Annotated in this window: 35 protein-coding genes (1 of these 35 only partly in view); 14 read left to right on the top strand and 21 right to left on the bottom strand. The window is 58.3% G+C overall.

Translation table 11 applies throughout. The features are described 5' to 3' along the window. Positions 1–42 precede the first annotated feature (42 nt). The 3 genes from HPC62_RS10765 to HPC62_RS10755 all read left to right on the top strand — a co-directional run bounded on the left by HPC62_RS10765 (position 43) and on the right by HPC62_RS10755 (position 2,812). Entirely contained in the window at positions 43–372 is a 330-nt protein-coding gene (locus HPC62_RS10765; RefSeq protein WP_172355545.1) for a hypothetical protein, read from the top strand. 160 nt (positions 373–532) lie between these two features. Then, complete coding sequence (locus HPC62_RS10760; protein WP_205371394.1) at positions 533–1,294, top strand: response regulator transcription factor; 762 nt, start codon at positions 533–535, stop codon at positions 1,292–1,294. A 54-nt stretch (positions 1,295–1,348) separates the two neighbouring features. After that, the gene (locus tag HPC62_RS10755) at positions 1,349–2,812 is read left to right on the top strand and encodes a sensor histidine kinase (RefSeq protein ID WP_172355541.1); all 1,464 of its coding nucleotides are present in this window, start codon (positions 1,349–1,351) and stop codon (positions 2,810–2,812) included. A gap of 95 nt (positions 2,813–2,907) precedes the next feature. Here the strand turns inward: HPC62_RS10755 and msrB are convergent, their stop codons facing one another. Beyond that, positions 2,908–3,405, bottom strand: coding sequence for a peptide-methionine (R)-S-oxide reductase MsrB (gene msrB / locus HPC62_RS10750; RefSeq protein WP_172355539.1), 498 nt, complete (start codon positions 3,403–3,405; stop codon positions 2,908–2,910). A 331-nt stretch (positions 3,406–3,736) separates the two neighbouring features. Further along, positions 3,737–4,039 (bottom strand): hypothetical protein, encoded by a 303-nt coding sequence (locus HPC62_RS10745; RefSeq protein WP_172355537.1) that lies wholly within the window; start codon positions 4,037–4,039, stop codon positions 3,737–3,739. 229 nt (positions 4,040–4,268) lie between these two features. Between HPC62_RS10745 and trpS the strand changes: the two genes are divergently transcribed. Together trpS and HPC62_RS10735 are read left to right on the top strand one after the other, a co-directional pair. Further along, positions 4,269–5,279, top strand: coding sequence for a tryptophan--tRNA ligase (trpS, locus tag HPC62_RS10740; protein WP_172355535.1), 1,011 nt, complete (start codon positions 4,269–4,271; stop codon positions 5,277–5,279). A 122-nt stretch (positions 5,280–5,401) separates the two neighbouring features. Then, on the top strand, positions 5,402–6,349 hold the full coding sequence (locus tag HPC62_RS10735) for a methylenetetrahydrofolate reductase (protein ID WP_172355533.1): 948 nt from the start codon (positions 5,402–5,404) through the stop codon (positions 6,347–6,349). On the opposite strand, the gene HPC62_RS10730 is transcribed toward HPC62_RS10735, so the two are convergent. Next, positions 6,339–7,583, bottom strand: coding sequence for a recombinase family protein (locus HPC62_RS10730; RefSeq protein ID WP_225910629.1), 1,245 nt, complete (start codon positions 7,581–7,583; stop codon positions 6,339–6,341). The genes HPC62_RS10735 and HPC62_RS10730 overlap by 11 nt on opposite strands. Before the next feature lie 241 nt (positions 7,584–7,824). Between HPC62_RS10730 and ppc the strand changes: the two genes are divergently transcribed. Continuing rightward, positions 7,825–10,929 (top strand): phosphoenolpyruvate carboxylase, encoded by a 3,105-nt coding sequence (gene ppc / locus HPC62_RS10725; protein WP_172355529.1) that lies wholly within the window; start codon positions 7,825–7,827, stop codon positions 10,927–10,929. Between the two features lie 148 nt (positions 10,930–11,077). Here ppc and HPC62_RS10720 read toward each other — a convergent pair whose 3' ends face one another. Beyond that, on the bottom strand, positions 11,078–11,614 hold the full coding sequence (locus HPC62_RS10720) for a P-loop NTPase family protein (RefSeq protein WP_172355527.1): 537 nt from the start codon (positions 11,612–11,614) through the stop codon (positions 11,078–11,080). Positions 11,615–12,535: 921 nt separating this feature from the next. Here HPC62_RS10720 and HPC62_RS10715 point away from each other — a divergent pair. Next, positions 12,536–13,435: a pentapeptide repeat-containing protein gene (locus HPC62_RS10715; protein ID WP_172355525.1), complete on the top strand. Its 900-nt coding sequence runs from the start codon at positions 12,536–12,538 to the stop codon at positions 13,433–13,435. Between the two features lie 41 nt (positions 13,436–13,476). Here the strand turns inward: HPC62_RS10715 and HPC62_RS10710 are convergent, their stop codons facing one another. From HPC62_RS10710 to bioD, 7 genes are all read right to left on the bottom strand, one after another. Further along, positions 13,477–14,277, bottom strand: coding sequence for an E3 ubiquitin ligase family protein (locus HPC62_RS10710; RefSeq protein WP_172355523.1), 801 nt, complete (start codon positions 14,275–14,277; stop codon positions 13,477–13,479). Between the two features lie 132 nt (positions 14,278–14,409). Further along, positions 14,410–14,781: a (2Fe-2S) ferredoxin domain-containing protein gene (locus HPC62_RS10705; protein ID WP_172355521.1), complete on the bottom strand. Its 372-nt coding sequence runs from the start codon at positions 14,779–14,781 to the stop codon at positions 14,410–14,412. 389 nt (positions 14,782–15,170) lie between these two features. Beyond that, positions 15,171–15,926 (bottom strand): ABC transporter ATP-binding protein, encoded by a 756-nt coding sequence (locus HPC62_RS10700; RefSeq protein WP_172355519.1) that lies wholly within the window; start codon positions 15,924–15,926, stop codon positions 15,171–15,173. A 180-nt stretch (positions 15,927–16,106) separates the two neighbouring features. Continuing rightward, complete coding sequence (locus HPC62_RS10695; protein WP_172355517.1) at positions 16,107–17,420, bottom strand: branched-chain amino acid ABC transporter permease; 1,314 nt, start codon at positions 17,418–17,420, stop codon at positions 16,107–16,109. Between the two features lie 156 nt (positions 17,421–17,576). Next, positions 17,577–17,897, bottom strand: coding sequence for an MGMT family protein (locus HPC62_RS10690; protein WP_172355515.1), 321 nt, complete (start codon positions 17,895–17,897; stop codon positions 17,577–17,579). A gap of 37 nt (positions 17,898–17,934) precedes the next feature. Continuing rightward, positions 17,935–19,239, bottom strand: coding sequence for a glutamate-5-semialdehyde dehydrogenase (locus tag HPC62_RS10685; RefSeq protein WP_172355513.1), 1,305 nt, complete (start codon positions 19,237–19,239; stop codon positions 17,935–17,937). A gap of 84 nt (positions 19,240–19,323) precedes the next feature. Then, positions 19,324–20,010, bottom strand: coding sequence for a dethiobiotin synthase (bioD, locus tag HPC62_RS10680; RefSeq protein WP_172355511.1), 687 nt, complete (start codon positions 20,008–20,010; stop codon positions 19,324–19,326). A 435-nt stretch (positions 20,011–20,445) separates the two neighbouring features. Between bioD and tatA the strand changes: the two genes are divergently transcribed. The 4 genes from tatA (at position 20,446) to HPC62_RS10660 (ending at position 25,765) form a co-directional block, all read left to right on the top strand. Continuing rightward, on the top strand, positions 20,446–20,616 hold the full coding sequence (gene tatA / locus HPC62_RS10675) for a twin-arginine translocase TatA/TatE family subunit (RefSeq protein ID WP_172355509.1): 171 nt from the start codon (positions 20,446–20,448) through the stop codon (positions 20,614–20,616). 978 nt (positions 20,617–21,594) lie between these two features. Beyond that, a complete protein-coding gene (locus HPC62_RS10670; RefSeq protein WP_172355507.1) occupies positions 21,595–23,520 on the top strand; it encodes a type I secretion C-terminal target domain-containing protein in 1,926 nt (641 codons plus the stop codon). A gap of 251 nt (positions 23,521–23,771) precedes the next feature. Beyond that, a complete protein-coding gene (locus HPC62_RS10665; RefSeq protein ID WP_172355505.1) occupies positions 23,772–24,257 on the top strand; it encodes a hypothetical protein in 486 nt (161 codons plus the stop codon). Between the two features lie 320 nt (positions 24,258–24,577). Beyond that, the gene (locus HPC62_RS10660) at positions 24,578–25,765 is read left to right on the top strand and encodes a transposase (protein WP_172354921.1); all 1,188 of its coding nucleotides are present in this window, start codon (positions 24,578–24,580) and stop codon (positions 25,763–25,765) included. A 105-nt stretch (positions 25,766–25,870) separates the two neighbouring features. Here HPC62_RS10660 and HPC62_RS10655 read toward each other — a convergent pair whose 3' ends face one another. The 7 genes from HPC62_RS10655 to HPC62_RS10625 form a co-directional block, all read right to left on the bottom strand. Then, positions 25,871–28,396 (bottom strand): AAA family ATPase, encoded by a 2,526-nt coding sequence (locus HPC62_RS10655; RefSeq protein ID WP_172355503.1) that lies wholly within the window; start codon positions 28,394–28,396, stop codon positions 25,871–25,873. Positions 28,397–28,591: 195 nt separating this feature from the next. Further along, positions 28,592–28,969, bottom strand: a complete 378-nt coding sequence (locus HPC62_RS10650; protein ID WP_172355501.1) for a hypothetical protein — start codon at positions 28,967–28,969, stop codon at positions 28,592–28,594. Positions 28,970–29,183: 214 nt separating this feature from the next. After that, on the bottom strand, positions 29,184–30,968 hold the full coding sequence (locus tag HPC62_RS10645) for a hypothetical protein (protein WP_172355499.1): 1,785 nt from the start codon (positions 30,966–30,968) through the stop codon (positions 29,184–29,186). Beyond that, the gene (locus tag HPC62_RS10640) at positions 30,965–31,780 is read right to left on the bottom strand and encodes an SDR family oxidoreductase (protein WP_172355497.1); all 816 of its coding nucleotides are present in this window, start codon (positions 31,778–31,780) and stop codon (positions 30,965–30,967) included. The genes HPC62_RS10645 and HPC62_RS10640 overlap by 4 nt, the downstream gene beginning before the upstream one ends. Then, entirely contained in the window at positions 31,777–32,439 is a 663-nt protein-coding gene (locus HPC62_RS10635; protein ID WP_172355495.1) for an SRPBCC family protein, read from the bottom strand. The genes HPC62_RS10640 and HPC62_RS10635 overlap by 4 nt, the downstream gene beginning before the upstream one ends. A gap of 70 nt (positions 32,440–32,509) precedes the next feature. Continuing rightward, a complete protein-coding gene (locus tag HPC62_RS10630) occupies positions 32,510–34,405 on the bottom strand; it encodes a type I polyketide synthase (RefSeq protein ID WP_172355493.1) in 1,896 nt (631 codons plus the stop codon). A 56-nt stretch (positions 34,406–34,461) separates the two neighbouring features. Continuing rightward, positions 34,462–43,179 (bottom strand): type I polyketide synthase, encoded by an 8,718-nt coding sequence (locus tag HPC62_RS10625; RefSeq protein WP_216655353.1) that lies wholly within the window; start codon positions 43,177–43,179, stop codon positions 34,462–34,464. A 662-nt stretch (positions 43,180–43,841) separates the two neighbouring features. Between HPC62_RS10625 and HPC62_RS10620 the strand changes: the two genes are divergently transcribed. From HPC62_RS10620 to HPC62_RS10590, 3 genes are all read left to right on the top strand, one after another. After that, the gene (locus tag HPC62_RS10620; RefSeq protein WP_172355491.1) at positions 43,842–45,035 is read left to right on the top strand and encodes a 2-isopropylmalate synthase; all 1,194 of its coding nucleotides are present in this window, start codon (positions 43,842–43,844) and stop codon (positions 45,033–45,035) included. A 193-nt stretch (positions 45,036–45,228) separates the two neighbouring features. Then, positions 45,229–53,391, top strand: a complete 8,163-nt coding sequence (locus HPC62_RS23115; protein WP_216655352.1) for a type I polyketide synthase — start codon at positions 45,229–45,231, stop codon at positions 53,389–53,391. A gap of 418 nt (positions 53,392–53,809) precedes the next feature. Then, positions 53,810–54,448 (top strand): acyloxyacyl hydrolase, encoded by a 639-nt coding sequence (locus HPC62_RS10590; RefSeq protein ID WP_216655351.1) that lies wholly within the window; start codon positions 53,810–53,812, stop codon positions 54,446–54,448. Positions 54,449–54,451: 3 nt separating this feature from the next. On the opposite strand, the gene HPC62_RS10585 is transcribed toward HPC62_RS10590, so the two are convergent. From HPC62_RS10585 to HPC62_RS10575, 3 genes are all read right to left on the bottom strand, one after another. Then, complete coding sequence (locus HPC62_RS10585; RefSeq protein ID WP_172355489.1) at positions 54,452–55,684, bottom strand: glycosyltransferase; 1,233 nt, start codon at positions 55,682–55,684, stop codon at positions 54,452–54,454. A 63-nt stretch (positions 55,685–55,747) separates the two neighbouring features. Next, positions 55,748–56,500: an aspartyl/asparaginyl beta-hydroxylase domain-containing protein gene (locus HPC62_RS10580; protein ID WP_172355487.1), complete on the bottom strand. Its 753-nt coding sequence runs from the start codon at positions 56,498–56,500 to the stop codon at positions 55,748–55,750. Continuing rightward, positions 56,497–57,671, bottom strand: partial view of a glycosyltransferase family 39 protein gene (locus HPC62_RS10575; RefSeq protein WP_172355485.1) — the 3' portion only. The gene runs 562 nt beyond the window's last position; the window shows 1,175 of its 1,737 coding nt (coding positions 563–1,737); its start codon lies beyond the right edge, outside the window; its stop codon occupies positions 56,497–56,499. The genes HPC62_RS10580 and HPC62_RS10575 overlap by 4 nt, the downstream gene beginning before the upstream one ends.

Below are 57,671 nucleotides of genomic sequence, written 5' to 3'. Positions count from 1 at the left end.
TCTCAAAGTTGCCTCAGACTCGAAGTTGCCTCAGAATTGCTTATGGCTGAACCGATTCCAGCAATTACCCTGCCCGTGGCGACCCATCCCCAGCAGGAGGGCGAATGGCTCCAGGCGGCGCTGCACCGCTGGCTCGACGAAGAGTTTATCCCCGAAGCAGTGAATGCAGAGATTGCCCGACGGGCGGCGCAGGTGTTTGTGCGACATCGCATGGAAGGGGAAACAGATTTGGGGTCGCTGGTAATTGCCTTGGTGACGGAAATGCAGGCGTTTGACTTTTCCCACAGTTTTTTTAGCGAGTTTGCTGTGGCCAATGCAGTCAGCGATTTGCTGCTAGACAGTCTGGGGATTGATCGCTGCTGCGGCGGTTGAGTAGGGCGCAGGACGGACGCAGGCTCAATGCAGGCTTAATGCAGGCTTTCTGACCAGTTTTAAGGATTCCTTAAAATTGCGCGAGCGAGCGCCCTCAATCTGTTTCGACCAATTTGGTAAGATTGGCCTGAAGATTCACCGCAAAAAATTCATGGCCTCCATGATTCAGGACACCCCAGCGCCAGATAGCAAGCTGCTTCAGACCGATGTCAAGCTCGGTCGCGTGCTGCTGGTGGAAGACGAAGAACTCATTCGTGAAACGATTAAGCTCGCCCTCAGCGACGAAGGCTACGACGTACTCGTGGCAGAGGACGGGCGGGCCGCGCTGGAGATCACGACCCGCGCCGACGAGGGTGATTACGCCGAGTTTGAGATCGACCTGATTATTCTGGACTTAATGTTGCCCTACGTGAACGGATTGGATCTGTGCCGTCTGATCCGCCACAACGGCAGCACCGTACCAATTCTCATCCTCAGCGCCAAAGGTAGCGAAACCGATCGCGTGGTTGGGCTAGAGGTAGGCGCAGATGACTATCTCACCAAGCCCTTCGGAATGCGGGAACTGATTGCCCGCTGTCGAGCGCTGCTGCGTCGCTATCGCCAGGCCCAACCCCAGATCGGGGATGCCAACCTGAGGTTCCAGGATATTACCCTGTTTCCGCAAGAGTGTCGCGTGACGGTGCGCGGTGAAGCTATCAACCTCTCGCCCAAAGAGTTCCGCATCCTGGAACTGTTTATGACCCATCCCCGGCGCGTGTGGTCGCGAGAGCAGCTCATCGAAAAGGTGTGGGGGCCTGATTTCATGGGCGACAGCAAGACGGTGGATGTCCACATTCGCTGGCTGCGCGAAAAGCTAGAGCTAGACCCTAGTCACCCCGAATATTTGAACACGGTGCGCGGGTTTGGCTATCGCTTCGGCTAAGCGCCCTGGAGCGGCTGATTGGGGGCTTTCAGAGGTACTCTCAAAGGATCTGCGGTGGGTATTCTCGATTTCTTGCTGGGGCTGCTCATTGGTTTGGGGCTATTGTGCTGGCAGCAGATTCGCCAGCGCCAGCGCCTCACCCGACTGCTTCGGGAACTGCGGGCCGCAGATGTGGAAACTTCTCCCTTTTCGGCTACGTCTCAGCTTGCCCTGACGGTGGCCCACCAGCAGCGGATTCAGCAGCAGTTGGCGGCGGAGGTGTCTACCTACCGCTCCATCTTGGAGGCTGCGCCCGTTGGCTATCTGCATCTTGATGACGAAAACCGCCTGGTCTGGTGCAACCCTGAAGCGCGATCGCTCTTAGACCTTACCCCCGCGCCGCCGAACCAGCCCGAAAATCCCCGCCTGCTGCTGGAACTGGTGCGCTCCTACGAGCTAGACGACCTCGTGGAGCAAGCCCGTAATTCCAAAACGCTATGCCAGAAAGACTGGGTGTTCTACCCCGTCAGCCCAGACGTGTTGCAGCTAACTCGCCAGCGCTCTTACGTGCTGCGGGGCTATGCGGTTCCCCTGCCCAAGCAGCATGTCGGCGTGTTTTTGGAAAGCCGTCAAGAATCGGTGCAGCTCAGGCAGAAACTCGATCGCTGGGCTTCCGACGTAGCCCACGAGTTAAAAACCCCCCTCACCTCTATCCGACTGATTGCCGAAACGCTGCAAACTCGGCTCGATCCAGCGCTGCGGGGCTGGGTCAATCGGCTAATTGGGGAATCTATTCGTCTCAGTGACCTGGTGCAAGACTTGCTAGACTTGGCGCTGATTGACCGCGAATCGTCTCAATGCCTGCATCTGAGACAGGTCAATCTGCCCGACCTGGTGCAGGCAGCCTGGCTCAATCTGGAGCCGCTGTCTCGCAAAAAGCAGGTGCAGTTGAGCTATCAGGGACCAGAGTCTTTGCCGGTGCAGATCGATGAGGCCCGAATTTATCGCGTGCTAATGAACCTGCTAGATAACAGCATTAAATACAGTCCGCCCTGGGAAACGGTCACGGTGCGAATCAGCACAGGACTTGCAGAAGAGTCTACCCACAGTAGCCCTGAAACAGGCGTTTGGCTGGAGGTGTTTGACGCAGGAACCGGATTTGCGGAGCAAGACTTGCCCCATGTGTTTGAGCGGTTCTATCGGGCCGACCCAGCGCGATCGCGCTTGCCACCCAACTGCTCTGCCAGTTCTGAAGCGTCGAATTCATCTCATTCAAATTCATCTCATTCGAGTGCAGCCGAGCCATACCACCGCACCAGCAGCGGTCTGGGTCTGGCAATCGTTCGGCAAATTGTGGAAGCCCATCAAGGCATAGTGTTGGCCAGCAACCATCCAGAAACAGGCGGCGCGTGGCTGCGGATTTGGCTACCGCAAAACGGGCTAGAGCCGGAGCCTCACAAACAGCCACCGGACGGGCTGGAAATCAAGCTCTATGAAGAGCCAAGGGCTGATGTGGGTTCTGCAAATCTATTGGAATAGAGCAGATTGGAATAGAGCAGAATAGAGCAGTGCTGGGATCACGCTGGCAAGCCACTGAGCTTTAAGCCACTGAGCTTTAAGCCACCCTGATTCCACTAAGCTGGAACAAACCTCAGCGCAACGCCATTCATGCAATAGCGAAGACCCGTGGGCGCGGGGCCATCGTCAAACACATGCCCAAGGTGACCCCCACAGCGGCGACAGTGAACCTCTGTACGAGTCATCAGAAAAGAATTGTCGATGCTTGCGCCGATCGCCCCTTGAATGGGTGCAGAGAAGCTGGGCCAGCCTGTGCCACTGTCGTACTTCGTTTCGGAGCTAAACAGCGGCAGGCCGCAGGCTGCGCAAACATAGGTGCCGTTGCCATATTCCTTGTCTAGGGGGCTGCTGCCGGGATACTCGGTGCCGTGCTGCCGCAGCACGCGAAACTGTTCCGGTGTCAGAATGGCTCGCCATTCTGCCTCTGTTTTGGTGATCTCGAACGTTGTGCTGGCGATCGCCTCGCTTGCCCCTTGCTGTCCGGGCAAATAGCGAGAAAGCCACGCCACCCCCAACACTGCCGTACTGATGCCTAAAAAGTATCGCTTCTTCATCGCTGCTTTATCGCTATTCGGTCGTGGTTGTCAGGGTTTACCCAAAAGCGCTCTGGTAAACCCTCTCCCGCCGGTTCATAAAATCGACGGGTAGAGGGCCCAAGAACTTATGAGAACTATGATGGGGCGATCGCCTGAACGCACCTTGAACAGCCTCTGAGAAGTGCCTGAAAAGCTGCTGAGGATCTTCTCAAATCGCAGATCAAGTTCCAGATCTCCAGGACTTACGCACTCGCGATAGGTTTTCTGGGTTTTGGATGATTTCTGGTGGGTGCAGCCCGCGAGAAATCGTCCAACTGCGTAAGTCCTAATCTCATTCGAGCGCCCCAGGCTATTGCTCTTGCATCAGGCGCAGATAGTTTTGCTGAAGCTGGAAGTGGTTTGCCGACAGGTTTTCGGTCAGGTCGCGCTCCACGTCGCAAATCTGCTGCCAAAACGCGGCCGAGCGCCGCCCTGCCACTGCCTCTCGCCACAACATTTCCAGCAGATTAGCCATTGCCGGATTCGACTCGGCAATTTGGGCTTTCAGTTGATCAAACGCATCATTGGCCGCTGCATGAGTTTGTAGATCTTGCAGCAGGGCGATGCATTCCGCTAGGGCTTGCGTCATCGAGTCGGAAGAAGCATAAGTCATGGGGGCGCTGTGAATTATTGCTTACAAGTTTTACAATTTCGTAACATTTACTTCATTATGGGGGTGGGCAATCGGGATTCGCAACCCGTAGACTTCTAGGTTTGCCCATCCGCACGACAGCTACATCCCAAAACGCTATTTGGGTTATGGTTGAAAACACGCGGGTATAACGATTTCTTAGGCTTCCGCCGTCCTCACTGTCAAGATACTTTCATCAGCAAACAGTTTCATGGGCAAGCAGCGCGTTCTCTCTGGCATTCAGCCAACAGGTGAGTTGCACTTGGGCAACTACCTCGGTGCCATTCGCAACTGGGTCGAGATTCAGGAAGACTACGACAGCTATCTATTTATGGCGGATTTGCACGCCATTACTGTGCCCCACGATCCCACACGACTGGCCGAAAGCACCTACAAAGTCGCCGCCTCTTACCTTGCCAGCGGCATTAGCCTGGAACACGCCACCATCTTTGTGCAGTCTCATGTGCCCGCCCACGCAGAGTTGGCCTGGCTGTTGATGTGCATTACGCCGCTGAACTGGCTGGAAGACATGATCCAGTTCAAGGAAAAGGCCGTGAAACAGGGCGAAAACGTCGGCGCAGGCCTGCTCAGCTATCCCGTGCTGCAAGCGGCAGACATCTTGCTCTACGAACCTGACAAAGTACCCGTCGGCGAAGACCAGAAGCAGCATCTAGAACTCACCCGCGACATTGCCGCCCGACTCAACTACCAGTTTGGTCGCGAGGATGCGCCGATCCTGAAGCTGCCTACGCCGATGATTCGTGCTGAGGGCGCACGGGTAATGAGCCTGACCGACGGTACGAAGAAGATGTCAAAATCTGACCCGTCAGAGTTAAGCCGAATCAACCTGCTGGATTCGCCCGAAGAGATTCAGCGCAAGATCAAGCGCTGCAAAACTGATCCGATTCGCGGACTGGAGTTTGACAATCCTGAACGCCCGGAATGCACTAACCTGCTGACGCTTTACATGATCCTGTCGGGTCAGACGAAGGACGAAGTGGCGAAGGAATGTGCCGAGATGGGCTGGGGGCAGTTCAAACCGCTGCTGACGGAGACGATGATTACTGCACTGAAGCCGATTCAGGATCGCTATCACGAGATTATGGGCGAACCGGGCTATTTGCAGCAGGTCTTGCGTGAGGGCAAAGAAAGGGCAGAGGCGATCGCCAATATCACGCTAACCAAAGTGAAAAAGGCGCTGGGATACGCTTTGCCCGTTTGAAGAGGTCAGGGAGATTGCTCCGCAATGCTTGCGCGAACAGGGGTCGGACTATGAATCTTGATCATCCTTAGTTATATTGCCCCTGAAATCTCGATGCCTCAAATTGTTAGAATCCGCTGATTATGGTTACCTCTTCATCCCTGCCTGCTGAACCCCGATCTCTGGCTCCTTCAACCCGTCTGCAAGCGGCTGCCCGGTCTGGCGAATTTTTGATCACTGCTGAGGTGATGCCGCCGAAGGGCTGCGACCCGACGCATATGCTGCAAATGGCGCATTTGCTGAAGGACTGGGTGCATGGGGTAAACATTACCGACGGCAGTCGGGCGGTGCTGCGGATGTCGTCGCTGGTGTCAGCGGCGCTGCTGCTGCGGGAGGGTATCGAGCCGATTTATCAGGTAGCCTGCCGCGATCGCAATCGAATTGGGCTACAGGCAGACCTGATGGGGGCGCAGGCGCTGGGCATTCGCAATGTGCTGGCGCTGACGGGTGACCCGATCAAGGCGGGCGATCATCCCGATGCCAAGCCTGTATTTGATCTGGAATCGGTGCGGCTGCTGCGATTGATCGGCAACCTCAATGCGGGGCTGGATATTAACGAGAAGCCGCTGACGGATGGGGCGACCAGCTTTTTTGCCGGGGCAGCGGTCGATCCGCAGTGTCCAAGCTGGTCAGGACTCCAGCGCCGATTTGAGCGGAAGGTTGAGGCGGGGGCGCAGTTTTTCCAGAGTCAGTTGATTACCGATTTTGACCGTCTGGACAAGTTCATGCACCAGGTTGCGGCGGGCTGCAATCGGCCGATTCTGGCGGGCATTTTTTTGCTGAAGTCTGCCAAAAATGCGCAGTTTATTAATAAGAATGTGCCTGGTGCCCAGATTCCCCAACACATCATCGATCGCCTAGAAACAGCGGCCCATCCGCTAGAAGAAGGCGTGGCGATCGCCGCTGAGCAGGTGCAGATGGCGCGGCAACTCTGCCAGGGCGTTCACATGATGGCGGTGAAGCGGGAAGACCTGATCCCAGAGATTTTGGCACGGGCGGGGTTGGGAAAAGTATCAGCGGTCAAACGTTAGGCCGCTCTAGCAAAAATACCAGCCTTACCTGCCACGCTTCTCCCTCGCGCTCCAGCACGATTTGCCGCAGAAATTCGCGGAAATAGGCGCGGCGCTCAGACTCCGACAGGTCAAGCCAGAACTGAGGTAGCGAGATGACCTGGGCGATCGCCCTTAGGTTTGCTGGAGGCAATTGGTCGATTTGGGTTTGCAGGCGGGCAATTTCGGTTCGCAGCGTATAAGCGCGGAGGTCGGCGGTTTGCTGATCCAGAATGCCCTGCTGCACCAGATCGGGCAGTTGACCCAGCCAGGTTTGGCGCGTGTGGATTTGAGCGGCGATCGCCCGCTGCATCTGTTCTACATCGGGCAGGGGCGTGCCCGAAACTAGGCGCGGCAGGTCGGTGCAAATGCGCTGGAAGGTGGCTTGCAGCACGGACTCGTAGGCGATCGCCCCACATTTTTTCGCACGGGGACAGGCCGCAGGGCGCAGGTAGAGATAGCGCTGGGACTGGCGGGGGCGCGTCACACTGCACACGCGCAAAGCCGACTGGCACTCGCCGCAGGTGACCAGCCCAGAGAGCGATCGCGGGGCACTGGCGGCCCGGGGCGGCAGCTTGCGATTTCGCCGCAAAATGCGATCCACCTGGGCCGCCTCAGCCTTGGGCAAAATCGCCGGATGCGTATCGGGCACGACCTCGCCTGTGTGATATTCCAGATCGCCGCGATAGACCGGACTGGTGAGCCAGCGCTTGCCCGTGGAGCTAGAAATTTTCTTGTTGTATTTCTGCTGCAAATAGCGGATGCTGCCGCGCAGCGAACCATAAAGCAAAAAATGGTCGAAGAAGTCCTTGACCACTGGGGCCGTCGTCCGATCCAGCACGTAGCGATCCTTGCCCCGCCGATAGCCATAGGGCGCTTTGCCGGGCGGCGGCTGGGCCTGGATGCGGTTGCGGGCGTGGCCCTGCTGAATGCGCTGGCGATGCTGAGCAGACTGGAGCGTTTGAAACTGCTGCAACAGTTCCGCAGGCGAGGGCGCAGGAGCCTGGGGATCAGCGCCTGCAATTCGTAGCGGAATATGGAGCGCCTCTAGCTCGGCCAGGCGATCGCCCACCTCCGCCACCGACTCGCCCAAATCCGATAGCTGACGAACCAGCACTGCATCCGGCGGGTTCTCCTGGCAATCCTGCACAAGCTGTTGCCACTGCGGTCGATGGGCAGCGCCGGGAGTGATGCCGTTTTCCCTGCAATTTATCACAGGATTCGAGGCAGGATGATCCGTCGCAGCATCCAATCCTGAGTAATCCTGGTAGACTCGATCTGCGATCGCCCACCATGCAGAACCACCAGCGGAATCATTAAAGGAAACCTTAAGTGATGCATTGGGTACAGTCTCGAACTTCGGATCAGCGTAAGAATAAGCGATGATTTTCATGGTGTTTTTCCTAGCACCATTAAAAACCTCCTAAAATTATCGAATAATCCAGCCAGGACACGCCATGAGTTCCATCCTCCACTCGTCGGATGATGCCTTTAGCACCGGCACTGCCACAGAAGATCGAGACGACCAGCCCCTTTCAGCCACTTCAACTACAGATCTGTTTCTTCGCCATCGGCTGAAGCTGGTTGAAGAACTATGGGAGTCGGTGCTTCAGCAAGAGTGTGGCCAGCAGTTGGTTGACCTGTTGCAGCAACTGCGCTTAGTCTGCTCTCCAGAAGGGCAAGCGCCAGAAGAGGGAGAGGCGATCGCCCTGGGGGTGATCGAAAAGCTGGATCTCAACGATGCTATTCGGGCTGCTCGCGCCTTTGCGCTTTATTTCCAGTTGATCAACATTGTCGAACAGCACTACGAACAGCGCGGACAGCAGCAGCAATATCGCGCCTCCTATGATGTCGCCACTGCCTCCGAAGAAAGCCAGTCCGAGTCTGAGACCCAAACTGCCGGACTCAGTGCTGACATGCTAGAGCGCAGCTTGCGAGAAGAAACTGCCCTGCGCCGAGAAATGAGTACGTTCCGGGGGCTATTTCCCAAGCTGGCCAACCTCAACGTGCCGCCACGCCAGATCCAAAATCTGATCGACAACCTCGACATTCGCCTAGTTTTCACAGCCCACCCGACAGAAATCGTCCGCCACACCATCCGCGACAAGCAGCGCCGCATCGCCAAAATCCTGCGCCAGCTCGACACTGCCGAAGACAGTATGCGGATGCTGGGGTTGTCCTCATCCTGGGAAACGGAAACGCTGCGGGAACAACTGACCGAAGAAATTCGCCTATGGTGGCGCACCGACGAACTGCACCAGTTCAAGCCGACAGTGCTGGATGAGGTGGACTACGCGCTGCACTACTTCCAGGAAGTCTTGTTTGACGCGATCCCCCACCTCTACTACCGCTTCCGTTCGGCATTAGAGGCGACCTTCCCAGGACTACATCCGCCCCGCTATAACTTCTGCAAGTTTGGCTCTTGGGTGGGGTCTGACCGGGATGGCAACCCATCCGTCACCCCGGAAATCACCTGGAAAACCGCCTGCTATCAACGTAACCTAGTGCTGATAAAATACATTCAGTCGGTGAAGCACCTGATCAACCTGCTGAGCCTGTCGCTGCACTGGAGCGATGTCTTGCCCGACCTGCTAGAGTCGCTGGAGCAAGACCAAGCGCAGATGCCCGAAGTCTACGAACAGCTTGCCATCCGCTATCGACAGGAACCCTATCGCCTGAAGCTGAGCTACATCCAGAAGCGGCTGGAAAATACCTGTGAGCGCAGCCGCAAGCTCTACAACGGCGACTATTTCAACGATGAGTCTCCGGACTATAACCCGGCGACGCTCTATCGCTCTGGTGATGAGTTTCTGGCAGATTTGCAACTGATTCGCAGAAATCTGGAGGAAACGGGCCTGACCTGCCGAGATTTGGAGAATCTGATTTGTCAGGTGGAAATTTACGGCTTTAACCTGGCCCACCTAGATATCCGCCAGGAAAGCAGTCGCCACTCGGATGCGATCGCCGAAATCGCGGAATACCTGCAAATTCTGCCCAAGTCTTACCACGAGATGACGGAGGAAGAGCGATCGCACTGGCTGGCCACCGAGCTGAAAACCCGTCGCCCGCTAATCCCGTCGGAACTGCCTTTCTCCGAAAAAACCTGCGAAACCATCCAAACCTTCCGCATGGTTCGCAAGCTGCATCAGGAGTTTGGCCCCGCCATTTGCCAGACCTATGTCATCAGCATGAGCCACCACGCCAGCGACCTGCTAGAGGTGCTGCTGCTGGCCAAGGAGGCAGGCATCTACGACCCCGCCACGGGCAGCGGCGCAATCAACGTGGTGCCGCTGTTTGAAACGGTAGAAGACCTGCTCCGCGCCCCGTCGGTCATGAGAGAGCTATTTGAGTTGCCGCTCTATCGGGCGTATCTGTCGGGCGGCTATGCCGAGCGCCAGCAAGAAGAGACGGGACAAAAGGTGGATATTGCAGGCTCCAGGAGTACGCTGCCGCAACAGGCCTCGCTCCAGGAAATCATGCTGGGCTATTCCGACAGTAATAAAGATTCCGGCTTCCTCAGCAGCAATTGGGAAATCCACAAGGCCCAACAGTCGTTGCAGGCGATGGCCGAAACCTACGGCATCTCCCTCCGGATCTTCCACGGGCGCGGCGGTTCCGTGGGTCGCGGCGGTGGGCCGGCCTATGAAGCGATTCTGGCTCAGCCGGGTCGCAGCATCGACGGCCGCATCAAAATTACAGAACAAGGCGAGGTGTTGGCCTCGAAATATAACCTGCCGGAACTGGCGCTGTATAACCTGGAAACCATCACGGCGGCGGTGGTGCAGGCGAGCCTGCTGCGAAATGGGTTTGACGATATCCAGCCGTGGCACGAAATTATGGAGGAACTGGCGACGCGATCGCGCTCTCACTACCGCTCCTTGATCTACGAACAGCCGGATTTTGTCGATTTCTTCCACCAGGTCACGCCGATTGAGGAAATCAGCCAGCTTCAAATTAGCTCCCGTCCCGCTCGGCGCGGCGGCAAAAAAGACCTGGGCAGCCTGCGGGCCATTCCCTGGGTGTTTAGCTGGACGCAGACACGCTTCCTGCTGCCCTCCTGGTATGGTGTGGGCACGGCGATTAACGAATTCTTGCAAGAGGAGCCAGAGGAAAACCTGAAGCTGCTGCGCTACTTCTACTACAAGTGGCCCTTCTTTAAGATGGTGATTTCCAAATGCGAAATGACCCTTTCAAAGGTGGACTTGCAAATCGCCAGTCACTACGTCCAGCAGTTGTCGCAGCCCGAAGACCGGGAGCGCTTCGAGCGGCTGTTTGAGCAAATTCGCAACGAGTATCACCTGACAAAACGACTAGTGCTGGCGATCGCCGGCCATGAGCGCCTGCTCGATGGCGACCCCGACCTTCAGCGCTCGGTGCAACTCCGCAACAGCACAATCGTTCCCCTCGGCTTCCTGCAAGTCTCCCTGCTGAAGCGCTTGCGCCAACACAAGACCAGCGCCGCCTCCGGCGTAATCCGTTCGCGCTATAGCCGAGGCGAACTGCTGCGCGGCGCACTGCTCACCATCAACGGCATCGCCGCCGGAATGCGAAACACAGGCTGAAGAAATGTAATGTCTCGATGTAACGTCTCGTGCGCGACGTACACGAGACACTGCACATAAAGGCACATTAGGGCGAGACTGCTGAGAGCGTGAATTGCTAGGCCGCGCTGCCGCCCAACGATTCACGCAAGAGGTTTAATGGCGATTGCTACGGCCGATGGCTGCGGCGCAGTTCTGTAATCTGATCCGCCCGATCTAGAATTGACTCAGGCATCTCTGGCCCCGTCAGGATTAAATCGACCTGGCGGGGTCGGTTTTTCAAAAGTTCTAGCACCTCAGATTCTGGAATCAGCCCAAACTTAATCGCCAGACTGAGTTCATCCAGCACCACCAGCGCATACTGACCCGACCGCACCACGTCCTGGGTATGCTGCCACAATTCCTGCAATGCCTCCGCTTCGCCATCCTCAAGTTGGGGCGTATCGATGCAGCGGGGCAGGTCGCAGCGTAGCCAGTCGAGGTGCTGCCCCAGTCGCACTGGGTGTGCCTGACCCTGCCCAATGCCGCCTTTGAGAAACTGCACCACTAGCACAGGCGTTCCCTGCCCCGCAATGCGGAGCGCCTGCGCCATCACGCTGGTAAAAAAGCTGCGGTGGGGGCAGGTAAACACCTGCACCAATCCTTCCACCGTATGAGAGAGGGGGCGGGTGAAATCTGAAACCGAGGTCTCAACTTGAGAAACCATGAACACTGACCAATAGGGGGAAATGGGGGCGCAAAACGGGCGATCGCAGCGTGTTTATGCCAGCGTTTCAGGAGCGTTTCAGGAGCGCTTCAGTTGGGCGATCGCCCAATAAGGCATTAACTAAGGACGTTATATAGCGCTACGTAACGCTACCTGGCGCTGCAAAAAAACTGCCAAAAACAGATACGCCCGCAGACCAATACGCTAGTATTAACGCAATTTGCCGACAAGATGCACCCGAACGAGCTTTATTAAGCAGTTGGCACAAAGGTTCACAAAACAAAATGTAGCGTGATCGACTGCACTTTGCCTCTATAAAACACTACATCTGCGATCGCGTCAAGCGTTATCTCCTAATCCTACCTAAGCCTACTCCACTTGCATGGTCGGCATTAGGCGCTGTAGGTTTTTGAGCGATCGCCCCTGCCAGATAATTTCTTCGCTGCCCAGGATCACCAGCGAGCTCTGAATCGTCCATTAGCTCATACGTCACGCCCAACTTTGGCGATACCTGCTTGGCTAATTGGACACACATCCCCAAACCTTGCTAGATGCCGCCAATCGGGCCCTCTATACGGCTAAGCAGGCCGGGCAAAACCAAGTGGCGATCGCCGAAGCATAGCGTCAAAATTGCCAGACACCGCTGTTTTTGGGTAATCTGCTTTTTGGGCAGCCTGTTTTTTGGGCACCCTGTTTTTGGGCAGCCTGCTTGAGCAATCAGGGGCGATCGCCCGGTTTCATCCGGGTCAGGGCTGCAAACGCCAGAAAAGTTCTGTACGGCAGTGAAAGGGGCCAACACCTGGGGCTACAGAAATGGTTAGGACAAGCCTTCCGTCACACGCTTGTGAGAAGAACGGCTTTTAACTAAACCTCGTAATCCCTGCCCAAATCCTTTACCCCCTGCCCCCTCTCGTTCTCCTCATGGCAGATTTTGACCTGCTGGCGCTGCTGAAAACAGGTGTCAGCATTTGGAACCAATGGTGTTTGACCCATCCTGAAGCGGGGCGGCTGGACTTGTCTGATGCGCGGTTGCCAGAGCTTGACCTGAGCCGGGTGCTGCTGCGGGGCTGCCTGTTGCAGCGAGCCGAACTCCGCCAGACCAACCTCAGCTTTGCCAACCTGAGCCAGGCCGATTTCAGCAATGCGATTCTGGAAAGCGCCAATCTTTATCGCGCCGACCTGTACCAGACCAACCTCACCGGAGCCAATCTGCAAGATGCCAATTTGCAAGAAGCCAGCCTGATCCGCTGTGTGCTTGTCCGGGCAGCGCTGGGGCTGGCAAACCTGCATTGCACCAAGCTGACGGGAGCCGTATTAGAACATGCGGATTTGCAAGGGGCAGATCTGACCCAGGCAACCCTGCGTCGAGCCAAGCTTCAGGGGGCCGACCTGCGCGGAGCCGACCTCAGTGGGGCCGACCTCAGCGAGGCCGACCTGCGAGACGCAAACCTGGCGCTGACCGACCTAAAGGGAACCCAACTGCAAGGGGCAAACCTGGAAAACGCCAGCTTGATGGGAGCCGACCTGAGCCGGGCCGTGCTGCACGATGCCAACTTGAGCGGGGCAAACCTTCGCCATGCTTATTTGCAGGACAGCAATCTGCAACGGGCGAGGCTCATCTGGGCAGACCTGCGAGAGGCGGAGCTGTGGCACGTTACGCTCGATCAGGTGAACCTGACGGCGGCCCAGCTCGATGGCGCAATGCTGAACGGCACGATTGCCCTGGAAAGCTACTCGCCGACGCAGCCCGGTGAGGAGTTGGAAGTGACGGCTAATCTGGAAACAACCGAAGACCTGATGCCGTTTGCCAGAAATCTGTGAGCAGCGGACGCTCGGCGGGCATTCCAAAATCGCAAATCGACCTAAAAGCCCGTGACCAGTCCGGCGATCGCCAGCACAGCCCCACCCACCAAACAATACTTCATCGCAAGGTCGCTGGCTTTGGCGTTGCGCTCGGCCGATTTCGTCAGTTCTTCGGCATTGCGGAGCGAGATGATGAACTGTTTCCCCGATTCGGTCGGGCGCTGCAAGGTCAAGCCATTGCCCGCATCGCTCACCGTCGCCACCACCGTCACTCGCCGTTCCACGGGTACAATCACTTCCTGGTAGCGATAGCCCAGCGTGCGGCGGTTGCCTCCTGGCGGACTGAGCGCCCGCGAAAAGCCGCCAAAGGAAATAAAGTTGCCGGGCGATTCAGGCCGAAATTCATCCAGCACGGTTACCGTCTCAAACTCGGCCTGGTTGGGGTCAACGGCGATCGCCCCGGTGTCATCTTTCAGCATGAAGGGTGTCGATTGCTCGTGGCTGGCGACGGTTTCCGAGCCGCGTTCGGTGCTGCGCTCTTCGTTGCCGTCCTTGTCGCGGCGAACCACGGTTTCCTCATACTCGCGCCGTACGGTCATGTGGTAGTGAACACAGGGCTGCTGCGCCAGTTGGGAGGTGAGAGGGCGATCGCACTGCACGATGCCCGACAGCCGCACATACTCGCGCCAGTTGCCGCCGCCAATTTCCTGGGCAATCTCTGCTGACATTTTCTCCAGTTCGGCCACCGTTGCCGGCCGCGACACCTTGAGGCAAAAGGCCCGGCCGCTGTGGTGGCGTTTGACAAAAATCAGCACGACTCCCGCAATCAGCAAAATTGCGCCGACCGTTAGCAGCACCATAGCTCGACTCCAGACCTAGCGTTTAAGGGGATGCGTTTAGGATGCCCGGAACCCTGGTCAGAGTCTCGTCAACTCCAGACATCTATACACTTCCTCTCAAATTCGATGCCGCTACAGGATAAAACTCGCAACCTAATCTGCAAAATCAAACCGGGGGTGAAACCGGGGATGCAGCAGCCGCTCTACGGGTTCGTCGTGCTGGAGATGCTGAGTGGCGATCGCCCCTACATCTTCCGGCTTTACCCGGCAATACCACACGTTGTCTGGCGTAACGCGCACCGTTGGCCCAGAGGCACACTGCCCCATACAGTCGCTAGCGCTGATCAGCACCCCCGGCAGATTCGCCTCTCGAAACGCCGCCAGCACCGCCGCCGACCCGCTCCGTTCGCAGGAGCGATATTGACAGACCGAAACGCAGCGTCGCTTTAGCGGAGTCGCTTGTTTGCCGGGTAATTCAGCTTGGGGGGATTCAGGTTGCGAGGTTGGCTGAGGAGTCTCAAACATGGGTTCCGCCATCGGTGCCGCGATGCGTAGAGATTTCTACTCACAGCTTATTCATTAATTTGCGGAGTTGCCACCTGCCAAGAACCTTTGCCCATGCTAATTCCTGTGCCCATGCCAATTGCTGTTGGCAAGATCGGCCAGAACTTACGCACTTGCGATAAGTTCTCCGCATTCTGGACGATTTCTCGCGGGCGCAGCCCACGAGAAATCGTCCAACTGCGTAAGCCCTATTGGTAATAGATTGGTAATAGACGGGCACCTCGAAAAATTCAGATTCTCTTGAGAATGGCTACGAGAAAACGAGATTTTCAGGCTCCTAAAATTCTCAATAAGGCAATTAATCGAGGTGCCCAGACGTGAAAGACATTAGAGACATTTGCAATCGTGGGCTATTGACCCAAGTAGGCTTCTAGCACCAGCGGATTGTTCTGCACTTCTTCGGGGGTGCCCGATGCCAGGTTGCGTCCTTCTGCCATCACCCAGACGCGATCGCACAGTGACATCACCACGTCCATATTGTGTTCAATCACCAAGAAGGTGATGCCCTGACGGTTCCACGCTTGGATATGTTCACAAATCTGGTTGATCAGCGTCGGATTTACGCCTGCGGCGGGTTCATCCAGCAAAATCAGCCGGGGCTTGACCATCAGCGCCCGCCCCAACTCCAGCAGCTTGCGCTGTCCGCCCGATAGAGAACCCGCGTAGTCATGGGCTTTGTGCGCCAGACCGATGGATTCCAGGATGTTCCAGGCATACTCGCGCTGTGCTTCTTCTTCCTGGGCAATGCGGGGCGATCGCCACCACACATTCCAAAACTTTTCGCCCGTCTGCTCTTGGGCCGCCAGCAGCATGTTTTCCAGCACCGACAGCCGCGACAACACCCGCGCCACCTGAAACGTCCGCACCAGCCCCCGCTGCGCCACCTGATGCGGCTGTAGCTCGTGAATCGGCTCCTCAGCAAACTGCACTTCGCCGCTGTCTGGACGCAAAAACATCGACAGCAGGTTAAACAGCGTCGTCTTGCCCGCCCCGTTCGGCCCAATCAGCCCGGTGATGCTGCCCTCTGGCACTTCGATCGAGGCCGCATCCACCGCCCGGATGCCGCCGAAGGTTTTGGTAAGTTGGGTTGCCGTCAGGAGAGCCATGAGGGGGGTGGGATGTTGGAGGAATAGGGGGAAAGAGAGAAGAGAGAAGAACGAAGAGGGAAGAGGTTCCGTTCTTCGTTCTTCATTCTTCATTCTTCATTCTTCATTCTTCGTTCTTCATTCTTCGTTCTTCGTTCTTCGTTCTTCGTTTTTCGTTCTTCGTTTTTCTCTCTTTCCTCCCTACTTCCCAAGGGTTAGCTCATCTTTGTTGCCCAAAATGCCCTGCGGTCGCCACACCATCAGAACCATCAGCAGCAGACCGATGAGCATGATGCGGAATGCGCCAAGGCGGGCATCGTCGAGGGGAATTACATCGCGCAAAAAGAAGCGGGTGACGGTCTGGTAGCCCCAGAAGATGGCGGCTCCCAAAATCGTGCCTACATTGTTGCCTGCGCCGCCGAGGACAACGATCGTCCAGGCGTTGAAGGTGACGAGGGGCTGGAAGTTATCGGGATAGACCGTGGTGAGCTGCCAGGCGTAGAGGGACCCCGCAATGCCGGCCAAGAAGCCGCCGATCGCCAGGGATTGCAGCTTGTAGGCAAAGACGTTTTTGCCCAGAGCGCGGGCGACGGCTTCGTCTTCTCGGATGGCTTTGAGGACGCGACCCCAGGGCGATCGCACGAGTCGTTCTAATGCCCAAAAAATCACCGCCAGCAGCACCACCGAGATCAGCATCAGCCCTGCCTTGCTGGGATTGCGGTCGTAGTGATATAGCGCCGAGGCCGAGTAGCCATAGACCCAGAGGCCCAGCGCCGCGCAGACCAACGCCGCCACCGTTCCCAAGCTGTTAGACCAGGCAGGAATTCTGGTCTTGGCCAACGCTCCCAGCCACACATAAAACCACACCAGTGCCACCATTGCCCCCAGCAGCAGCACCCCCAGCAGCCAGTAGGGAACCGTGCCTAGTTGCTTGAGCGTGCTGGAGGCGTAGCCCAGCCCAATCACCAGCAGCGTCAGAGACAGCAGGTAGCCTAGCGACAGGGCCACGCCGTTGGTCAGATGCGCCGGAGGAATAGACTTCACGGTTTGCCGCAGCCAGCGCCAGAACCGCCAGTAGGCCAACCCGGCGATCGCCGTTAGCATTGCCACCATGAGCGATCGCCCCAGCCAGTTGGGGTTCCAATTCGCCAGCGGCAGCGGAAAGCTTTGGAGTCCAAACGTACCGCGTGTCAGCCAGGCCTCGTTTTCGGCAATCAGGCGCACCATCTCGGCCACGCCAATGGTAACAATTGCCAGATAATCTTCCCGCAGGCGCAGCGTCGCCAAACCAATGCCCAGCCCCAACAGCGCTGCCAGCCCTGCGCCGATCAGCGCCCCCAACCACAGCGGCACCCCCCGCAAGCTGAGCAGCACCGTCGCGTAGGCTCCAATGGTCATAAACGCGACCTGCCCAAAGTTAATTAGCCCCGTGAACCCCCATTGAAGATTCAACCCCAGAGCAAAAATGGCAAAAATTGCCGCAAAGATGACCAGAGAGACAACAAACCCTTCCATGAGCAGTCGGGAATTAGCTTTCTTGAAGAATAGCAGGTCGGGGAAGAGGAGGGAGAGATGGAAAAAACGAAAAACGAAGAGCGAAAAATGAAACGTTTTTCCCTTTCCGTTCTTCCTTCTTCCTTCTTCCCTTTTCGTTCTTCCTTCTTCCTTCCGTCACTCTCCCCCCGGCCGCCACAAATATTTCCGCAAATCCACCTTTCCTTCTGGGCTAAACTCGATGCCCTCGGCTTCTAGGAGCGATCGCTGCAAATAGTCTGTGCCGTAGCGCAGGGGGGATTCCGATACTTCGCCTTTGGCATTGATGACGCGGTGCCAGGGAATGTCGGAATTTTGCATATCAACCCGATAGAGCGCATAGCCCACCAGCCGCGCCTTGCCGTAGAGTTGCGCCAGGTCAGCGATTTGCCCATAGGTGGCGACTTGCCCGTAAGGAATCTGCCGCACGATGTCGTAGATCACCTGGTAGGTGTTCATCAGTTTCCGGGGTGAGCGCAGAAGTGAGGATGGCGGCTCAGGCGAGGTCGCGGTGGGTGAAGGGGCGGGCGTGTTCGCCGCTGTAGGTGTTGACGATATGCCCATTGCCCAGCAACTGGTACTTATAGGTCACCAGACCTTCTAGCCCCACGGGGCCGCGGGGCGGCATTTTCTGGGTGCTGATGCCGACTTCTGCACCAAAGCCGTAACGGAAGCCGTCGGCAAAGCGGGTGGAGCAGTTGTGAAACACGCCCGCTGCGTCTACTTGAGAGATAAACGTGGCGGCGGCTGCGTCATCTTGTGTGGCGATCGCCTCGGTGTGCCGGGAGCCGTAGGTGTTGATGTGGGCGATCGCCGCTTCTAGCGAATCCACCACGCGAATCGCCAGAACCAGATCGCCGTATTCCGTTGCCCAGTCTGCTTCCGTGGCAGGCTCGATGGCAGCGCCGACTAGGGCTTGTGTCCGGTCGTCGCCGCGCAGTTCTACGCCTGCGGACTGGAAGACCGGAACCATTGCAGGGAGAAACTTTGGCGCAATCGCCTCATGCACCAGCAGCGTCTCAATGGCATTGCAGGCGGAGGGATAGTTGGTTTTGGCATCAAGGGCGATCGCCACCGCCTGGGCCACGTCGGCCGCCCGATCGACGTATAGGTGGCAGATGCCGTCGGCATGGCCCAGCACCGGAATCCGAGTGTTCTCCTGCACAAACCGCACAAAGGCGTTGGAACCCCGTGGAATGATCAAATCCACCTCTTGATCCAACCCCAGCAGTGCCACCGTTTCCTCCCGCGTCGTCAGCAGGCGCACCACCGCTGGGTCCAGGTCTACCGAACTCAGCCCCTGGTGAATCGCCTTCGTCAGCGCCTCGCAGGAGCGCACCGCTTCCCGCCCGCCCTTGAGGATGACTCCGTTCCCCGACTTGATGGCCAGCGACGCAATTTGCACCAGCGCGTCGGGCCGCGACTCGAAAATCACGCCCAGCACGCCCAGCGGACAGGTGATCCGCTTTAGCACCAGCCCGGTGTCTAGTTCTCGATGAAGCTGCACCTGACCCACCGGGTCGGCCAGCCGTGCCACATCGCGCACTCCGGCAATCACGCCACGCAGCTTGGTTTCATCCAGCTTGAGCCGCCCGTAAAGCGGTTTTGCCAGTCCTTCCTCTAGCGCCGCCGCGCAGTCCGCCGCGTTGGCCGCCAGAATTTCTGGGGCGGCGGCTTCTAGGGCAAGGGCGATCGCCCCAACTGCCTGATTTCGCGCCTCGCCCGACAGCGCTGCTAGCCGCCGTGCCGCCGAACGGGTCTGCTGGGCCAGGGTTTTGAGGTCGGGAGTGGAGGTGAGCATGGGAGTGGAGGGTTGGAGTTTGGATTTTGGATTTTGGGAGGCTTGCCTGCGCTATTACCTACCTTATTACCTACTTGTTACCTACTAGCCTTTTATTGGCATCAGCCGCTCCAGCGCTAGGTCAGAGGCGACTTGGGTGAGGCGGCCGAGGTCGGTGGGGTCGGGCAGGTGGGGAATCAGGCCGAGGATGGGAACCTGGGTGAGGGACTGGATCAGGTCGGCAGGGGCCCAGTCGTCAATCTCCTGCTGGGTGCAGGGCGCGATGCAGTTTAGCACAATGCCCTTGACATGGACGCGGGCCTGGCGGGCGAGGGCGACATTGGCGACCGCTTGCCCAATTGCCCCCAGCTTCACCGGAACCACCAGGACGGTGGGAATGCGCCAGTCCCAAGCGAGGTCGGCAACGGTGGTTTCGTGGGTGACGGGCGAACCGAGGCTGCCCAGCGCCTCGACCAGCACCCAGTCTTTTTGTTTAGAAAGAGTTTCAAAGGTGTGCCACGCGCTGTCTAGGTTGATGTTGCGGCCTTCTTTTTCGGCAGCGATGGGCGGCGCTAGGGGCGAGTCAAAGTGGATGGGGTTGATCTCGCTAATGGACTGGTTGAGTGGGAAGAGGCGCTGATAGAGTTCGCGATCGCCCTTGCCAGACTGCACAGGTTTCATAATGCCGAGCGATCGCCCGCCGCTGTGAGCTTGCCAGTAGGCCGCCAGTGCCGAAATCAGCACCGTTTTTCCCGTATCTGAATCCGTCGCTGCAATCAAAAGCGCGCTCAAAACCAACTCCTAGTGACCATTTCCAAAAAGACACGTTCCAGTTGCTAACTCAAGCTAGCAAACTGGATAGGACTTACGCAGTTGGACGATTTATCATAAGCTGTGCCCGCGAGAAATCGTCCAAAGCCCAGAAAACTTATCGCGAGTGTGTAAGTCCTGCTGGATAAAAAACTGGGACAGAACCTTTCCCAGCGAAAACCTACATTATATCGCAGCGGTCAAGCTGTCTCTAGAACCAGTGTTGAGGATGCCCATACCTGCGTAGGCTATAGGCTTCTACCTGCATGGGTTAAGCGCCTTCTGGAGGTTTTGGAGGTTTTGGAGGTTTTGTCTGCAATGGCGGCACTTTGGGCGCTTCGGGCGGTTCCCAGATTGGCGACGCGATGCCCGACAATTCCCGTATAGTGGGGACAGAATGACTGGCAGGAGAGCGTTATGTTTGGTTTGGGCTGGCCCGAGGTTGCCATTATTGCAGTCGTTGCGATTCTTATTTTTGGGCCTAAAAAGATCCCTGAACTAGGCGGGGCTTTGGGCAAGACGCTGCGGGGCTTCAAGGAGGGGATGAACGGAGTAGACGAAGAGGGCGATCGCGAACCGGAAGAATAGCCCCCAAAGTCCAGATTTGGCCGGTCAAAGTGGCATTACCTCAGAGGCAATTCGAGAACTGCTTGAGCGATTGCCAGATGCACCCGATAGAGTTCATCCCACTTTTGTAACCCTCACCCTAAATCCTTCTCCCACTCTGGGAGAGGGACTTTTGAAAAAAAGCCATAGAAACCATAAAGCTGCTGAACCCTGCCGTAGAGTCAGGGGCGGTTCTGCTAGGAATGCTGTAAGTGCTTTTGGCAGTGCGGCAGGTTAGTCCCGTTCGAGAAGCCATCATCGTGCGGCGGGGCAGTCTTGTGCTTATCGCGTTGAATAACTGGTTTCGTACTGATTTCATGCTGATACTGATTTCAGAGCTAATTTGTAAAGGAGCCTGAAAGCCTTGTTAATCAAGGATTTCCGAGAAACCGCTTTTCCTGGGCAAACATGACCTCAAAGCCACACATGCCAAGAGTTTCAGGCTTCTTAAGATTTGCTTCATAAATTAGCTCTCATGCTGATTACGATAAGCAATCACCCCTTGGGAACGTCGCCCTGATTTCGTACTAACTACGATCAGCAGTCACCCCTTGGGAACATTGCCCATCTTTTCCAACAGATTTTTCCAACAGGCTTTTCCAACAGAAACCCTCATGCATTGGGGAGCGAGCGGGAACCTGCGATCGCCCAAATCCATCATATGTTCCGTCCTCTAGCGCTTTCGCTGGAAAAATCGAGGCTCCTCCAAAACATGACAGGCAATTGATCCTGTGATCGAGCAGTTTTTGGAAATCATGCTGTCAGGTGATACAGCAAACTGACCCACACGCGCTAAAACATGAGGCGGCGAGGCTAACTGCCTCCTCTACCCGTTTCTCTATTAGCTTTATTAGCTTTTACACTTCTTTATTTTTGGCGCTGCTTTCCCTCCGTTTCTGATTTCCTAATCTCAAAGCGCACGTCCCTTCAGTCACTTTTCACCCAAACTTTCCTTTCTGTATGTCAACTCCCGGAAAACTCGATACCACCTTCAATGGCAACGGCCGCATCACCTTTGGGCTAGATGGGCTCGACCAGGCCCGCAGAGTGCTGGTTCAAGCCGATGGCAAAATTCTGGCGCTGGGCGACAGCAGTGGCAGCTTTTCGGCGGCCAGGCTGACGGCGGATGGTTCCCTGGACAATAGCTTTGCGGGCAACGGCAGAACCGTGCTGAACTTCAGCGGCACGCAGGTTTTGCGCGATGCAGTGCTGCAATCTGACGGCAAGCTCATCATGGTGGGCGACAGCGATGGCGATTTTGGCATTGTCCGCTTCAACCTCAACGGTTCGCTTGACAGTTCCTTTGCCGGAAATGGCCGCCAGTCTACCAACTTTGGGGCTACAGAAACGGTTCAAAAAGTGTTGCTGCAAAACGACGGTCGCATTCTGGTGATTGGCCAAAGCAGCAGCACCTTTAGCGGCAACAGCTTTGCAGTGGCCCGCTATCGCACGGACGGTTCTCGCGACACCAGTTTTGATAGCAATGGGCGCAATTCGACCAACCTGGGTGCCACGGCGCAGGTTAGCGACGGGCTGCTACAAAATGACGGCAAGATTGTGGTTGCGGGCACCGACGGATCGGCGTTTGCGCTGGTGCGCTATCGCACGGATGGGTCGCTCGATCGAGACTTTGGCAGTCGGGGCATTGTGCGGACGCGCATCGGCAGCGGCACGACGTTTTCAATTGCTCAACGGGTGCTGCTGCAAAATGACGGCAAGCTGATCGCCGTGGGGACGAGTAGCGATGATTTTGCGATCGCCCGTTATAACTCCGACGGGTCTCTCGACCGCAGCTTTGGGCGATCGGGCGTGCGAACTACTGATTTTGGCGGCTTCTTTACCACCGTGGATGCGGTGACGGATGCGGTGCTGCTGTCGGATGGCAAGATTTTGGTGGCAGGGACGAGCGGCGGACGGGTCGCCCTGGCGCGATACAACCGAGACGGCAGCCTCGACTCTAGCTTTGACGGCAATGGGCGCGTCACGACCAGTTTGGGCAATAACAGCACGGCAAAGAAGGTGTTGGTGCAGCCCAATGGCAAGATTTTGGTGCTGGCGGTGAGCGATGGCAGGGCTGCGCTGTTGCGCTACAACAGCAACGGTTCTCTGGACAACAGCTTCGACGGCAACGGGCGCGTCACGACGGATCTCGATGCGGCGGACAACAATGCCGATATTGCGCTCCAGCCCGATGGCAATCTGGTGCTTGTGGGAACCAATGTAGGCTTCTTTGACCGAGATTTTTCGGTGCGCCGCTATGTGGGCGATCGCATCGACGTGAGCCTGGGCACGCCCATTGAACCCATCGACTTTAACAACGGGCCCGCTGGCATTACTCGCAACGGCACCGCTGCCAACGACCGGATTGCGGGCACTCCCGGCAACGATATCCTGCGCGGCAAGCGGGGTAACGATGTGGTAGACGGCAAACGGGGCAACGATCGCCTGTTTGGCGGTGAAGGCAATGACAGCCTGATCGGCCGCGATGGGCGAGATGAATTGGTGGGCGGCAACGGCGACGACACGCTGAAGGGCGGCAAGCGCGGCGATATCCTGATTGGCGGGCGCGGAGCCGATGTGCTGTCGGGCGGGCAGGGCATCGATATGTTTGTCTATAACAACCTGAACGACGCAGGCGATATCATTACCGACTTTGAAGCGGTGGATCGCATTGACCTGCGTGGCATCTTCCGCAGCCCCACCTTTGCTGCGCCCAGCCCCACGGCTCAATACAACCAGTTCATTCGGCTGGTGCAAAATGGCGCGAATACGGAAGTGCAAATCGACCGCGACGGCAACGGCCTGCGGCTAGATTTCATAACGCTGGTGACGCTGCGAAACGTGTCGCTGGATGCGGTGCGACCTCGAAATTTCGTGATTGCCTAGCCGCCGCTCCTGCGGAGACATTGTTCCGTTCTGGGAATTTTGCGCTACGCTCTGAAGCGATCGCCCAACTCACAGACCCCACAAGCCGGAGTGCAAGGGCGATCGCTTCGTCATGTGCGTTTGCTGCTGGACTGTGGGTTATTTCAGAAGGGCGATCGCCCCTCAGATCCATCCTGGTGCGAACCCAATCTGCGAACCGTCCATCGAGTAAAATTAGTACGAAAGTACTTTACTCATTCCCCCAACGCCCTATGGTGCAATATACGCTCGCCCAAAGCCCCGACGTGATCCTCACCGTTCCCGGCAAGGACTCCGCCAAAGCCCGCGACAAAGCGATGGATCAGCTCATTGAGCTAATGGAATCCGGCAGCCTGCCCACGGATCTTTCCGATGGCTTTGGGCCCCATCAGTTTATCGAAGTCAAGGAGCCTGTGTTGACCAACACCGAAGATGAAGACGCAATCACTCAGGCCGTGCAGGTTCTCAGCAACCTGGCCACCCTAAAGCTGCGGGTGCAGGCCTCCCGGGCCGAGGCGATGAAGATCCGCGCCCAAATCGACACCCTGTTCACCGATGAGGTTGTCAGCGAAGAAGAAATCGCCAGCCTCAAAGAGGGCTTTAAGGTGCTAAAAACCTACGCCCAGGCAAACCTGCGCTACCAGGAAGCCCGCGCTCAGGCAGAGCAGGCGAGGACGGTGCTAGATCGGGCGCTGAAATCGGAAGGAGAGAAGACGTAACTGACGGGCGATCGGGGGCAAATCTGCCACTCACTCTAGGGCGTGCTTTAAAGCCCTTTGATCCCCCCTAGCCCTCCTTAACAAGGAGGGAACTGGGCCAAACCGATCCGGAAGTCCCCCTTTTTAAGGGGGATTCAGGGAGATCGACTCCGGGTAATCAACGACCTAGAAAGTCTAAAGTCCCCCTTTTTAAGGGGGATTTAGGGGGATCGACCTGACTGCCTGACACAAGTGGTTGAAAGAGTTGAGACCTCGTCAACAGAGGGAAAAGGTGAGCTGACATGAGACGCTGAAATTTGCGTCATCTCAGGGTCTGTATCATGCCAGCCACCACCTGCCTCTATGATCAAGTGCTGTCGTTATTGCGTCAATCCAGTAATGCCCGCGACCTGCGCCACCTCAAAGCGCTGGCGTGGATGGTGACGGCCCTGGTGTGCAGCGGTCGGTTGAGCCTGCCGCAGTGGGAAGCCTATGTGCCCAGTCGGGCCCGTCAGGCGCAAAGCACCGAACGCCGGTGGCAGCGCTTCCTAGGCAATCGCCGGGTGCGGGTCAAAAGTCTGTACGTGCCGCTGGTGCTAGCCGCCATCCATCGCTGGCAAGGTCGGCGGCTTTACCTGGCGCTCGATACGACGGTGTTGTGGAATCGCTACTGCAGGATTCACCTGACGGTTACCTGTTGCGGACGAGCGGTGCCGCTGCTGTGGCGGGTTTTGGAGCATCCCAGTGCCACCGTCAGCACGAAGCGATACCTCCCCATGCTGCGGTTAGCCCATCGGCTGTTGCAGTCGTACCCCGATGTGATGGTGTTAGCCGACCGCGGGTTTGCTAACCATGACCTGCTGGAGTGGCTAAGCCAAAGTCGCTGGCACTATTGTTTACGCTTGCCCAGTGACGTAGTGGTGCAGGGTCCGCGCCGTCATCCTGTTAAGGTAGGCTATCTGTGGCCTCCCAAAGGTGAAGCTCGACTCTATGAAGGGGTGGGAATCTGGAGCGAGGGGCGCTGGCGCTGCAATTTGGTGCTGGCTCATGTCAAAGGCGTCGAGGAACCCTGGGCGGTCATCACTGATGAGTCTCCCTCCCTCAATACCCTGTGGCAATATGCTCTCCGCTTTCGAGTCGAGGAGCTTTTCCTCGATTCTAAATCTGGTGTCTTTGAGTTAGAAGCTTCCGGCATCCGCTCCGCTCCGGCTCTCGAACGCCTCTATCTGGTCGCGGCGATCGCTATCCTTGATGGCACGACCCAGGGCATGGCGGTGCAACTCGATGGGCTACGCTGCCAGGTTGACCCGCACTGGAGGCGAGGGATTAGCTATCTCAACATAGGTTTGCGCTGGCTCAAGGGTGCCGTCAATAAAGGGCGAACACTGCTTCAGCTGATTGCCCTATTTACCGTTGACCCTGAACCCTGTTTTGCCTCTAAAAAAGCTGAAGCCCACTATTATGACCGCATTTGGTTTTCTAGAATTCAATCCTTGTGCTGCCAGCCGACACCCGGGCAGTCCGCATAAAAAGATGTGTCAGGCAGTCAGCTTACGCACTTTCGATAAGCTCTTTGAATTTTGGACAATTTCTCGCGGGCTGCGCCCGCGAGAAATTGTCCAACTGCGTAAGTCCTACAAGCCATTCAAAAATGCCTGGGTTTCTTCGGCTTCGTAGGGCATTCCAAGCTGTTCAAACAGCGCTAGGGCTTCCCGCGCCCAGCGTTGCGCTTCGGAGGGGTTGCCCCGCGCCTGCACCAGTTCGGCAAAGGAGCGTTTCACATAGGCGCTGCGGGTCGGGTCGTCCTGTTGCTCTGCAATCCGCAGCCCTTCGACCAAAAGCTGCTCCGACTCGTCGAGTTTGCCCTCGCGCACGGCGATGTCGGCCAGCCAGTTTTCCGTCATCCGCACGGCCCGTTCCCAGCCGACCTCGTGGGCCTGGGCGCGGGCGGTTTCAAAGACCTGCTTGGCGGCGGCAATCTGGCCGGCTTTGAAATAGGTCATGCCTCGATAGTAAAGAAGCTGCACCCGCTGGCGGGCATACTTTCCGGCGGGCCAGTCGGCCGGGTTGAGCAGGGCCTCTGCTTCGTCTAGCAACTGATGGGCCTCGTCAAACTGCTGCTGCTGGGTTCGCAGGACAGACATTTTTTTCGCCCATTCGGTCTGGAACGGCTGGTCTTGATAGTCGCGCAGGGTTTGAATTTGCTCGAATAGCTGCTCGGCTTCTTCTAGCGCCCTGGGCTTGCGGGTGGCGGTCAGCGTCCAGGCACGGTCGAGCATTACCTCTGCCAGGGTGCGCCACTGGCTGCGCTGGGTGGCCTGAGCAATCAGCCATTCTGTCCACCGCAGGCGATCGCCCCAATAGTCTGTCCGTCCCTTGCGCCGCCCCATGCTGTAGGTATAAGCCTTGACGTTGTTCCAGATCTGGAGCAGTTCGTCATACCAGCCCTCGGTCATACAAAAATCGGCGATCGCCCGCAGGTTTTGCCATTCCTCTTGCAGTCCGTCAAACGACGAGTGCCAGGTTTTTACTTCCTGGTTGGCATAGGGTTCAGAAAAATGAAGCGCCCAGGCGACCCACCGCTGCCGCGCTACCTGGGCAAAGTCGGGATGCGCCTTTAGCTCTGCCAGGGCGTATTCTTGCGTCAGAGGCAGCATTCCGTAGCGATTGTCCTGCTGATTTACCAGCGAGAGTTGACAAAGCTGCGACAGCGCTCCTTGCAGCGCATCGGGCGAGGTCGCCACATCCGCCACCTGAAACAGGGTTTCGCGCAAGACCGGGGTCGGAAACATGGCCAGCGCCATCAGCAGGTGATGAGACGGCTGGCCGCGCAAACCGTTCACCGTTGTCTCAAAGCAAAAGCGGGCCACGTCGCCCGTCGGGTTCGACATGCCCTGCAACACCGTCGCTAGGTCAAAGTCGTTGGCAAGCTGCCCGATGGCGTAGTGTATGGCTACGGGTAGGCCGCCTGTGGCCCGCAGCAGGGCCCGCCGTTCCGTGGGGTTCAGCGCCACGCCCTTTTCCTGGGCTTCATGCTGAATCAGGCTCAGCGCCTCGTCGGTGGGCATTGCCACCAGCCGCACAGGGACGAAGACCGACTGTTCGCGGGTGGTCACCAAGCTTTTGACCGATGGCGGCAGATCGTGGAGGAAACTCAGCACCATCTGCGGATTTTCCATCGTTTCCAGATTGTCGATGATCAGCAGCGTCCGGCGTGGTGCGTGGCTCGCTGAGGAACTGCCGTGCAGCGATCGCCGAATCATGTGAATCTGCTCATTCAGGCTGGCTCCGGCGAGTTCCGTTTCGCCCAGCACGTCGGCGATTTGCTGCAAAATGTCTTGGAGCGATCGCATCGGGTCAAAGCGTTGCAGCAGCCCAAAGGATTGCAGATAGCACAGCTTGGCCGATACAAAAATCAGCGCATTGAAGGTGGGGACATTTGGATAGGTCTGGGGGTTGCGACTGGCCGCCAAACAGCGCCGCGCACACTCTACCGCCAGCGAGGTTTTGCCCACGCCGCCAATGCCCGCAATGCTGATCAAATGGGCGGCGTGGTCGGGCGAGAGGAGGTGCAGCAGGCGCTCAATCTCTGCCTCACGCCCAATAAAGGCCGTGCTGGTGGGCGCGGGCAGGTTCTCTAAAATAAACGGCTGAGCAATAAACCGCTGAGCGGGCGATTCGCGAAGCGATCCCTGCGGGAATCGCCCCTCCAAATCAATCCCATTGGGCAAATCCTGCGGCGCTAAAGTCGCAGCCTCATCGGCCCGATCGAGTGCGTTTTCTGAAAAATCTGAGCCAATAGACAGAGTGTTTGGCTGAGCCTGCTGGCTATAGTCTTCCAAGATCAGCCGCAGATTTTTGATGCCGACTTTTTGTGAACAGGCTTGCGACAGTAGCTTCCACAGACGCGGCGCAAACACTCGCTCGACGGTGCCCTGGGAGTAGCCCACCACCTGAATATCCTTGAGCTTGCTGCCCCGCAGCGCTTGCTCCAGCACGATCTTATCGACATCGGTGAGGGACTGATGCAGGCGATCGCCCACCAGCCGATCGGCTACGGCGATGAGTTCCGTAATTTTGGCTTTTTCCGTCGTCACCGTCCGCAGTGCCATATCGCCACCTCTCCGCAGTCCGCTGAAGTGCCAGCCTGCGATTAGCATAGAAGATCTGCTGTCGGCGCGATCGCCACGGGTTCTACAAGAACTTCAGCTGTTTCTTCAGTTTCTTCAATTATGTCTCTTTACTTTGCTATGACATCGCAAACCCACTGACGTTGCAGAAAGAGCAAGAGGTGCTTCCCGGATTTACCCTACCACTGGCTAATTTATTTCAAAAACTTTCGTTTTAAGGTCAAATCAACAGCTAGAAATTGATCCAGACGGTGTACTGACAATTGTGCAACCGTTCGATCCACGAATCATATAAGAGCCATCACTTGGATCGTAATGGGTCGATGAGCCGCTGCGGTTGCTGTTGCTTGGTTGAGGATTGCCATACTGTGATGCAAAGATATTGCCCTGAATTACTGGATTGCCTTCATAACCCCAGTTTCCGTTTTGATCTAGCCAATAGCGTCCTGCTGGAATACGAGTACCCATCAGATATTCCAGTAGTGCCAGTTCTTGACCTTGCACCAATTGACCATTGATCACAACTTGAGCGGTTGCTGTCATATTCAGTGGCCCCAGTAATGAAATTAGGGAAATTGCGAGGGTAATCAGTGTTTTTTTCATGAGTCTGCACCTTGATCATCAGGGAAGCTTGGTGGAGCGAATTAGCTTGTACGCTCCAAACACTTATCGACCCAAGGCATAACTTTTACGCAACCGCAGGCTTCATTTTGAGTAGGCTGAATTTTGAGCAGGCTTAACCTTGAACCGTCAACGCAGAATCTTCGCTCTCAGATTCCGGTAAACGTTGATCCTCTGGGCGCTGTGGGGTAAGCCGCTACCGTTGAACGGCAGTTTCTCGGACATCAACGCAGGCTGCATCGATCAGGCGCGATCGCCCAGCGCGGACGGCGGTGCAGCGGTCGAGCAAAGGAACAATGGCCGGAGTTTCGCCCTGTTCTAGCGTGGCGATCGCCTCGTCTACCGCAGATTTGAAGGAGCTATGCACCAGCCAATCTTTCTGGCGCAGGTATTCGGGTTGGAAGGCGGCATCTTCAATCCAGATCCAGTCAATGCCGTAGTTTTGAATAACTTGCTGAACGGTTTGTAGATTGGGGCTGTATTGCAACTGCAACAGGGCGATCGCTCTATTTTGAATCTCTTGGTAATAGTCGGGGTGATAGGCCAGCGCAAACTCCCGACCCACCAGCGTAGACCGCAGCGCGAACGCGGGCACATTGTCGGCCTCGTCGGCCAAAGAGGCCACCAGCGCAGACTTGGGCTGCTCTGCCAAAAACTGATGGATGGCGGGCGTTTGGGCGATTTGCCAGTTTTGCAGGATATAGATCAACGGCGGTACGAGCGGCACGAGCGTCACCACGGCGGCAAGACAGCCAAGCAGACCAATCAGCGTGCGATCGCCCTTTGCCAGGGGCACTTTGCCGCGCAGCTTGGGGCCAAATGTTTGCCAAAACTGGCTGATCAGCACGGTGAACACGATCGCCGCACTCAGCGGCAGCACAATCCGAAAGCTGTGGTAGTTATAGCGGCTGGGCAGGTAGAGGCGCGGCAAGAACAGGTGCGCCAGCACAAACCAGCCCATCGAGGCCAGCACCACGTCCACCAGCACCCGCACCTTGGGCGTGAGGTGCTGCATGGCGGCAAAGCGCGATTCGCGAAGCGATCCCCGCGGGAATCGCCCCAGCAGCGGCAGCGCCAGCCCCACCAAGCTGAGGGAGGGAAACAACTGGAGCCGGATGCCGCTGCGCCCGTTAAACCAAAAGTTGAGCGGCGGCACGCCAAAGTATTCGTTGCGTCCCATTAGCCCGTGTTCGGGCATGGAGCGCATCAGGTCATAGGTGAGGGGATTGCCCAGCGAATCCATCGCCCGACTGAAGGGCAAAATGACCAGCAGCGCCACGCCCAGCCCCGCGGCCCAAAACAGGTAATCGCGGCGGTCTTGGGACAGGCGGAACCGGTTGCCGCACCATTTCACCAGCGCCACGGTCAATACACCCACGCCCACCAGCATCAGATGCGGAAAAAAGAGTCCCTGTAACCCTAGCGCCAAAACGCACAGCAGGAGCGATCGCCGCAGCAGGTAATACAAAAACGCGGTGAAAATTGGATATACAAAGGCTCTAGGCGTACCAGAAATGAGGTCGTCGTTGAGCCAGAGCAGTTGGTCGGTGATCAGCGTACTGAGGAATGCGCCGAAGGGTGAGGGAAACAGTTCCAGGAAAATTAAGAACAGATAGATTGTCGTGCCCAAACTGAGCAGCAGCGGCAGGATTTTAACAAAGGTGAGGGCAGGAAGACCGAGCTTGGCGGCTGCGGCAAAGACGGCTTTGAAGCCCAGGGGCGCAACGGATTGGAAGTAGTTGGCGATCCAGTCGTTGGGGAATAGCTCTGGATCGGTGAAGCGCTGCATCCAGACGACATGCTGACGAACGTCATCCTGCACAATGTAGGGATAGCTAAAGGCATGGGCAATTGTCACCAGGCCGTAGTACAGCGTGAACAGCAGGCTGATGCCCAACCAGAATGCAAGGGGCGATCGCACGGACACGCGAGACGCTGACGAGCCGGAGGATGAGTTGGATGCAGGCTGGAATAGAATCATTGCAAGTTTCTGACCTTGGCAGTGATTTTGTCAAAGGATTGATTGAGCATGGGCAGCAACACGCTGTGCAGGCGGTTCAATACGCCCATTTCAAAGCCGGGAGTGATAGCAAAGGCGCGGCGCTGCACACCCGCCAGGATCACCTCGGCAACGCCATCAGCGCTCCAGGTCTTGGCGGTGGCAGTAATTTTTTGAGTGACAAGGGGCTTGGTTTTGTTTTCCTCGGCGAGTTGCGGCGTGTCGGTGTCGGGCGGATAGACAATGGACACGCCGATGCCTTTGGGTTTGAGTTCGCCCCGCAGAGACTCGGCCAGGCCGCGCAGGGCAAACTTGCTAGGACTGTAGGCGGTGTAGCCGTAGAGGCCGATCAGCCCTGCCCCAGAGGACACGCAGACAATCTGCCCGTGCCGCTGTTGCTCCATTGCGGGCAGGGCCGCGCGGATGCAGTACAGCGTGCCAAAGTAATTCACCGCCATGGTTCGCTCAAATACCTCGACGGGAATTTCTAGAAACTCGCCCGGCCGCGCAATTCCGGCGCAGGTGACGAGCCAATCCGGTGGGCCCAAATGGGCGATCGCCCGCTGCACGGCCTGGTCTGCCTGCGCTCGATCGGCCACGTCGGCGGCAACGGTGAAGACCTGCTGGTCGGGCAAGCGCCGCTTGGCTTCAAGCTGCGCCCGCGCCGCCTCTAGCTTTTCGGGGGTGCGGGCAATCAGCGAGAGGGAGGCTCCCTGGGCGGCCAATCGGTGGGCGATCGCCAGCCCAATGCCGCTAGAGCCGCCTGTGATGATGGCGTGTTTGGGTGGGTTCATCGGCTACGGCGCTCAATTTCTCGACGCAGGGAGACTAGAGTCGTCTCCAGTTCGCCGCGATAAACCCGCGAATAGACATCGCGCATCAGGTCAGATCTGGGGGAAATAACCACCTGATGGGTTAACACCAACTGGCGGGCCGAGGCTTGCTGAAGCTGCCAAACGCCCTGCATGATCGGCTCGTTGCCGTCCATCACCACAAACTGAATCTGCGAAGGTCGCTGCTCGGACGAAGCGATAGTGACGCGGTTTCGCACGGGAACTGAGGCCACCCGCAGCACGTTCACCTGCTCGAACGTAACCTGATTACCATTGCGGCTCAGCAGGCGGCTGGATTCAACATTGGGCAAAAACGATGCAAAGTTGTTGTAGTCAGTCAACACGGCCCAGGCGGCCGCAGCGGAGCCGTTGATCACCACCTGCCCTACAAACCGCCCGTTTTCGCCTGAAATCGTGACACCGGGAGCCGTCGCCACCGCACCGGGCAGTCGCAGCAACTCCGTTGGGGCGGTGCTTGAGAATTCCGTCGAGGGCAAGCTTCGTTGGGGGGCAGCGGTTGGTGCAGCGGCCAGCCCTGTCCCCAGCGCTGAGGTCAAGACAGCAGACGCGCTCAGCAGCGCTGTCAACCGAGTCCAACCGAATTGAAGTGAAATTTTCATAGGCAACCAGAGTTCAGAAAAACCAACTCCCCCGCATTGTATAGCAGGTGCCAGTTCCAGGGGAGACGGATTAGGGGGCAGGAATCGGGCCACAGGGCTGGCGCTGGAAGGGGTAGGTGGGCAGGGCGACGGTTTGCTGAAAATAGCGGCGATCGCCATCGTGCCAGGTCAATTCGCTGCCTTGCACAAAGGCGGTGGCAATGTCGGGAAGTTGGCCAGCGGCGGTGTCGGGCGACAGGTAGCGGGTGGATGCCGTGGGCGGCTGGGACGCGGCGGTGTAGTGAATCTGGAGGGCGGGCGCGGTGGGCTGGGCGCGGCCCTGGAGAATGCCCGGTGCAGGTGTGCCTTGTAGGACGGAATGCAGTTTTTGCAGCAGGTCTGGCAGGGAATCGGTGAGGATGGCAAGGCGCTGGGGCAGGGGCGATCGCCCCGTGTTGGCCGTCCAGCAGAGGTCGGCGATGGGGAAATTGGGATGCCGCTGCAAATGCTGCACATAGCGCTCGACCAGTTGGCGCAGGGCAGGTTCGGTGCGGGCAGAGAGGGTCAGCAGGTGCAGCGGATAGGGGAGCAGGGGGGCGGATTCAGGCGCGGGCGCTTCCGTCAGAACCACATGGGCATTGGCTCCGCTAAAGCCGAAGGCATTCACCCCGGCAATGCGGCGCGGCGCGTCCCAGGGGGTGGGGGCAGTGGGCACCTTCAGCGGCAGTTGGGCCCAGTTGATTTTCGGGTTAGGCTGGCGCAGGTGCAGATGGGGCGGCAGGGTTTGATGCTGGAGTGCGAGCACCACTTTGATCAGCCCAGCCATGCCAGAGGCGGCTTCCAGATGCCCGATGTTGGGTTTGACGGAGCCAATCCAGAGCGGTTCAGGGCGATTTACAGCGCGATCTGTCCCAGAAGCACCAAACACCTGCCCCAGGGCCTCTAGCTCGATGGAGTCACCCAGCACTGTGCCCGTGCCGTGGGCTTCCAGATAGCTGACTTGCTGCGGCTCTAGGCGGCTCTGCTTCAGGGCTTGGCGGATCACGGCCTGCTGCGCCAGTCCGTTGGGCACGGTCAGCCCGCTGGAGCGGCCGTCGTGATTGGTGGCGGAACCCAGGATCACCGCTTGCACAAAGTTGCGATCGCCCAAGGCCTCGTCCAGCCGCTTTAGCACCACCACGCCGCAGCCTTCGGAGCGGACAAAGCCGTCGGCGCTGGCATCAAAGCTGTGGCAGCGTCCGGTTGCAGACAGCATCTTCGCCTTGCAAAAGTTCACCATCATCTCCGGCGACAAAATCCGGTTCACCCCGCCGACGATCGCCAGGTCGCATTCCCGCTGGCGCAAGCTTTGGTAGGCCAGATGCACGGCGACGAGGGAAGAGGCACAGGCTGCGTCGATCGCCATGCTCGGTCCGGTGCTGCCCAGCAGATAAGATAAGCGGCCAGCAGCGGTGCTGTGGGTGTTTCCCGTGGTCAAGTAAGCATCGATCGTGCTGGGGTCTTGCTGCAAAAGCTGATGCCAGTAGTCGATGCCGCAGATGCCAACAAACACGCCGACCGATTGCCCCAACAGGCGGTGGGGCGAAATGCCGGCCTGCTCCAGCGCTTCCCAACTCACTTCCAGCAGGAGGCGCTGCTGCGGGTCGAGGCTGGCGGCTTCGCGGGGCGCAATGCGAAAAAAAGCCGCGTCAAAGTCGTGCAGATGGGGCACAAAGCCGCCGTGCCGCGTGTACATCTTACCCGCTGCGCTGGGGTCTGGACTGTAGTATTGGTCAAGGTTCCAGCGATCGCCCGGAATTTCGGTGATCGCGTCTTTGCCCGCGTGCAGCAGCGCCCAAAAGTCGTCCAGCGTCTCCGCACCGGGAAAGCGACAGCCCATGCCCACAATGGCGATCGGCGGGTGCTTTTCTGCCTCCAGCGCCTCTAGCTTTGCCTGGAGTTGCTGAATTGCTAGGAGGGCGCGTTTGGTGGGGGAGGCTTCGGTCATGGGGGATTTTAGATTTTGGATTTTAGATTTTAGATTTCGGATTTTGGATTTTTGGGTTAGGGGTTGAGGTTGAGGCGGTCGAGTTCGCTGAGCAGGAGGGCTTCGGCTTCGGCTTCGGTGAGCTGGGCAATTACTGCTTCGGTGTCGTTCCTGGAGTCGTTCAAGATGTTGTTCTCAGAGTCATTCGCGGCTGTGTCCTGCTCTGTTGAGAAGTGATGGGATTCTGCCGGGTCGGAAGCGGGTTCCAGCAGATGCAGCAGGTATTCCGTAAGGGTGGCGATCGTGGGATAGCTGTAGAGCAGTGCGTTGGGCAACGGCTGGGGCACTTGCTGTTGCAACTGGTGGGTTAGCTCAATGGTGGTGAGGGAGTCGAGGCCGAGGTCGGTGAAGCCCTGATGCGGGTCGAGACTGGAGGCGGGGCGACCCAGCAGGTTGGCGACGGCTTGCTGGAGGCGGGCGGTCAGGGCGGCGGGGCGATCGCCCGTTGGCAATTGGCGAATTTGCTCAAACCAGGAGTTGGCAATAGGTGCAGATGTGGAGGCAGGGGCTTGCGGTTTGGCATAAGGCAGCACGGCGACCTGGGGCACAGTTTCGGCCAGCAGCGCTTTGAGGAGGGTCACGCCCGTTTCAGGGGGGGTTGGCTCCATGCTCTGGAGGCCCTGGGGGGCAGCGCGGTCGGCGCGGCGGGCGGCCATGCCCACGGCTGCCCAGGGGCCCCAGTTGATGCTGAGGGCGGGCAGACCGAGCGATCGCCGCAGGTGGGCCAGCGCGTCCAGTCCGGCGTTGGCGGCGGCGTAGTTGGCTTGCCCCGCCGACCCCAAGACCGATGCGGCGGAGGAAAACAGCACAAAGCAGTCCAGCGGCCAGTCCTGACTGAGGCGATGCAGCGTCCATGCGCCCTGGAGTTTGGCGGCCATGACTGACTCGAATCGTTGCGGGGTCTGGTTGGCGATCGCCCCGTCGTCCAGCACGCCGGCCGCGTGAAACACCCCGCGAATTGGCAGATCGACAAAGGGGCGCTGGGATTGGAAAAAGTTCGTCACGGCGGCTTCATCCGCCAAGTCGAGTTGGGCAGTGGCGACGGATGCACCGGATTGCTCCCAGGTTGCCAACTCTGCGGCAATTGCGGGGCTGGGAGCCGTCCGCCCAATCAGCAGCAGGTGCGTTGCGCCCCATTCAACGAGCGATCGCCCCACCTGCACGCCCAGTCCACCCAGCCCGCCCGTGATTACATACACACTCTTGGGACGCGGCGCAAAGGTGGGTTTGGCGAACTCGATCACCACTTTGCCGATGTGCTGCGCCTGCTGCATACAGCGGAATGCGTCGATCACGCCGTCGCGCTGAAACTGGGTGTGGGGGAGCGGCTGAAGCTGGCCCGCCTCAACTTGCGCCATCACCCACCGCAGCATGGTCTGAATCTGGTCAGGCTGCTGCGTGGTCACCTGCATCAGGTCAATGGCGGTGTACTGCACGTCGGGGCGGAGTTGCCGCAGTTGCCAGACCAGCGCCGGGTCGGGTTTGCCGATATCCACAAAGCGCCCGCCGGGAGCCAGCAGCGCCGCACTTTTCAGCATGAAGTCGCCCGTGAGGGAATTTAGCACTAGGTCGATGGGCTGCTCCCCTGCGTCGCGAACCATCTCGGCGGCAAAATTGAGCGATCGCGAATTGTAGAGCCGGGTCACGCCGCACTGTTGCAGCACCGACCACTTGCTGGGGGAAGCAGTGGCGAACATCTCCGCGCTGATTTGTTGCGCCAGTTGCACCGCCGCCAGCCCCACGCCGCCCGCCGCCGCGTGAATCAGCACCCGCTCGCCCGGTTGCAGGCCGCCCACGGTTCGCAGCGCGTACTCAGCCGTAAGCATAGCCGTGGGCAGAGTGGCGGCTGCGACCGGGGTCAACGTGGCGGGTTTAGGGACTGCCAGCATTGCCGAAACCGTGACGAACTGTCCAAAGCAGCCGGGGGCGATTGCTACCATCACGTCACCCGGCGAAACGTCCCGCACTGCCGCACCCACGCGCACCACCTCGCCGACGCACTCCAGCCCCAAGGGGCCTGCCTCGCCGGGATAGCGCCCCAGCGCATTCAGCACATCGCGGAAGTTCAGCCCTGCCACCAGCACCCGCAGTTCGAGTTCGTCTGCTGCGGGCGATCGCCGCTCGACGGTTTCCCAAGCAAGGCGATCGAGGCTGCCCCGTTCTGCAATTTGGAGTTGCACCCCGCGAGAGTTCCCACCAGCCGCATTGCGATCGCCCCCCAGCAGGGCAGCCGCATAGGGTTGAACCTGAGCGACGTAGCGCTGTCCCCGGTGAATCGCCACGCCAGCATCCGCTGCGCCAGACTGCACCTCGGCCCACAGCATCGCCCCTGCGTCGGAGGCTGTACCCGGCTCTAGGTCGAGACAGCGGCACGGGAGGGCGGGATATTCCAGGGCGATCGTGCGACCCAGCCCCCAGAGGGGAGCCTGGGCCACGCCTGTGGACTGGGCTTCAGGCAAGATATTGAAGATATTGAGCGACTGGCTGCCCTGCGTCACTAGCCACAGAGGAGCCTGAACGCCCGTCTGAACCAAGGCTTGCGTCAGGTAGAGCGCTCCGGCATAGGCGGTGCGGGTGTCTGCCAGGGTCGCTGCATCCAGTCCCCAGAGGTAGATGACGCCGCCGAGCGTTGGGGTCTGCTGCAAAACCTGCTGCACCAGCGCGTGGAACTCGTCGGGGCGATCGCCCTTCACCCGCTGTGCTGCTTGTAGCGTGGGGGGGCGATCGCCTGGAACTTTGCCAGCCGGAACTGCTCCCGGAACTGCTCCCGGCACTACACCTGGAACTGCGCCCCTAACTGCGAGTGTATAAGTCTGCTGCGCCGCGTCTAGGCATTCGACCAATTGCTGCGCCACGCCCTGGGCGTCGGCAAAAATCAGCCAGTGGGCTGCGGGCTGCGAAGGCGGCGAGGCAGGGCGGGGTGCAGGCTGCCACGCGAGTTCATGGAGCCAGCGGGAAACGTCGGGCGTGCGGCCCCAAGCATGGGACGACACGGCTTTGGCGGTCAATCCGGCGATCGCCAGCACGGGCTTTCCCTGCTCATCAAACAGCCATACATCCGTCGTTAGCACGCTGGCAGACTGTTCTTTGACCGTCACATAGCTCCAGAGTTGATTGGATCGATGACCGTAATCGTGCAGGCAATCGAGACTAATCGGGACATAGGGTTGAGCAGGATTCTGTACCAAAGCCAAGACAACTTGCAGACAGGAATCGAGCAAAGCGGGATGAATGCCATAGTGTTCTGCCTGAGATTTCAGCGCGTCAGGAAGCTGCACGTATCCCAGAACGCTATTAAAAGGCTCCTGCGCCGGTCGCCAGACCTGCTTTATGCCCTGGAACCGTGGCCCATAGCCCAGTCCAGGGAAGGAAGCTAGCCACGTTGTCCAGTCGATTTCCAGCGGGTGGGTATGCTGAAGCTGGGAAAGATCGGGCGTGGAGATGGGGGCAGCCGCTGTGCTGAGGGTTCCGTGAGCGTGCAGCGTCCACTGGGCCTCGCCCTGTCTACCCTCGCCTTGGGCACTGTGAATCTCGAAGGTGTATCCAGTTTCCTTGGGTACAAGGCTGGTTTGGAGCGATCGCCCTCCACCCAGGGCTTCCTCCAGCACGAGCGCCTGCGCCAGCACCACATTTTCAAGCTGAAGCGGCTTGGACGGCAGCAGCATCGCCCCAGCTGCCAGCGCCATTTCCAGATAGGCCGCGCCAGGAAAGACGATTGCGCCGTGAATCCGGTGATCAGAGAGAAACGGCAGGGATGCCAGCCGAAGCTGCACGTCGAATAGGGTGGCGCGGGGCGTGGCAATTTTTTGGCCCAGCAGTGGATGGACAGCTTGAGGGAGTGGCTGGGCTGTGGCGCGTGCAGGTGAGACATCCAGCCAATAGCGCTGCCGCTGAAAGGGGTAGGTGGGCAGCGAGAGGCGCTGTCGGCCGTAGGGCTGATCGAATCCGCGCCAGTCGATGGTGACTCCGTTGCAGTAAAGCTGCTGGAGGCTGTGAAGTAGGGTAGCCCAGTTGTCTTGCGGCGGATGCAGGCTGGCTAGCCACTGAATTTCTGAATGGTTTTGAGAATGGGTCGGCGACGACCTCAGGATAGCTCCCGGATGATTCTGAGAAAGGGTTGAAGAACTGTTTGGAGACTGTGTTTCGGATGTCCGCTGTTCACGCTCTTGCCAGGCTTTTTGAATCGCTTTGCCCATGCCAGCTAGCACGGGTTTGGGGCCACATTCTAGCGCCACTGTGCAGCCAAACTGACGCAATTGGTCAACGCTGGCGGCAAACTGCACAGGCTGGCGCAACTGCCGACACCAGTAGTCCGGTGTCGTTATTTCCTCACCGCAGACCGTTCCCGTGAGGTTGGAGATCAGCGGCAGGCGGGGGCTGGTGAACTGAACTTGGCTGGCAAGGGCCCGGAATTCGTCCACCATCGGCTCCATCATTGGCGAGTGGAAGGCGTGGGAGACAGGCAGCGGCTTGACGGAAAACTGCGGCTGGAGGTGGGCGATCGCCCGATCGATCTGTGCAGGTTCACCGGAAATCACCGTATGCTGCGGGCCGTTGAGGGCGGCGATCGCCACGGTAATTCCGGCAGAATACAGGGTGGACTGGACGGCTTCGGCGCTGGCAAACACTGCCGCCATTGCGCCGGGGGGTTGCGCCTGCATCAGCCGTCCCCGATGCGCCACCAGCGTCAGCGCGTCCGCCAAGCTAAATACGCCCGCCACGCAGGCCGCTACATACTCGCCGATGCTGTGCCCCAGGACGATATCCGGCTGCACGCCCCAGGATCGCCACAATTCGCACAGGGCATACTCGACGGCAAACAGCGCGGGCTGGGCATAGCGGGTCTGCTGGAGGCGGTCAGCGGGTGCGTTGTCTGCGTTGTCTGCATTGTCATAGAGCAGGTCGGGCAGCGACCATCCCAGCAGCGGCCGCAGAATCTCGTCGCACTGGGCGATCGCCCCCCGAAACACGGGCTGCGCGTCGTAGAGCGATCGCCCCATCTGGGCATATTGCGCCCCCTGCCCCGTAAACAGAAACGCCACGGTGGGGCGGGTGGAGACGGTGTGAATTTCGGGCGCATTCAGCCAGCTTTGCAACTGCGCCTGGGCCTCGGCAGCGTCTGCCGCGACGATTGCCAGCCGGTGAGCAAAGGGCGATCGCCCGACATTGGCCGTAAAGCACACGTCGGCCAGGGGCGCGTCGGGATGCTCTGCGAAGAACTGGACATAACGACGGGCCAGGGCTTGCAGGGCAGCGGGCGTTTTGGCAGAAAGGGTCAGCGGGTGCAGCGGGCGATCGGGCGCAGAAGACCGCGGGGGCGGCAACGGGGGCGCTTCTTCCAGCACCACATGGGCATTCGTGCCGCCAATGCCCAGGGAGTTGACGCTGGCGCGGCACGGGGAGCCGTCCGTGTTCCAGTCGCGCAGCGTCGTATTCACAAAAAACGGGCTGTTGGAAAAGTCGATCTGCGGGTTGGGCTGCTGGAAATGCAGGCTGGGCGGCAGTTGGCGGTGCTGCAAACAGAGGACGGTTTTGATGAAGCCGACGATGCCAGAGGCGACGTTGAGATGGCCGACGTTGGTTTTGACGGAGCCGAGGGCGCAAAACTGCGGGCGCTGGGAGCCGCTGCGAAAGGCCCGGGTGAGGGCAGCAACTTCGATGGGGTCACCCAGTTCCGTGCCTGTGCCGTGGGCTTCGACGTAGGTAATGCTGTCTGGATCAACGCCTGCCATGGACAGGCACTCGCGGATCACGGCGGCCTGTCCATCGGCACGGGGCGCGAGATAGCCCGCCTTTTGGCTGCCGTCGTTGCCAATGGCGGAACCCTTGACCACGGCGTAGATCTGATCCCCGTCGGCGATCGCCTCTTGCAGCCGCTTCAGCACCACCACGCCCGCGCCGCTACCAAAGATCGTGCCCCGCGCTTGGGCATCAAACGCGCGACAGTGACCGTCTGGCGACAGGATCATGCCGTCTTGATACAGATGCCCCGCCCGCTGCGGCGTTTCCACCGACACGCCCCCTGCCATCGCCAGGTCGCACTCGCCGCGCAGGAGCGATTGACAGGCCAGATGCACGGCGACAAGCGACGTGGAGCAGGCGGTCTGCACGTTGACGCTGGGCCCCGTCAGGTTCAGCTTGTAGGATACGCGGGTGGTGAGGTAGTCCTTGTCGTTGGCGATCGCCATCTGAAAGCCGCCCATCGCGCTCAGCGTCACTACGTCCAGCGAGTCGTTAGCATCCAGCCGATGGCGATTGGGATAGACGTGGTTCAGCAGGTAGCTGTTCATAGATGCGCCTGCATAGAGGGCGATCGCCCCGCCGTCGGCCGCGTAGGCAAAGGGGTCGTAGCCCGCGTCCTCCAAGGCTTCCCAGGCGCACTCCAGCATCAGCCGCTGCTGCGGGTCGAGCAGTTCTGCCTCGCGGGGGCTATAGCCAAAAAAGTCCGCGTCGAACTGCTCCACATCGTCTAGAATCGGGCTGGCTTTTACATAGTTGGGATGGCGCACCAGATTAGGGTCTATGCCTGTTGCCAGGATTTCTTCATCGCTAAAAAAAGTGATAGACTCCACGCCATTTTGCAGGTTTTGCCAAAATTCCGCAGGCGAAGCGGCTCCGGGAAAGCGACAGGCCAGCCCAATTACCGCGATGTCGTTTGACGGTTCTGCATTTGACTGTCCTGCATTTTCTCGGCGACGCTGTGATGCACGAAGCGCTTCCGGCGGGAATCGCCGCTGGTTCTGAGGCATCGCTTCAGCCATCGGGGGCCGCGCCAGAAACTCGGCCAGGCTGCCAATGGTGGAATGCTGAAACAAGTCCACTGCCGAAACAGTATGACCCTGCTGATGAAGCTGGTGCAACACCTGCATCAGTTGCAGCGAACTGCCCCCCAGTTCAAAAAACTGCTCGTCGAGGGCGATCGCCCCCAGCCCCAGCACCGACTGCCAGATTTTCAACAGCGATCGCTCTAGCTGGTTGCGCGGCGGCGGGGCGGGTGGAACCTGCTGAAACGCTTCGGCGATGGACTGGAGGCAATCGCCAAACGCGCCAGCCTGAAAGCGGCGGCTGAGTTCGCTGCGCTGAATTTTGCCGAGGGCGGTTTTGGGAATGTCGTCCTGCGCCACCGGGATAACATAATCGGGACTCACACCCAGCCGCATAGCCACCTGCCGCCGCACGGCTTTCACCAGTTCCCTCAGGGCTGCGGCATCCGTCAGTTCAACGGTGGGATGCAGAAAAATGGCGAGGCGATCGCTCGTTTCCTGATCCCGGCGCACAGCGCAGGCCGCGGTGTAGGACACTTCTACACCGGGCAATTCCTCGACTACGGCTTCGATTTCGTGGCTATACACATTTGCGCCGTTGAGGATAATCAGGTCTTTTTGGCGGCCCGTGATGGTGAGCCGCCCGGTGTGCAGAAAACCCAGATCGCCCGTAATGAACCAGCCGTCGGGCGTAAAGCACTCGGCATTCAGGTCGGGGCGATTGTAGTAGCCGGGAGTGAGGGTCAGCCCGCGCACTTGCAGGCTGCCGACCTGACCTGCGGGCACGACCTGCTGCTGCTCGTCCACAATCCGCAGCGACACGCCGGGAATTGGCTGGCCGACCTTGACAAAGGTATCCGCATCGCTGGTGGAGGCGAGGGAAAATTCGTGGGAATGCACAATGCCAGAGGTGGTTTCCGACATGCCATAGCCGGGGCTGACCACACCATCCCGCAGACCGCAGGGCACCAGGAGTTGCAAAAAGCTGCGGGTGGTTTTGGCGACGACGGCCTCGGCTCCGTTGCCCATCCACTCCAGGCAGGACAAGTCCCACTGCCGCTGGGCCACCTCCTGCGGGCGATCGCAGATCAGCCCATAGGCAAAGTTGGGGGCCCAGGTGACGGTGACGCGATGGCGATCGCACAGATCCAGCCACCGCAGCGGGTCTTGCAGCACATAGTCGTTGCTGACCTGAATCTGCGGACAGCCGACAAAAACCTGCGTCAGGTGAAACATCACGAGGCTGGCGACATGTTCCAGCGGCATCCAGTTGAGGCTGAGGCTGCGCTCGGTAATACGGTTCACGGTCGCCATGCCAAAGGCGCTCACCAGCAGGTTGCGCTCCGTCAGCATCACGCCCTTGGGTTGCCCCGTGCTGCCGGAGGTAAACAGGATCAGCGCCAGTCGGTCGGTCGCCAACGCGGTGTCGAAAGGCGGTTCGAGCGGCGGATCGGACTCAGCAGCGAGCAGCGCTGGCAGGGGCAGCAGGCGGCTGGGGTCGCAGCGAAACTCGACAGAGCCGTCTGTGCAAAAGGCTTGCAGGGCAGGGGCGATCGCCCCGCTAACCAACACCCACGGGTGATCCAACTGTCCCAAAATAGCGCGGAACTGGAGCGCCTTGCTCTGCGACTCGGCATAGGCTGGCGGCACGGCAATGGGCACCACCACCAGTTCCCCCAGCCACCCCGCCCAGATTGCAGCGAGAAACTCATCGGGATCGGAAACTTGCAGGACGAGGCGATCGCCCGCTTTCACGCCTGCGGCCCGCAACCCGGCTAAAATTCTTGCGGCCTGCTGAGCCAGCGCCCGATAGGGCTGATGACATTCGGCTCCGGCTGGAGAAATGTGGAGAATTGCCCCTTCGCCGACGGCTGCGCGATGTAAAACCCTTGAGAGACTGGGCAGGGAGCGGAGATCTGCAACCTCATCACCATGACACACGGACAAAAACGCGGAATGGGCATCCATCATGCTGTTGTCTGTAGACAGCGCTTGAGAAAGCGATGACTCGCCGCTCAGCCCCCTTCAATTCAGAGCTAATTATACAGCACGGGTCTGGTGGGGGATGGCGCTGGGTGTATGTTTATTATGTTGCGCCTCGCGTGTGATTCACGGTGCCCTGCGGTATAACTTGCGTACCTGCGGGTAATACGTTTGGGTTAGGTAGGCTGCTGGCAGGGGTGCATCCTTCCTGGATGCCTAGAAACCCTCTTCAGCAGGCTTTTCAGGGGCGATCGCCCTTGTTGAGGGGTGCAGTTGAGGGGTGCAATAGTCCTCTGGAACCCTGATGCACTTTGTGCGTCATGCGCTGTGTCATCCTGGTCTTGTGCTAAAAAACACTCATGACTAAATAAACACCAAACCGACCTGCATGAACCCCGAATCATAAACGCTAAATGCCACGCTGTTTCGATGAGCCTTTTCAATCAGCCGGTTCGATAAGCCTCTGATGCAGATAGGACTTACGCAGTTGGACGATTTCTCGCGGGCTGCGCCCGCGAGAAATCGTCCAAAACCCAAAGAGCTTATCGCAAGTGCGTAAGTCCTGGCAGATTTTTTGATGCAGATTTTTCTGATGCGGACTTTGTCGCCGTAGCTGTTGTTTCTTGGGACCGAGTCCGACCTGCAATCCTATGGAGACCATTCACCTGATCATCGCCGACGAAACGCTCCGCGACGGAGAGCAGCAGGTCGGAGTCTGTTTTAGCAAAGACATAAAGCGCAGGCTGGCCCACGAAATCGCCAGCACTGGGGTTCACTCGCTCGCCCTGATGCCCGCCGTTCACCCGGTCGAGGAGCAGTTGACGAAAACGCTGGTAGCCGATGGGCTGGGGGGCCAACTGGCGGCCTCCACAATGATGAGCAAAGCCTGCATTTGGCAGTCCCAAACGACGGGGGTGCAGCACATTATTTTGTTTCATGCTGTGTCGGATCGGCTGCTGCTGCTGCGCGACCCAGAGATGCAGGTGGCGGAAGGCGGCCAGGCGCGGGAGGCAGCGCTGCTCAACGGCATCAAGGCGACCCCGGCTCAGGTGCAGATGGTGCGAGCAAATATGTGCCGTCGCGTCCGCCAGCATTTGGAATACGCGGCTCAGCTTGGACTGCGAATTAGCTTTGCAGCGGAGGATGCCAGCCGCGCCGATTTTGATTTTTTGGTGGAATGCATTAACCAGTTTTCGCCCTACCTGGAGCAGTTTTTGCTGTGCGATACGGTGGGCTGCCTTACGCCAGAAAAATCCTACATCTGGATTCACGATTTACTCGCGTCGGCCCGCTGTGCGCCGCTGATTGTGCATTTTCACAACGACATGGGGCTGGCCCTGGAGAACACGATCCAGGCGGTGCGGGCCGGGGCGGCGGGGATCTCTGGCACCTTTGGCGGCATCGGGGAGCGGGCGGGCAATGTGGCCATCGAGCAGGTGCTAAACGGGCTGCGGCTGCGGTTTGGCTGGGAGGTGGCGGGGATAGACTATGAGGCGATCGCCCGCGTCGGCCAGCACCTTGACCAACTGGGCGCACGGGCCTATCCGCCCTATTCGCAGGCGGCCCAGCGTCACGAAGCCGGGATTCATGTGCATTCCCTAATGCGCGATCGCCTCTCCTACGCCATTTTTCCCTACGGGCAGCCCGAAATCTGGTTCGGCAAACACAGCGGCGTAAGCAACATTCGCTACTTGTTTGAACACTGCCTGCAAAAGCCGCTCGACCGAGAAAAGTACGAGCAGATCTGCCAGGATATTAAAAATCTTTCAATCCAGCAAAACCGCTCGTTTTCCACCGATGAAATCCTCCAGTGGCTCCAGGAACAATCCTACGATTCCGCCTAAGCCAAACCAGGGCTGATTTTAGATTTTAGACTGCCGATTTTGGAGCATTAAATTAATTTGTTGTCTATGCGAGATTTTCAGCTATTTTCTGTACAGAATTGAGCCGAGAAATTAACATAAAACCCAAAATCTAAAATCTAAAACCCAAAATTCTCCCTTCTCTATACTCACCTGTCCACTGACCGACTCGCGTATGCCCCCAGAACCCATCGCAATTATTGGAATTGGCTGTCGCTACCCCGGCGCTGATTCTCCCGACGCTTTTTGGCAGTTGCTTAAAAACGGTGTCGATGCCGTCACAGAAGTACCGCCCGCTCGGTGGAACAAAGACCAGTTTCAAGCAGTGGCGAATACAGAATCAGCCAGAGCCAGTCTGCGGTGGGGCGGTTTTTTAGAACAGGTCGATCAGTTCGACCCGCTGTTTTTTGGGATTGCGCCCCGCGAAGTGAACACGATGGACCCGCAGCAGCGGCTCTTGCTGGAGGTGGCGTGGGAGGCGATGGAGGATGCAGGCATTGTGCCGGAGCGCCTGCGGGGAACGGATACGGGCGTGTTTGTGGGCATCGGCACGCACGACTATTCCATCATGCTGTGGCAAGACCCCATTGATGACCCGTATCTCACCACAGGCACGGGCAACTGCATCGCCGCCAACCGGATCTCCTACCTTTTTGACCTGAAGGGGCCGAGTCTGTCGGTGGATACCGCTTGCTCTTCCTCGCTAATTGCCATTCACCTGGCCTGTCAAAGCCTGTGGACGGGTGAATCGACGATGGCGCTGGCGGGCGGCGTGAATGTGCTGCTGCTGCCGACGGTGACGCTGGGCTTTGCGCGGGGCGGGTTCATGTCCACCAGCGGGCGCTGCCGCAGCTTTGATGCCAGGGCCGATGGCTACGTCCGCAGCGAAGGGGCGGGGATGGTGCTGCTGAAGCCCCTGTCGCAGGCGCAGGCGGATGGCGACCCGATTTATGCCGTGATTCGGGGCACGGCAGCAAATCAGGATGGGTTCAGCAACGGCATGGCCGCGCCGAATGTAGACGCGCAGGAGCGGGTGCTGCGGGCGGCCTATCGGCGGGCGGGCATTTCCCCAGGGCAGGTGCAATATATCGAAGCGCACGGCACGGGTACGAAACTGGGTGACCCGATCGAAATCACGGCGCTAGGCCGAGTGCTAACGGAGGAGCGTCCGGCAGGTAGCTTATGCGCGGTGGGTTCGGTGAAGTCCAACATCGGGCATACAGAAACGGCAGCGGGCGTAGCAGGGGTGATTAAAGCCGCCCTCAGCCTGAAACAGGGGCAAATTCCGCCTAGCCTCCATTGCCAAACACCCAATCCGCAAATTGGATTTGACTCACTGCCGCTGCGAGTGCAGACGGAGTTAACGCCGTGGAAATCCAGCCCTGCGATCGCCGGAGTGAATTCCTTCGGCTTTGGCGGCACGAACGCGCATATCGTCATGCAGGAAGCACCGCCGCCTGCTGAACAGAATGGGGCTAAGAATGCCCCTAAGAAGATAAATAAGAAGGTAAGCAAGAAGCTAAACAAAAACTCAAAAAAGAAGCAGATCGATGCGCTATTGGAACGTGAATCGGAAGGCGATCGCCCGCCGTATCTGCTGATCCTCTCCGCCAAAAGCGAAACTGCCCTGCGACAGCTCGCGCACCGCTATGGCGAATACCTGACGAATCACCCAGAGACGGATTTGGACAGTTTGTGCTTTACGGCAAACACCGGGCGATCGCGCTTTTCCCATCGGCTGGCGCTGGTGGCAGCGTCTCCTGTGCAGATGCAGCAGCAGCTTCGAGCCTTTGCCCAGCGCCAGGAAACGGCCAATCTCACCTACGGTGTGGCTTCTCAAGCAGCTACAGAGGTGGCGTTTCTGTTTACGGGGCAGGGGTCGCAGGCGGTGGATATGGGGCGATCGCTCTACCAAACACAGCCGCTCTTTCGCCAAACGGTAGACAAAGCCGCGAAACTGCTGGAGCCGCAGCTTAAGCGTCCCCTCCTGTCGGTGCTGTATCCCGCGCCAGACCAGGCTTCCGAAGCCGCCGACTGGATCGATCAGACCGCCTACACCCAGCCAGCCCTGTTTGTGTTGGAATATGCCCTAGCGACGCTGTGGCAGTCGTGGGGCGTACAGCCTGCGGTGGTCATGGGCCACAGCATTGGCGAGTATGTGGCGGCCTGCATTGCCGGAGTGTTTAGCCTGGAGGATGCGCTGCGGCTGGTGGCGGCGCGGGGCCGGCTGATGCAGGCTCTCCCGCAGGGCGGCGGCATGGTGGCGGTGATGGCGGATGCAGAAACAGTGGCGGCGCGGCTGGGGACGGCAGAAACGGTGGCGATCGCCGCTCTCAATGGCCCGCAGTCTACGGTCGTCTCCGGCGAGAAAATGGCCCTGGCAAAGCTCACCGCTCAACTCGCCGCTGAAGGCATCAAAACCACGCCGCTGAATGTCTCCCATGCCTTCCACTCGCCGCTGATGTCGCCCATGCTGGCGGAGTTTGCCCAGGTTGCGAATACCGTTGCTTACCACAGTCCGCACATTCCGCTAATTTCCAACGTGACGGGCGATTTTATGACTACGGACATTGCCACGCCCGACTACTGGGTTCAACACATTTGCCAGCCCGTGCGATTTAGGCAGGGCATGGACACCTTGCAGCAGCAGGGCTGTGGCGTGCTGCTGGAGATCGGCGCAAAGCCGATTCTGCTGGGCATGGGACGGCTGTGCGTGCAGGCCGGCGATCCCGATTTGGCGAAAACCATGCTCTGGCTGCCGAGCCTGCGACCAGGGCAAGACGACTGGCAAACGCTGCTCAGCAGCCTGGGAGAACTGTATGTTCGCGGCGTGGATATCGATGGGCAGGCGATCGCCCCTCCCTCTGCCCGACGGATTCCCAACCTGCCGACCTACCCATTCCAGCGACAGCGCTACTGGTGGCAGCCGGATCGCCCGTCTGGATCAGTCAGCCCGCCTGTACCCAGTCGCCCGCGTTCTCTAGGGCTGCATCCCCTGCTGGGCGAACGGCTGCGACTGGGCGGCACCAGCGACATCCGGTTTGAAGCGCAAGTCAGCGCCGATGCACCCGCCTATCTTGCGGATCATCGGATTGCCACGCAGCCCGTCTTTCCCGCCGCCGCCTATGCAGAAATGGCGATCGCCGCGGGTCGGGCCGTGGGGCTATCCCCAGTGGAACTGACTCAGGTTCGCATTGAGCAAGCGCTGCGGCTGTCGGCGGCTGCCACCCCGCTGCAACTGGTGCTGTCGCCAGAAGCAGGCGGCTATCGGTTCCAACTCTTGAGCCTGAACGCCGAGTCGGAGGCATGGACGCGCCATGTCACGGGCTTTTTGGCAGCAGGTCAGCCGTTGAGTTCCGGCCCTGCGCTGGCAGAGATCCAGGCGCAATTTCGTCAGCAGGCGATCGCCCCGCTGGACTATTACGCCCAGTTGCGCCAGCAACACCTGAACTATAGCCCTGCGTTTCAGGTGATTCAGCAACTCTGGCAGGGCGAGGGCGCTGCCCTGGCTCGTCTGCACCTGCCGGATACGCTGGGGACTGAGGCGGCGGCGTACCATCTGCATCCCGCACTTCTGGACGGCTGTTTTCAAACGGTGGCGGCTGCCTGCGGGCTGGACAGTGCCGCCGGAACTTACTTACCTACGGGCATCGAATCGCTGCGGCTGGGGGTTCCGGCCCAGTCCACGGTCTGGAGTTGGGTACGGCAGGTTCGCGCTATGGCTCCACCGGAAAACGGCGGGCATTGGCATCAGACCAGCGAAGCCGCATTGCCCCTGGCTGCGGATTTACAGATTCTCAATCCGAATAGCGAACTCGTGGCTGAGATCACGGGACTGACCCTGCATCGCGTCGGCGAAATGTCGCTTCTGCGGCTGGCCGGCAGCACAGGATCTTCGCAGGTTGTAGAACGTGATCCGGCCCACTCCACAGAACTGCAAACGGAATGGATCTATACCCTAGACTGGCAGGCGGACGGGAATGATCCTCAGCCTGCACCTGCATCGGCTCAATCCCGCCAGTGGATGATTCTGAGCGATCGCCAAAAGATTGGCCAACAGCTTGCAGAACTTCTGACCCAGCAGGGCGATTCGCATAGCAATCCCTTCGGGAATCGCGCATCACTGCTGTTTGCGGATTGGGGGTCGGATGGGACTTCGGCAAACAGCATGAATCCGCTGGATGCCGAAGAGATGCAGCAACGCATTGCAGAACAGGTGGCGATCGCCCCGGTGACCGATGTGGTGTACCTGTGGGGACTGGATGCGGAACCGTCCAGCACGGGCCAAACGCTAACCCAAACCTGCACCCAGCTTTGCGGCGGTGTGCTGCATCTGGTGCAGGCGCTCAATGCCGTTCAAAAATCCCCCACGCCCCGGTTGTGGATCGTCACGGCGGGAACACAGGCAATTGCCCCATCTGACCCGCCCACCCACGTCCCTGCGGCGGCGCTGTGGGGATTGGGGCGATCGCTGCGCCAGGAACAGCCCGACCTGCGCTGCACCTGCATCGACCTGGATGTGGTAGACCCAGACCCCGCCAAGACCCTGCTAGCGGCATTGCACCAGACCGATGCGGAAGACCAAATCGCCTATCGCCAGGGCACTCGCTACGGGGCGCGGCTGAGTCCAGATCTGGCAAAGCCCGCCCTGACGATTCCCGCTGCGCCCTCATTTCGCCTGGGCTTGACACAATACGGCGTGCTGGATCACCTGACGCTGATGCCCTGCCAGCGGCGATCGCCCGGCCCTGGTGAAGTGGAGATCTTGGTGCGGGCGGCAGGCGTAAACTTCCGCGACGTACTGAACGCCCTGGGAATGCTCCAGCCCTATCTGGAGCATATGGGCTTTGCCACGGCGGACGCAGTGCCCTTTGGCGGCGAGTGTGCAGGGACGGTGGTGTCCCTGGGCGAAGGCGTAACGGCATTCCGTGTGGGCGACGAGGTGATGGCCGCACAAGCAATTGGCAGCCTGGGGCAGCATGTCACCGTAAATGCGAAATGGGTTGCGCCGAAGCCCAGATCCCTCACCTTTGCAGAAGCAGCAACGATTCCGACGGCGTTTCTGACAGCGGTTCACGGACTCTGCCAGTTAGCAAAGCTGCAAAAGGGCGAACGCATCCTGATTCATGCCGCAGCGGGCGGGGTGGGTCTGGCCGCAGTTCAGCTTGCCCTGCGCCTTGGTGCAGAGGTCTACGCCACGGCCAGCGCACCCAAACAGGACTTCCTCAAGTCTCTCGGCGTGCAGCATGTGTTTGATTCGCGCACACTGGCGTTTGCCGACCAGATCGCCAAAGTCACGAACGGACAGGGCGTGGACGTGGTGCTGAATAGCCTCAACGAAGACTACATTCCCCGCAGCCTGGAACTGCTGTCGCCCAAGGGTCGCTTCGTCGAAATCGGCAAGCTCGGCATCTGGACATCGGAGCAGGTTCGCGCCCTGCGCCCCGATGTGGACTATTTTTCGTTTGACTTGCTGGAGGTGTCGCAGGCGCAGCCAGACTACATTGCGGCGCTGCTAAACGAACTGACCGACCAGTTCCAGCGGGAAGCGTTGCAGCCGCTCAAGCACACGGTGTTTGAGATTGCCGAAGCGCCGACTGCCTTTCGCTACATGGCCCAGGCAAAGCACATCGGCAAGGTGGTGATGACGCTGCCGCCCGTGCTGCCCCAGCAGCCTGCGGTTCGCCCCGATGGAACTTATCTGATTACGGGCGGGCTGGGGGCGCTGGGCCAACTCACGGCGCAATGGCTGCTGGAGCAGGGGGCAAAGAGCCTGCTGCTGGTGGGGCGCAAGGCTCCCTCGGCGATCGCCCAAGCCTGGATCGACGACCTGAAAGCCCACGGAGTGTCCGTCATCCCAACCCAGGCAGATGTGGCAGAACCGGGGGCGATCGCCCCTCTGCTAGAACGCTGTCCCCTACCGCTGCGGGGCGTGGTTCACGCGGCCGGCGTGCTGGACGACGGCATCCTGCAAAACCAGACATGGGAGCGCTTTCAGGCGGTGCTGGCTCCCAAGGTGCAGGGAGCCTGGAACCTGCATGAACTGACGCGATCGCACGATTTGGATTTCTTCGTCTGCTTCTCGTCAGCGGCGGCGCTGCTGGGTTCGGCGGGTCAGACCAACTACGCCGCTGCCAATGCAGCGCTGGACAGCCTGATGCATCATCGCCGCCAGTTGGGGCTGCCGGGCCTCAGCGTCAACTGGGGAGCCTGGGCCGCGGGCATGTCTATGCAACTGATGGAACGAGAGCGACAGCGGCTCGAAGCTCAGGGCATGAGGCTGATTTCGCCCGCGCAGGGGATGCCACTGTTGGCTGAGCTATTGCGGCAAAACCCGGTGCAGGCGGGCGTGTTGCCCATCGATTGGGCCAGGTTTCGCGCAGCCCAGGCAGGACAGGAACTATCGCCTTTTTTTGAGCGCGTGCTACCCGCCGCCCCCGTTGCCACCCCTGCGGCCTCTCCGCTCTTGCAAAGCTTGCAGCAGGCGGGCGATTCCGGGATGGATCACGTTGCGAATCGTCTGGAGCGATTGCAGCAGTTTATCCAGCAGCAGTTGGCCAAAGTCCTGGGCTTTAGCGCACCGGAACTGATTGACATTCACGATCAGTTTTCGGACTTGGGGATGGATTCGCTGATGGCGGTGGAATTCACCAACCGACTCCAGGCAGGGCTGGGCTTCTCCATTTCGCAAGCGCTGCTGCTCGACCATTCCAGCGTGGCTGCCCTGGCGGAGCATCTGGCCACAACGCTGTTTCAAGACGATACCGCTGCGGGGAAAGGAGTAGTCACAACACGGCAGGCGATCGCCCAAACCGGGCAGTCTATTGCAATGGACATTGCCACAGCCACAGACCTTGCCATTGCCACAGCCACAGACCTTGCCGCAACGGAAACGACCGCCAGAGAAGGAGAAGACGGGCGATCGCCCTCGTCCTTGCAGCACCCTGAACAGTCAGATTCGCCACCCTCTAGGACAAATCAGGAGAACACCAACCTGAACGGACTGACGAATGCAAGTATTTCCGCCGATCGAGTCGGGAACAGCAGCCTCTATACCCCTCAGCCGGATGCGTCGGGTTCAAATCTAGGTTCAAATCTAATCGCTCATTCTGAATCAGAAAATCTTGAGGTTCCAGAATCCTATTATCACTTTCATCTCACGCCTGAGTATCAGAACCTGCGACAGGAATTGAATCGAGTAGAAGAACTCGGAAACCCCTTTTTCATGCAGCATACTGGGATTTCCCGCGACACCACTGAGATTCATGAAAAAACATTCATTAGCTACGCCAGCTATAACTACCTGGGCATGTCCGGTGATCCGATTGTGACCCAGGCGGCGATTGCTGCGGTGCAGGAATATGGCACGTCGGTTTCCGCCAGTCGCGTCCTGTCAGGCGAACGCCCTTTCCACCGAGAGCTAGAACAGGAAATTGCTCGGTTTTTGGATACTGAGGATTGTCTGCTGTTCGTTGGGGGCCACGCCACAAACGTAACGACCATCGGGCATCTGTTTGGTCGCCAAGACTTGATCCTCTACGATGCCCTCAGCCACAACAGCATCCGCGAGGGCTGCAAATTGGCAGGGGCGACGCTGATGGAATTTCCGCACAACGATTGGCGATCGCTCGAACACCTGTTGTCCCAGCATCGTCTGCGCTATGAAAAAGTGCTGATTGCCATTGAAGGCATCTACAGCGCGGATGGCGACATCGCTCCCTTGCCAGACATTGTGGCGCTGAAAAAGCGTTTCAAAACCTTCCTGCTGGTGGACGAGGCGCACTCCATTGGCGTGTTGGGGCAGAGCGGTCGCGGCATTGGAGAACATTTTGGCATTGCAGCCCGCGACGTGGATCTGTGGATGGGAACGCTGAGCAAGTCGTTTGCAAGCTGCGGCGGCTACATTGCGGGCAGCAATGCGCTGGTGGAGTACCTAAAATATACGGCTCCTGGTTTTGTGTACAGCGTGGGCATGACTCCTGCGAACACGGCAGCCGCCCTCGCCTCGCTGCGACTGCTGCAACGGGAGCCAGAGCGAGTTCAGCGGCTCAGAGCGCGATCGCAGCTATTCCTCCACCTCGCACAAGACCACGCACTGAACACGGGCAGCAGTGCAGACACGCCGATTATTCCGGTCATCATCGGCGACTCCCAGCGAGCGATTCAGCTTTGTCACCGCATAATGCAGCATAGGATTCATGTGCAGCCGATGGTCTATCCCTCGGTGCCCTACGATCGCGCTCGTTTGCGGTTCTTTTTGTCTTGTTTACATACGGAGGAGCAAATTCACCTTACTGTATCGGCGATCGCCAAGGAGATTTCGCGATTGAATTCTTAGTTAGTTAAATTTCTAACCCCACCTAATGTCAGGCTATGACCCGCACTGTTCATGCTCTTGTTCCAAAAACGTGAATTCAGAGCTTACAGCAACTCTCAAAAGCTGAGCGTGAGCAGATCCAAAACCCATCAAAAAAATGACATTTTCTATTCCTAATAACCTTGTAAGAGCCTCCTCTTTGAATCACCAGTCTGTTTCTTCTAGGATTTCCTACACCGCGCTAATTCTGACAACATCGTGGAGCGCTGTCGTGCTTTCTCCGATGTCAGCCCTTTCCCAGGAAGCATTACCCCAAGACGATATTTCCCCAGCTTCTATCCCCGCATTGGTTGAATCTTCTCCATCTGCGTTGCTGCCCGCCGCATCGACGGAATTCTTGCTTCCACCAGATTCAACTGATGCGATTGCGGAGAGTCCGATGCCGCTTACGTCTTACCAGGCGGCGGATTTGCTGAATATGGAAGCGCCGTTGCCATCCGAATTGGCCGCTACTGCCGACTACCCACCGGAGCCAGATGCAGACGGGAGGGCGATCGCCCAAGCTGAGCCAGCCGCACCATCCGCCCCGGAACGCTTTGGAGCCGTTGGGCAAAATTACTGGTACGTGCAGGCAGGGCCGTCCATTTCCTTCGATCCAGATGATGACGGCTTTGCAGCGTTTGGGCTGGCGGGCGCAGGCATTACGGACTTCTTTGCCCACGGGCACAGCATTAACCTGGAATTGAATAAGCTCAAGTTCATTCAGCCAGGAGACGATGCGGTGGGTCTCAATCTTGGGCTGATCCTGCGCTGGCACTTTGTACGAGAAGACACCTGGTCGCTATACGTGGATGGCGGCGCAGGGTTTCTGGTCACCAGTGAAGACGTGCCCGCAGAGGGTGGATCGCAGTTCAACTTCACGCCCCAGGTCGGCGGCGGTGCAACCTTCCGAATGCGAGACCAGGAACACCTCATGGTAGGGCTGCGCTGGCACCACATTTCCAACGCCGAGCTATACCCACCAAACCCCGGACGCGACAGCATTCTACTCTACGTCGGCTATATGTGGCCGCGCTGAGGATTAGGGGCTGGTAGCAACAGGCAGGCGCGAAGCCCAAAGGCTGACCAGGCGATCGACTGCCTGATCCCAACCGTAGGGCTGCACCCAGTCTCGCGCCTGCTGCCCCAGGCGTTGCCGCAGGTCTGGGTCTTCGATAAGCAACTGAAGTTTTTCGACAAAATCGGCCGTGTTGTCTGGCTTATAGAGCAGACCGTTAACTCCGGGCTGAATGCTGTCCAGAACACCGCCTGCCGCTGGAGCAACAACGGGAATTCTAGCAGCAAAAGCTTCAAACAGCGTCAGCCCTTTGGTTTCCTTCTTGGAGGTTGTGACGTGGATATCACTATTTGCCATAAGCGCAGGAATCTGATTTGGAGACACGCGACCCAGCAGGTGAAAATCGACCACGCCCGTTAGCGATTGACGGATGGTATCCCGCAGTTCGCCATCCCCCGCAATCAGCAGCGAGATGCGATTTGAACCCAGTTTTTGGACTAACTTTGGAACTGCTTTCAGCGTGAATTTCCAGCCCTTGTCTGGGGTTAATCGCCCTAGGAAAAGAAGTTTTGTGCGATCGCCCACTTCGATTCCATAGGTCTTTTCAAAAAATAGTTCCTGCCGGAGGTTCGGGCTAAAGACAGCTAGATCAACGCCCAGCAATTCTTCGTATAGTGCATTCCTAATCCCCAGTTTTTGCAGCTTTTCATAGGTGGTTTTGCTGCCCGTTAGCGTCACATCATAGGCGTTGAATACCCGCTGAGTAATGAACACTTTGCAAAGCCACCTCACTAAGGTTTGCAGCGGGGCTGGCAGCGGAAAAAAGTCGTCAATATATTCCAAGAAATTGGTGTGATAGAAGCTGGTGCAGGGGATCTGGTGCGTCTTCGCATGGGCGATCGCCGGAATTTTGCCAAAGCCAAGAAAGAGGCGATCGGGTTCATCCACATGAATAACATCAGGCTGAAATTGCGCCAATCTTGGCAGCACAAGATCATAGGATGTTGAGGTAACATTGCGCTCAAACTCAACCCCCATAAATGAGGTGCTTGGCAAATTGATAACTTCTACACCAGGCAAAAAATGTCCTGTATAGTCTGCCCAATTTGGATAGATCGATTCCAGCAATTCATAGCTTGGACAAAACACTAAGACCTGATGACCCAACTCGCTCAGTCGCTTCAATCTGTGGAGGAGAGTGACTGTCACCCCATCGATTACGGGCAGAAAGCCAGACGTAAGAATTGCAATTTTCATATATAAATTTAGCTGTTAAGTTAATTATTAAGCCTTGTCACTCTTGTCACTGGTTTGGGTCGATTATTTCTGCCTGGCTTCCCACTCTAAAAGATTTTTGCGACCGCTCTGTACATAGGGCGACCAGGCAATCAGTTGGATCATAAACTGATTGAACCAGGATACGGGCGCACGCATTGGACGGATGAAATCAACAAACAAAATTACGCGCATGTCATCTGTATGATTCCAGGCGGAATGAGGAAACGTATCGTCAAAAATCAGGCTTTTTCCCTCCTGCCAGTGGCTCACTCCGCTGCCCACCCGAATGCCGCACTGCTCTGCCGCTGCGGGTACTTTTAGCCCCAAGTGATAGCGCAACAATCCCTTATAGGGGCCGCGATGTTCTGGGATGGTTTTATGGGGCAGCAGGATAGAAAAGAATGCCGTTTTCATGCCAGGAATCTGTTCAACTAGGCGCGTCGTTTCGGGGCAGCGCAGGCAGTTTTGCTCTGCTTTGTAGCCATAACCATAGAGAAAGTAGGTCTTCCACAGATTGTCCTGAGTGATGCTGATCTGATCCGTAGAGATGTCTTGAAAATTGGGAATGGAATACACGTCTTTCAGCAGATTGTCTAACTCTGCTCGAATCGTTTTCCAGTTTGTTTCTAGAAGGCCAGCCCAGGGAAATTGCTGAACTTCAAAAAAAGCCCCGTCACCAACAGCAGAATACTTCGCAATTAGATCCTCTAAGCTTCTAACCAGCTTTTCCCCTTGATGAACCACAAAGGCTTTATGCTGTTTCTGGAATTGATCGATTAAGGATTTCATAATCATGGAGAAGAGCAAGGTTGGTTAACTTTCCAGAGCGACAGAGCCAGTTCATTGGGGACTAGTTTTTGGGGACGATAGGTTTCTTGAACGGGTTGGTTTGTTTCAGTTTGAATGCGGGTGATTAACGCTGCTGAAGGATTCAAAAAAAACACAGGCTGGCACGGTTCTAATAATAGGCGATCGCCCCTCCAATTCTCGCCTATCGAGGCAATCACCTGGATCTGCGTTTGGGGCTGCAAGTCGAGACTGAGGGAGACCAGATCCAGCGCCTGGGCAGGTTCGGCAATCAGGCGGGGGGGAAGGGTCTGGCCAGTAGTTTGGTTAATCAACGCGGCGATCGCCCGATTGTGCAGATTGCGACTTTTCTGGTACTTGGGCGGCTGCTGAAGTTGGAAGCCGTAGGACAGAAAGCACAGGGCAACCAGGCAAAGCATCAGCCCCCGCCCAAATCGCCGCCGAGAGGGGGATTTGGCGCAGAGTGAGTCAGTGAGGTAAGAAGACAGCACCAAAATCATACCCAGGTGAAACGGCAGCAAATAGCGGGCAGCCGTGGAAAGCTGGCTATTGCGGACAACATCTAGCCCCAGCAGCAGGGCAGGAATCGTCAGGGCAAACAGCACGACAAATCCCCAGACCGGGCGTGGTCTGCGGCGGACGAGATGGCGGAGGGCGATCGCCAGCAGCAGCACCAGCAGCATGGAGGTCAGCAGTTTGGCGACGGTCGGCAGGTCGGGGGACAGCGTGGCGGGTACGTCAAACAGCAAAATGGAGGTGTTGTAGAGCCAGATTGCCAACAGCGGCAAAACGCCCATCGGCTGACGCATCCATTCAGTATTGGCTTGCAGGGTATCCCAGCGACCCAGCACGACAAACACCCACGGGAGAAATAGCCCGACTGCCAGCGCCGCTGCCTGGAGGAACCCACACCGCTGAGCGCGAGTCCGAGACGGGTCGCATCGCGAACTGGCCACTCTCAGCACATATAGCCCATGCCCCAGAAACACCAGCACCGTCAGCAGCGACGTATACAGCCCCACCGCCATGCTGAATCCATAGGTCAACCAGCGCCGAAGCGAATGCGGCATCTCGTTCCCAACGGCGTTCTGCTTCACGTTCTGTTTCACGTCCTGTTTCATGCTCCCTTTCACGTACCCCATCGCGTTCCATAACGCCA

The organism is Thermoleptolyngbya sichuanensis A183, from assembly GCF_013177315.1.
In the GTDB taxonomy this organism is placed as follows: Bacteria; Cyanobacteriota; Cyanobacteriia; order Elainellales; family Elainellaceae; genus Thermoleptolyngbya; species Thermoleptolyngbya sichuanensis.
This window is presented reverse-complemented; position numbering and strand designations above follow the sequence as displayed.

Excerpts from the sequence above, each read along its gene's own strand:
- HPC62_RS10765 (WP_172355545.1), top strand. The coding sequence starts at position 43 with ATGGCTGAACCGATTCCAGCAATTACCCTGCCCGTGGCGACCCATCCC.
- HPC62_RS10760 (WP_205371394.1), top strand. The coding sequence starts at position 533 with ATGATTCAGGACACCCCAGCGCCAGATAGCAAGCTGCTTCAGACCGAT.
- msrB (WP_172355539.1), bottom strand. The coding sequence starts at position 3,405 with ATGAAGAAGCGATACTTTTTAGGCATCAGTACGGCAGTGTTGGGGGTG.
- HPC62_RS10745 (WP_172355537.1), bottom strand. The coding sequence starts at position 4,039 with ATGACTTATGCTTCTTCCGACTCGATGACGCAAGCCCTAGCGGAATGC.
- trpS (WP_172355535.1), top strand. The coding sequence starts at position 4,269 with ATGGGCAAGCAGCGCGTTCTCTCTGGCATTCAGCCAACAGGTGAGTTG.
- HPC62_RS10735 (WP_172355533.1), top strand. The coding sequence starts at position 5,402 with ATGGTTACCTCTTCATCCCTGCCTGCTGAACCCCGATCTCTGGCTCCT.
- ppc (WP_172355529.1), top strand. The coding sequence starts at position 7,825 with ATGAGTTCCATCCTCCACTCGTCGGATGATGCCTTTAGCACCGGCACT.
- HPC62_RS10720 (WP_172355527.1), bottom strand. The coding sequence starts at position 11,614 with ATGGTTTCTCAAGTTGAGACCTCGGTTTCAGATTTCACCCGCCCCCTC.
- HPC62_RS10715 (WP_172355525.1), top strand. The coding sequence starts at position 12,536 with ATGGCAGATTTTGACCTGCTGGCGCTGCTGAAAACAGGTGTCAGCATT.
- HPC62_RS10710 (WP_172355523.1), bottom strand. The coding sequence starts at position 14,277 with ATGGTGCTGCTAACGGTCGGCGCAATTTTGCTGATTGCGGGAGTCGTG.
- HPC62_RS10705 (WP_172355521.1), bottom strand. The coding sequence starts at position 14,781 with ATGTTTGAGACTCCTCAGCCAACCTCGCAACCTGAATCCCCCCAAGCT.
- HPC62_RS10700 (WP_172355519.1), bottom strand. The coding sequence starts at position 15,926 with ATGGCTCTCCTGACGGCAACCCAACTTACCAAAACCTTCGGCGGCATC.
- HPC62_RS10695 (WP_172355517.1), bottom strand. The coding sequence starts at position 17,420 with ATGGAAGGGTTTGTTGTCTCTCTGGTCATCTTTGCGGCAATTTTTGCC.
- HPC62_RS10690 (WP_172355515.1), bottom strand. The coding sequence starts at position 17,897 with ATGAACACCTACCAGGTGATCTACGACATCGTGCGGCAGATTCCTTAC.
- HPC62_RS10685 (WP_172355513.1), bottom strand. The coding sequence starts at position 19,239 with ATGCTCACCTCCACTCCCGACCTCAAAACCCTGGCCCAGCAGACCCGT.
- tatA (WP_172355509.1), top strand. The coding sequence starts at position 20,446 with ATGTTTGGTTTGGGCTGGCCCGAGGTTGCCATTATTGCAGTCGTTGCG.
- HPC62_RS10670 (WP_172355507.1), top strand. The coding sequence starts at position 21,595 with ATGTCAACTCCCGGAAAACTCGATACCACCTTCAATGGCAACGGCCGC.
- HPC62_RS10665 (WP_172355505.1), top strand. The coding sequence starts at position 23,772 with ATGGTGCAATATACGCTCGCCCAAAGCCCCGACGTGATCCTCACCGTT.
- HPC62_RS10660 (WP_172354921.1), top strand. The coding sequence starts at position 24,578 with ATGCCAGCCACCACCTGCCTCTATGATCAAGTGCTGTCGTTATTGCGT.
- HPC62_RS10655 (WP_172355503.1), bottom strand. The coding sequence starts at position 28,396 with ATGCTAATCGCAGGCTGGCACTTCAGCGGACTGCGGAGAGGTGGCGAT.
- HPC62_RS10650 (WP_172355501.1), bottom strand. The coding sequence starts at position 28,969 with ATGAAAAAAACACTGATTACCCTCGCAATTTCCCTAATTTCATTACTG.
- HPC62_RS10645 (WP_172355499.1), bottom strand. The coding sequence starts at position 30,968 with ATGATTCTATTCCAGCCTGCATCCAACTCATCCTCCGGCTCGTCAGCG.
- HPC62_RS10640 (WP_172355497.1), bottom strand. The coding sequence starts at position 31,780 with ATGAACCCACCCAAACACGCCATCATCACAGGCGGCTCTAGCGGCATT.
- HPC62_RS10635 (WP_172355495.1), bottom strand. The coding sequence starts at position 32,439 with ATGAAAATTTCACTTCAATTCGGTTGGACTCGGTTGACAGCGCTGCTG.
- HPC62_RS10630 (WP_172355493.1), bottom strand. The coding sequence starts at position 34,405 with ATGACCGAAGCCTCCCCCACCAAACGCGCCCTCCTAGCAATTCAGCAA.
- HPC62_RS10625 (WP_216655353.1), bottom strand. The coding sequence starts at position 43,179 with ATGATGGATGCCCATTCCGCGTTTTTGTCCGTGTGTCATGGTGATGAG.
- HPC62_RS10620 (WP_172355491.1), top strand. The coding sequence starts at position 43,842 with ATGGAGACCATTCACCTGATCATCGCCGACGAAACGCTCCGCGACGGA.
- HPC62_RS23115 (WP_216655352.1), top strand. The coding sequence starts at position 45,229 with ATGCCCCCAGAACCCATCGCAATTATTGGAATTGGCTGTCGCTACCCC.
- HPC62_RS10590 (WP_216655351.1), top strand. The coding sequence starts at position 53,810 with ATGCCGCTTACGTCTTACCAGGCGGCGGATTTGCTGAATATGGAAGCG.
- HPC62_RS10585 (WP_172355489.1), bottom strand. The coding sequence starts at position 55,684 with ATGAAAATTGCAATTCTTACGTCTGGCTTTCTGCCCGTAATCGATGGG.
- HPC62_RS10580 (WP_172355487.1), bottom strand. The coding sequence starts at position 56,500 with ATGATTATGAAATCCTTAATCGATCAATTCCAGAAACAGCATAAAGCC.